The 57671-nt window shown below is 34.8% G+C and carries 47 protein-coding genes and 5 tRNA genes; 10 read left to right on the top strand and 42 right to left on the bottom strand.

Features of this window, described 5'->3' with window-relative positions; all coding sequences use genetic code 11:
• Nucleotides 1–1259 precede the first annotated feature (1259 nt).
• Nucleotides 1260–4166, bottom strand: coding sequence for a glycosyl hydrolase 115 family protein (locus tag ACERII_RS03090; RefSeq protein WP_373639973.1), 2907 nt, complete (start codon nt 4164–4166; stop codon nt 1260–1262).
• Between the two features lie 524 nt (nt 4167–4690).
• Between ACERII_RS03090 and rluF the strand changes: the two genes are divergently transcribed.
• On the top strand, nt 4691–5398 hold the full coding sequence (gene rluF / locus ACERII_RS03085) for a 23S rRNA pseudouridine(2604) synthase RluF (RefSeq protein ID WP_373639972.1): 708 nt from the start codon (nt 4691–4693) through the stop codon (nt 5396–5398).
• 250 nt (nt 5399–5648) lie between these two features.
• Here rluF and ACERII_RS03080 read toward each other — a convergent pair whose 3' ends face one another.
• The 29 genes from ACERII_RS03080 to ACERII_RS02940 all read right to left on the bottom strand — a co-directional run bounded on the left by ACERII_RS03080 (nt 5649) and on the right by ACERII_RS02940 (nt 33396).
• On the bottom strand, nt 5649–7088 hold the full coding sequence (locus tag ACERII_RS03080; protein ID WP_373639971.1) for a serine hydrolase domain-containing protein: 1440 nt from the start codon (nt 7086–7088) through the stop codon (nt 5649–5651).
• Nucleotides 7089–7394: 306 nt separating this feature from the next.
• A complete protein-coding gene (locus tag ACERII_RS03075) occupies nt 7395–7469 on the bottom strand; it encodes a hypothetical protein (RefSeq protein WP_373640198.1) in 75 nt (24 codons plus the stop codon).
• Nucleotides 7470–7541: 72 nt separating this feature from the next.
• Nucleotides 7542–9011 (bottom strand): methyl-accepting chemotaxis protein, encoded by a 1470-nt coding sequence (locus ACERII_RS03070; protein ID WP_373639970.1) that lies wholly within the window; start codon nt 9009–9011, stop codon nt 7542–7544.
• A gap of 494 nt (nt 9012–9505) precedes the next feature.
• A complete protein-coding gene (gene rlmH, locus ACERII_RS03065; RefSeq protein WP_373639969.1) occupies nt 9506–9985 on the bottom strand; it encodes a 23S rRNA (pseudouridine(1915)-N(3))-methyltransferase RlmH in 480 nt (159 codons plus the stop codon).
• 65 nt (nt 9986–10050) lie between these two features.
• The gene (locus ACERII_RS03060; RefSeq protein WP_373639968.1) at nt 10051–10206 is read right to left on the bottom strand and encodes a CxxH/CxxC protein; all 156 of its coding nucleotides are present in this window, start codon (nt 10204–10206) and stop codon (nt 10051–10053) included.
• A 128-nt stretch (nt 10207–10334) separates the two neighbouring features.
• The gene (locus ACERII_RS03055; RefSeq protein WP_373639967.1) at nt 10335–11564 is read right to left on the bottom strand and encodes a S1C family serine protease; all 1230 of its coding nucleotides are present in this window, start codon (nt 11562–11564) and stop codon (nt 10335–10337) included.
• A gap of 209 nt (nt 11565–11773) precedes the next feature.
• Nucleotides 11774–12568, bottom strand: coding sequence for an MBL fold metallo-hydrolase (locus ACERII_RS03050; RefSeq protein WP_373639966.1), 795 nt, complete (start codon nt 12566–12568; stop codon nt 11774–11776).
• 20 nt (nt 12569–12588) lie between these two features.
• Nucleotides 12589–13368 carry a two-component system regulatory protein YycI gene (locus ACERII_RS03045; RefSeq protein WP_373639965.1) on the bottom strand — a complete coding sequence of 260 codons (780 nt, stop codon included), beginning with the start codon at nt 13366–13368 and terminating at the stop codon, nt 12589–12591.
• Nucleotides 13355–14704 (bottom strand): YycH family regulatory protein, encoded by a 1350-nt coding sequence (locus tag ACERII_RS03040; RefSeq protein WP_373639964.1) that lies wholly within the window; start codon nt 14702–14704, stop codon nt 13355–13357. Before ACERII_RS03040 ends, ACERII_RS03045 begins: the two co-directional genes overlap by 14 nt.
• A complete protein-coding gene (gene walK / locus ACERII_RS03035; protein WP_373639963.1) occupies nt 14701–16533 on the bottom strand; it encodes a cell wall metabolism sensor histidine kinase WalK in 1833 nt (610 codons plus the stop codon). The genes ACERII_RS03040 and walK overlap by 4 nt, the downstream gene beginning before the upstream one ends.
• A gap of 1 nt (nt 16534) precedes the next feature.
• The gene (gene yycF, locus ACERII_RS03030) at nt 16535–17245 is read right to left on the bottom strand and encodes a response regulator YycF (RefSeq protein ID WP_373639962.1); all 711 of its coding nucleotides are present in this window, start codon (nt 17243–17245) and stop codon (nt 16535–16537) included.
• A 169-nt stretch (nt 17246–17414) separates the two neighbouring features.
• The gene (locus ACERII_RS03025) at nt 17415–18875 is read right to left on the bottom strand and encodes a LysM peptidoglycan-binding domain-containing M23 family metallopeptidase (RefSeq protein ID WP_373639961.1); all 1461 of its coding nucleotides are present in this window, start codon (nt 18873–18875) and stop codon (nt 17415–17417) included.
• 523 nt (nt 18876–19398) lie between these two features.
• Nucleotides 19399–19474, bottom strand: a tRNA-Thr gene (locus tag ACERII_RS03020).
• Nucleotides 19475–19488: 14 nt separating this feature from the next.
• Nucleotides 19489–19564: transfer RNA gene (locus tag ACERII_RS03015), tRNA-Phe, on the bottom strand.
• Nucleotides 19565–19597: 33 nt separating this feature from the next.
• Nucleotides 19598–19673, bottom strand: a tRNA-Asp gene (locus ACERII_RS03010).
• Between the two features lie 23 nt (nt 19674–19696).
• Nucleotides 19697–19773, bottom strand: a tRNA-Met gene (locus tag ACERII_RS03005).
• A 95-nt stretch (nt 19774–19868) separates the two neighbouring features.
• Nucleotides 19869–19943, bottom strand: a tRNA-Glu gene (locus ACERII_RS03000).
• Between the two features lie 226 nt (nt 19944–20169).
• A complete protein-coding gene (locus ACERII_RS02995; protein ID WP_373639960.1) occupies nt 20170–21456 on the bottom strand; it encodes an adenylosuccinate synthase in 1287 nt (428 codons plus the stop codon).
• Between the two features lie 630 nt (nt 21457–22086).
• Complete coding sequence (dnaB, locus tag ACERII_RS02990) at nt 22087–23451, bottom strand: replicative DNA helicase (RefSeq protein ID WP_373639959.1); 1365 nt, start codon at nt 23449–23451, stop codon at nt 22087–22089.
• A gap of 23 nt (nt 23452–23474) precedes the next feature.
• Nucleotides 23475–23918, bottom strand: coding sequence for a 50S ribosomal protein L9 (gene rplI / locus ACERII_RS02985; RefSeq protein ID WP_373639958.1), 444 nt, complete (start codon nt 23916–23918; stop codon nt 23475–23477).
• Nucleotides 23915–25879: a DHH family phosphoesterase gene (locus ACERII_RS02980; RefSeq protein ID WP_373639957.1), complete on the bottom strand. Its 1965-nt coding sequence runs from the start codon at nt 25877–25879 to the stop codon at nt 23915–23917. The genes rplI and ACERII_RS02980 overlap by 4 nt, the downstream gene beginning before the upstream one ends.
• Nucleotides 25880–25891: 12 nt before the next feature.
• Entirely contained in the window at nt 25892–26824 is a 933-nt protein-coding gene (locus ACERII_RS02975) for a YybS family protein (protein WP_373639956.1), read from the bottom strand.
• Nucleotides 26825–27196: 372 nt separating this feature from the next.
• Entirely contained in the window at nt 27197–27424 is a 228-nt protein-coding gene (rpsR, locus tag ACERII_RS02970; protein ID WP_217064525.1) for a 30S ribosomal protein S18, read from the bottom strand.
• Nucleotides 27425–27478: 54 nt separating this feature from the next.
• The gene (ssb, locus tag ACERII_RS02965; RefSeq protein ID WP_373639955.1) at nt 27479–28048 is read right to left on the bottom strand and encodes a single-stranded DNA-binding protein; all 570 of its coding nucleotides are present in this window, start codon (nt 28046–28048) and stop codon (nt 27479–27481) included.
• A 36-nt stretch (nt 28049–28084) separates the two neighbouring features.
• Nucleotides 28085–28372, bottom strand: a complete 288-nt coding sequence (rpsF, locus tag ACERII_RS02960; RefSeq protein ID WP_373639954.1) for a 30S ribosomal protein S6 — start codon at nt 28370–28372, stop codon at nt 28085–28087.
• Between the two features lie 246 nt (nt 28373–28618).
• Nucleotides 28619–29719: a redox-regulated ATPase YchF gene (gene ychF / locus ACERII_RS02955; RefSeq protein ID WP_373639953.1), complete on the bottom strand. Its 1101-nt coding sequence runs from the start codon at nt 29717–29719 to the stop codon at nt 28619–28621.
• 353 nt (nt 29720–30072) lie between these two features.
• Entirely contained in the window at nt 30073–32109 is a 2037-nt protein-coding gene (locus tag ACERII_RS02950) for a molybdopterin-dependent oxidoreductase (RefSeq protein ID WP_373639952.1), read from the bottom strand.
• On the bottom strand, nt 32096–32296 hold the full coding sequence (locus ACERII_RS02945) for a DUF951 domain-containing protein (protein ID WP_373639951.1): 201 nt from the start codon (nt 32294–32296) through the stop codon (nt 32096–32098). Before ACERII_RS02945 ends, ACERII_RS02950 begins: the two co-directional genes overlap by 14 nt.
• A gap of 71 nt (nt 32297–32367) precedes the next feature.
• Nucleotides 32368–33396, bottom strand: a complete 1029-nt coding sequence (locus tag ACERII_RS02940) for a YkvI family membrane protein (RefSeq protein WP_373639950.1) — start codon at nt 33394–33396, stop codon at nt 32368–32370.
• 91 nt (nt 33397–33487) lie between these two features.
• On the opposite strand from ACERII_RS02940, the gene yyaC reads away from it, so the two are divergent.
• The gene (gene yyaC, locus ACERII_RS02935) at nt 33488–34105 is read left to right on the top strand and encodes a spore protease YyaC (protein ID WP_373639949.1); all 618 of its coding nucleotides are present in this window, start codon (nt 33488–33490) and stop codon (nt 34103–34105) included.
• Between the two features lie 382 nt (nt 34106–34487).
• Here yyaC and ACERII_RS02930 read toward each other — a convergent pair whose 3' ends face one another.
• The 12 genes from ACERII_RS02930 to rpmH form a co-directional block, all read right to left on the bottom strand.
• Nucleotides 34488–35198, bottom strand: a complete 711-nt coding sequence (locus ACERII_RS02930) for a DUF554 domain-containing protein (protein ID WP_373639948.1) — start codon at nt 35196–35198, stop codon at nt 34488–34490.
• A gap of 75 nt (nt 35199–35273) precedes the next feature.
• Nucleotides 35274–36125, bottom strand: coding sequence for a ParB/RepB/Spo0J family partition protein (locus tag ACERII_RS02925; protein ID WP_373639947.1), 852 nt, complete (start codon nt 36123–36125; stop codon nt 35274–35276).
• Nucleotides 36118–36879 (bottom strand): ParA family protein, encoded by a 762-nt coding sequence (locus ACERII_RS02920; protein ID WP_373639946.1) that lies wholly within the window; start codon nt 36877–36879, stop codon nt 36118–36120. The genes ACERII_RS02925 and ACERII_RS02920 overlap by 8 nt, the downstream gene beginning before the upstream one ends.
• A 287-nt stretch (nt 36880–37166) precedes the next feature.
• The gene (gene noc, locus ACERII_RS02915) at nt 37167–38003 is read right to left on the bottom strand and encodes a nucleoid occlusion protein (protein ID WP_373639945.1); all 837 of its coding nucleotides are present in this window, start codon (nt 38001–38003) and stop codon (nt 37167–37169) included.
• A 494-nt stretch (nt 38004–38497) separates the two neighbouring features.
• Nucleotides 38498–39211: a 16S rRNA (guanine(527)-N(7))-methyltransferase RsmG gene (gene rsmG / locus ACERII_RS02910; protein ID WP_373639944.1), complete on the bottom strand. Its 714-nt coding sequence runs from the start codon at nt 39209–39211 to the stop codon at nt 38498–38500.
• 95 nt (nt 39212–39306) lie between these two features.
• On the bottom strand, nt 39307–41190 hold the full coding sequence (mnmG, locus tag ACERII_RS02905) for a tRNA uridine-5-carboxymethylaminomethyl(34) synthesis enzyme MnmG (RefSeq protein WP_373639943.1): 1884 nt from the start codon (nt 41188–41190) through the stop codon (nt 39307–39309).
• Nucleotides 41191–41253: 63 nt separating this feature from the next.
• Nucleotides 41254–42630 carry a tRNA uridine-5-carboxymethylaminomethyl(34) synthesis GTPase MnmE gene (gene mnmE, locus ACERII_RS02900; protein WP_373639942.1) on the bottom strand — a complete coding sequence of 459 codons (1377 nt, stop codon included), beginning with the start codon at nt 42628–42630 and terminating at the stop codon, nt 41254–41256.
• Between the two features lie 442 nt (nt 42631–43072).
• Nucleotides 43073–43690 (bottom strand): RNA-binding cell elongation regulator Jag/EloR, encoded by a 618-nt coding sequence (jag, locus tag ACERII_RS02895; RefSeq protein WP_373639941.1) that lies wholly within the window; start codon nt 43688–43690, stop codon nt 43073–43075.
• Nucleotides 43687–44487 (bottom strand): YidC family membrane integrase SpoIIIJ, encoded by an 801-nt coding sequence (gene spoIIIJ, locus ACERII_RS02890; protein ID WP_373639940.1) that lies wholly within the window; start codon nt 44485–44487, stop codon nt 43687–43689. The genes jag and spoIIIJ overlap by 4 nt, the downstream gene beginning before the upstream one ends.
• A gap of 77 nt (nt 44488–44564) precedes the next feature.
• Nucleotides 44565–44798 (bottom strand): membrane protein insertion efficiency factor YidD, encoded by a 234-nt coding sequence (gene yidD, locus ACERII_RS02885; protein WP_373639939.1) that lies wholly within the window; start codon nt 44796–44798, stop codon nt 44565–44567.
• A gap of 13 nt (nt 44799–44811) precedes the next feature.
• Nucleotides 44812–45171 (bottom strand): ribonuclease P protein component, encoded by a 360-nt coding sequence (rnpA, locus tag ACERII_RS02880; protein WP_373640196.1) that lies wholly within the window; start codon nt 45169–45171, stop codon nt 44812–44814.
• Between the two features lie 395 nt (nt 45172–45566).
• Complete coding sequence (gene rpmH / locus ACERII_RS02875) at nt 45567–45704, bottom strand: 50S ribosomal protein L34 (protein ID WP_373639938.1); 138 nt, start codon at nt 45702–45704, stop codon at nt 45567–45569.
• Nucleotides 45705–46740: 1036 nt separating this feature from the next.
• On the opposite strand from rpmH, the gene dnaA reads away from it, so the two are divergent.
• The 8 genes from dnaA to ACERII_RS02835 all read left to right on the top strand — a co-directional run bounded on the left by dnaA (nt 46741) and on the right by ACERII_RS02835 (nt 57502).
• Nucleotides 46741–48099 (top strand): chromosomal replication initiator protein DnaA, encoded by a 1359-nt coding sequence (dnaA, locus tag ACERII_RS02870; RefSeq protein WP_373639937.1) that lies wholly within the window; start codon nt 46741–46743, stop codon nt 48097–48099.
• A 224-nt stretch (nt 48100–48323) separates the two neighbouring features.
• Nucleotides 48324–49466 carry a DNA polymerase III subunit beta gene (gene dnaN / locus ACERII_RS02865; protein WP_373639936.1) on the top strand — a complete coding sequence of 381 codons (1143 nt, stop codon included), beginning with the start codon at nt 48324–48326 and terminating at the stop codon, nt 49464–49466.
• A 213-nt stretch (nt 49467–49679) separates the two neighbouring features.
• The gene (gene yaaA / locus ACERII_RS02860) at nt 49680–49907 is read left to right on the top strand and encodes a S4 domain-containing protein YaaA (protein WP_373639935.1); all 228 of its coding nucleotides are present in this window, start codon (nt 49680–49682) and stop codon (nt 49905–49907) included.
• A gap of 9 nt (nt 49908–49916) precedes the next feature.
• On the top strand, nt 49917–51038 hold the full coding sequence (gene recF, locus ACERII_RS02855; RefSeq protein WP_373639934.1) for a DNA replication/repair protein RecF: 1122 nt from the start codon (nt 49917–49919) through the stop codon (nt 51036–51038).
• Nucleotides 51039–51043: 5 nt separating this feature from the next.
• On the top strand, nt 51044–51301 hold the full coding sequence (gene remB / locus ACERII_RS02850) for an extracellular matrix regulator RemB (protein ID WP_373639933.1): 258 nt from the start codon (nt 51044–51046) through the stop codon (nt 51299–51301).
• A gap of 82 nt (nt 51302–51383) precedes the next feature.
• A complete protein-coding gene (gene gyrB / locus ACERII_RS02845; RefSeq protein ID WP_373639932.1) occupies nt 51384–53297 on the top strand; it encodes a DNA topoisomerase (ATP-hydrolyzing) subunit B in 1914 nt (637 codons plus the stop codon).
• Between the two features lie 155 nt (nt 53298–53452).
• Complete coding sequence (gyrA, locus tag ACERII_RS02840) at nt 53453–56008, top strand: DNA gyrase subunit A (RefSeq protein WP_373639931.1); 2556 nt, start codon at nt 53453–53455, stop codon at nt 56006–56008.
• A gap of 411 nt (nt 56009–56419) precedes the next feature.
• Nucleotides 56420–57502 carry an HD-GYP domain-containing protein gene (locus ACERII_RS02835; protein WP_373639930.1) on the top strand — a complete coding sequence of 361 codons (1083 nt, stop codon included), beginning with the start codon at nt 56420–56422 and terminating at the stop codon, nt 57500–57502.
• The last annotated feature ends 169 nt before the right edge of the window (nt 57503–57671 follow it).

The following is a 57671-nucleotide window of genomic DNA, read 5'->3' as shown; positions in this document are numbered from 1 at the left end:
TCCTTTCTTTTATTATAATGTAAGATTTGGAATAATCTATAAGTAATTGTTATCTGATTCACGTATTATGGGGCATGAAATGAGCGAGACTTCTTGAAAAGACTTGATAGTCTTTGTTTAAAACAAAACAATAAGAGTAAGAAATTTTGACGTTTTTTTAAAGGATGATGAGTTCGAAAAAGACGCCAAGAGGGTCTTAACGGGTTTACTTCAGAAGTCCAAAACGCCAATTCACAGACGAATTCACACGATAAATCACGCATATTTTCAACTAGATTCACATATTTCGCAAATTACAATAGCACGAAGGTTCTTCGTGCTTATTTCACTAACGAGCAGAAATAAATGAGGTTTTATTGGAAATTTATTGGATAAACTTAGCTTATCGCCAAGTCCATGTATCCTTATCCTAACCAAGTGAAATAAAATAAGCGGAGAAATTCCGTCTAAGATCAAAATTCACCTAATTTCGTGGCAAATAAGTGGAGTTTTTCCGACTATGTAAAGGAAATTCACCCTTTTTAAATAGATTTGAGTCAATAACCGGAATTTCTCCGTTTATTAAGACTGTTCCCCGTGCTTTTTATTAAATAAGGGAAAATTCTCCGTTTATTTATTCAATTATGCATTTCTCCTCGTTTCTTTCATTACATTGCTTGAAAAATTTTATATATCCTTTCATTTGCTTTAATATAAATATCCAAGTCCTTCGCTTTCACATTAGAATTCGCATGGCAAATCACATCACAATCACATGAAGGCTATATTTATTTCCACCTATGTGAATAGAGATGTGATTTACTTTGTGATTTCACATCTATTTATCAATAAAACACTATGTGATTTCTTATTTGAAATCGCACGCGATTTCGCTTGCGAATGTTTTTTTGCACCACTGAAGTAAACCCGTTAGGAGGGCCTTGGGACGTTTTAATTTAAAACGAATTGCTTGAAAACGACGGGACATATTTTGAATTTGAATAAATATTAATCTAACAAATAGTCTAAAATCAAATTATCAACGCTCTAACAGAGCCATTTATAAAAAAAGCGCAAGGCGCCCTCTCAGGACCGAAATGCAAATGTTCTGGACGATAAAAAGTGCTTTTTACTTTTTAATCGGCCAGGTTATTTGACACGAGGTCCTGGCGCCTGGAGCTAGACACCTTTCTAAGTTCAAAAATTATATACTTTTACCTTTTAAAAAAAGGTATTGGCAAATCGCCAATACCTTTCTATAACACTCATCACTCACATTCTTATTTCCCCACATAATATGTTTCTGTCGGTCCTAGATAACTAGCTGCAGGAGCTTTCCCTACTGGATAGATAACCAGCTTTTCTAACACAAAGCCTGGACTCACTGCATAAACCCTTAGTGTATTTAGTCCGGCCTGACAGTTAATTTTACTAGTGTATCTGCGGATGTTGTCCAGCACACCATCATCCCAATCTTCACCCTCTACTCGATATCCTTTTGGAAGTGTATTTACTATGTTGATATCATCCTCATTTACTTGGATTCCACAGTAAATCGTACTATCTTTCGTAACTGGGTTGGAAGGTTGCATATAAAATTCCAACTCATATGATCCCTCTTCCTGTACAACAATATGATATTCAAGATAAGGTGCATCCTTTCCTGGAGTAAAGTATTCCGTTGTTGGGAAAGCCTTTACTGCAGATAATGTTTTACCATATCCCTCAAGCACTTCAAAACGATTCACATTACCTTGATCGTTCATTACTTCCTTGTTTTGTGCAAAATGTTCTGCTTCTATGGAGATATAACCATTTGTATCAACAAAGGTCATATCAGCTAATCCACTTACATCAGGTACAGAAGCATTCACAACAATGTTAACCGTACCTACTGGTGTTTCCACTACAATTGTTCCTGCTGTCTCACCATTCATAGCATTACGATCAATCGTTACAGTAATTTCATCCTTCAACTTGTCTTTCCCATCTAAGCTTCCAGACGTCTTAGAACAAGTCAACCATGAACTATTACTTATGATCTTATAGTCCGCACTCTGTTCGCTCTTGCTGGAAATAGTAAACGAAGCTTCCTTCTTTTCCGGATGTAAAAAGTCATTTATATATACTTTATTATTATGCCAAGCTGGCCCCTCATTGTGTTGCTCCGTTCCATCCACTGTAACCATCAGTCTTGGCTTACCAGTAGGGAAAACATTCATAACTACAGGGTACTTGTTTTCTTCTTCATTCCAGTTCACAAACCCAAAGTGTTCAGAAAGCCCCATTCCATACCATTTCCCATTATCGAGGGCATGGTATTCCTCTACAAGATCTTTATCTCTTTGGAAACATTCTTTAACCTGTTCTGCTAGTTTGTTGGACTCCAGTAAACCTAGTTTTGCAGCATAATTATTTTTTGCAGTAAGAAGCCACATCTTCTGCAAATTTAAGTTTCCTACAGTTGGATAGTAAACAAGGGAGAAATATGCAGAGAAATTCTCAGAATCCACCTTCTTGTATATTTCATCCGCTTCCTGTAAAAGATCTTCAATTTGCTGTAATAATTGATCTGTCTCTTTGTAATTAACTGGGTGATACACATCTTCATTCATATGTTCTGGCCTACGGCTATGAGCAATTTTTGTGTAACCTGTGAGAAGATCAAATAACTTCTTCTTATCTTCTTCTGAGAAAACTTCGTTGAATTGCTTTTCTACCCATTGCTTCGTATAAAGATCCGTCTTATTAACCGCACCTGTACCCCATTTTTCAAAATCATAAGCAAGGTCTAGGAAGTAAGATAAAGGAAACTCCATCGTTGCAATGTCACCTACGTTTACAATCCAAAGATCCCGAACACCAAAATCGTAGGCCATACTCATCTGTTCCCAAACCTTTGGAAGGTAAGAACTGTTAATCCACTCATACGAAATTGGCCCACCATGATAATCAAAATGGTAATACATACCGTACCCACCAGAATGGTTACGCATTTCTTCTGTCGGTAAGGTACGCAAATTTCCATGATTATCGTCACATAACATCAGAATAACATCTTCCAGTTCCTCCGAGTTCATTAACCCTGGAGTATTCTCATCTCCATAAAAAAATGGTTCTACTTCTTTATATAAAGCTAGCATTCTTGGCACTTCGGAAAGGTTAGGATTCACATTTTCTTTTATTAGTTTGTTTTGAGTCTGAAGCACTTCACGTAGTAACTGAATGTTATCCGCAAGTGTTGCATTTTTCCCCATAATGGACGTGTCTTGCTCCCCGCGCATACCGACAGTGATAACACTTTCAAATTTACCTCCACGCTTCAAGCCGTCCTCCCAAAACTTTGTGATACCTTCTCTATTGGTTATAAAATTCCACGCATCTCCATACTCGGAATTCTCTCCACGAAGATACTTATACTCTTCTCCGTACCGTAAACAAGGTTCATGATGGGATGCCCCCATTACTACACCATATTCATCTGCTAGTTCAGCACTTGCCAAGCCTGGTCCCTCATCATAGAAACGGGCAGACCACATGGCTGGCCACATATAATTTCCTTTCAACCTTAATAGCAACTGAAACACATGATCATACATTTCTGCATTATGACCGCCGAACCTTTTCATCGTCCAATTACCAAAGGCAGGCCAATCATCATTGATAAAAAATCCACGGTAACGAACGGACGGTTCTTTGGAAAGATATTTGAAGTCTCCACGTAATGAGAACGATTCTTTCGGTTGTGGTTTCACATCAATCCAGTCCACCAACGGAGATACACCAAGTAATTCGGACAAATGGAAAAGACCATAGATTGTACCACGCTTATCACTACCTGCAATAACAAGAGCTTTTTCAACACCTTCAAATGGGGAATCTATTACTTGAATTAAAAAGACTTCTCTCTTCCCTGTAACTTCTGAAAGATCAATCAGTCCTTTCTCTTCAAGTTCCTGAAGCATTGGACTATGTCCTACTGTTCCATAAACAATTGCGTTTTTCCCAAGCTTGTCTTTGCTTGAAGTTGCTTGTGGTGCGTGTCCAAAAACTAATTCGATATCATGCATAACCCTTTTAGCGATTTTATTTACGCCACTGAAAGCTTCCTTCTCTTCAAAAAATAAGGAACCCGAATCTAAAGCGTTTACATTTTCTAGCATCTCTTGATTAATGACAAATTCCATAAAAACATCCTTTCTAATGTTAGATTTCCTGTTATCGCTTAGTTTTGTGGAATATTATGAGCTTTTTTTGTTGTCAGATCTGAGCACAGCAATGGTTTCTTGATGGAACAGTCTGATTGAAAGCGCTGTTAAATATGTCCTCCAATTTTTCTTAAAGTCCATTATATCAAGTATGTGGATCTTATTAGAATGCAAATACTATATATAAGATTTAAAAAAGTAAATAAGGTAATAGTTTTGAAGGGTCTTCTACTACAGATGAAATCACTAATAGTATGGATAAGTATATAGGAAGAATACCAAAAGGATTTAGGTTATATATTCATATGGTTGTTAAACTGAACTTTGTATGAAAATATTAACTAATTTTATCCTTGTCTAAGATGATTGTCTTATCTTGAACTCTAGACTTTATTTGTGATAGGGTTACTTTAAATTAGTAAAATGAGATTTTGATTCGCTCTTTAAAATAAGGTATATTTGATACGTAAATAAGAAATATCAAACATGAGGTCGTGATTAACATGCGCATTAATAAATATATTAGTGAAGCTGGAAAAGCATCTAGGCGCGGTGCCGACAAATTAATTGCTGAGGGAAAAGTCACAATCAATGGAAAACGTGCCCAAATAGGTGATCAAGTCAAACCTGGGGACGATGTCTTAGTAAGCGGAGCTCCAGTTCGAGTAGCTAGAAATAATGTCTATATTGCCTTAAATAAACCTGTAGGCATTACAAGTACAACAGAAAAGAAAGTTAAGGGAAATATTGTTGATTTAGTGAATCATCCGTTAAGAATTTTTAATATTGGACGACTGGATAAAGAATCAGAAGGCTTAATACTCCTAACAAACGATGGTGATATCGTTAATGAGATTTTACGCGTTGAAAATCAACACGAAAAGGAATATATCGTTTCAGTAGACAAGCCTATCACTCCTGAATTTGTAAAGAATATGTCTGAAGGTGTAAAAATATTAGGTACAAAAACACTTCCTTGTGAAGTAACACCGTTATCAAAGTATGAATTTCAAATTATTTTAAAACAGGGGTTAAATCGCCAAATTCGTCGGATGTGCGAAGAGTTAGGCTACAATGTCTATAGACTGCAAAGAATTCGGATTATGAATATCCATTTAGGGAACCTACCTCCTGGACAATGGAGAGACTTATCAAAAAAAGAGCGCACACAATTATTTAGAGAACTAAACTATGAACCGAAGGAATGGTAAGGGGATCTTTGAACGTAATTTATCATAGAATGGAAGACTTGAATTAAAAGATGTGCAAAAGCTTTAAAATATTATACATTTAGCTAAAGCATGAATAATTGATATATCGTATAGGTAAGAAAAAAATACATGAATGAAGTGCAAGTTTGCGAATAGCAAAAGGAGACCGTCTAAATAACACGAACGGTCTCCTTCAATTTTATAAACTAGCCTTTTTAATCCTTATTACATTTACTCTCTACAGTAGACTCTATTTGTGGAACGGTTCACTTTTATTTAATGGTAAAGATAATTCACCTGTGCTTGATTGAATTGAATTTTTCCTTTGGACGAATAGAATTTTTCCACATAAAAGAAAAGTGAAACTCGAATATACTATAGATAAAATATACAGCACTACCACAGTGTCGGGTTCCATTTTAAAGTGCTGTAACGCTGGCACTCCAATGTAAACAGGCAGTTGGACATATATGAGGTACATTATCCCTAGATATATTATTAAAATGAAACTAATCATACCAATCTTTTTGAAACTAGGTTTCCTAAAAGAGATCTCTTTCGTACCTTTAAATAGATGAAAAATAGTTAATCCCACTATACATAAGATTAAAATGATAAAGATTATTACAATAAAAAGAATTATCTGCACAAGAAAGTGGATTTTTGGAAAGTCCTTCTCCAACAATTTTGTGGGTGAATCATCACCATTTACTATTCTATAAAGATTAAAACCAGAGTGATACGTTATATCCTGTTTAGAATTTGCTAAAAGGATAAGTCCAAAGGTTTTGTCGGACGAAAGTACAATGGTTGACGTAAATCCTGGTAAACCACCATCCATAGAAATATTATGTGGGTACACATACAAGTTGTATCCTATACCATATTGATTGGGTTTGAACATTTGATCTATGCTACTACGACTAATTAATTTACCATTTGGCCCTTGCCCATCGTTTAAGAGTAAACCTAAAAACTTTGATAAATCATCGACATTCGAAGATAGCCCAGCAGATGCTGATGTTGCATAAACTAGTTCTTCTTTATAAGGTTTTAGCTTTCCCCAGTGATATCGGTGACCCATTGCAGTATTTGATAAATGGCTATTATCAAAAGTGAAATATCCTGTCCGGTTCATATTAAGTGGAGTAAAGAAGGTTTCTTCCATATATTGTGTGAAGGATTTCCCTGTTACCTCCTCTATTACTAACTGTAGCAAGTCCGTATTCATATTGGTGTATTCATAAACAGTTCCCGGTTTTCCCACTAATGTAACATTATTTAGTTTGTCTTTAATTTTATTTATAATTTCTCTGCTTTCTAAATTACTAATCTCATGTACATTTAACCTACCGGGTAATCCACTAGAATGGTTTAGTAGGTGCTCAATTTTAATTTCATTAGAAAGTAAAGCATCTTTTGTAGAAAACCAAGGAAGATAATCAACCACAGGCTGTTCAATATCTATGTAACCTTCCTCTTGGAGTTTTAAGATACCCATTGAAACAAATACTTTAGATACTGAACCTAAATGAAAATTAGTGCTTTCATTTATTAGTTCAGATTTATCTCCTACATCTAAAGTGCCATAGCCTTTAGAATATACAACACCATTCCTATCCACTAATGAAAAAGCCATGCCTGGAATATTATGTGTCCTCATGTTATACTCAATTTCTTTGTCAATCATATCAATTTTTTCTTCTAAATTATCAATAGTTGCGGAAACTTCAGTAGAGTGGACTATAAGGAAGATCACAAAAATTAATGCACAAATTAATAGTCTAAATGCTTTATTTCTTATCTTAGATTCCTCCCTCATTTCATTTATAAAAAATAGACCCCTAAAGATTTCATGGAGTCTGTTTCTTATGAATTTCACCTAAATTATAACATTATTTACCAGTGAGTCCACTTATAAATTTCCTGAAATATTCTTACTTATGACTATTTCTACCCTCTGTTTTACCACTATTTGTGGTACGGTTCATTTCTATTAATTTCTAAAATCTCGATATACTTGCTCTACTTCTACTAATAACATCCGCATGAGTTGATGTGGATATGTCATATCAGAAAATGACAGGTGTTGGGTGGAAGAATGGTAGAAACGCCAGGAGTAAATTCCTAGCGTTTCGAATAGTCAGTTATTTACAAGATTATTTAAGTCTTGAGTCAATTTTTCTAATTCTGTAAAGCTAGAAACAATATCTCTCATTCTCTCATTTTGTTCATCTACACTTGCTAATATTTCTTCTATGGAAGCACTAGATCCTTCAGTGACCCTTGAAATTGAATCGATTTCTTGAACTATTTTAGCTGAGTCAATTTTTAATGTCTCAATTAAAGATTTTACACTACCAGATTGATCTACAACGTTATCTGTATTTAGATAAATTTGATTAAAAACCTGTTCTGCTTCAGATGTAACTTGTAAGCTAGTATTGACTGCGCTTTGTCCTGCGTTAACTTGATCTGTTACTTGAGTTGTTTTCGTTTGAATGGATTTTAAAATAGCCTCTATTTCTACTGTAGAGTTCTTACTATCTTCTGCAAGCTTTCTTACTTCATTAGCAACAACAGCAAAGCCTCTACCCGCTTCACCCGCTCTTGCCGCTTCTATAGCAGCGTTTAAAGCTAATAAGTTAGTTTGTTCTGAGATTTTACTAATTTGTTCTAAAATTAGTCCGATTTGATCACTCGCACTATTTAATTCATTTATGTCGGAAACAGCATGTGTAATTTTTTCGTGAATTTGTTCCATATTTGTTTTAATATCACTAATATATTGACTTCCTTTTGCTGTCATCGTAGAAGTGGTAACTGATAATTGTTTCATTTGATCTGAAGATGAATCTACAGAAACAATTATTTTATTACTAGAGAGAATAGAGTCATTCATTTCGTTAACACTAACAGCCTGTGATTCAATACCTTTAGCAACTTCATTAAATGCACTTGTTAGTTCAGTAGAAACTCTTCCTGTAGCATCAACATTTGCTTTCACATTTTGGCTTAAATCTGTAAGGATAGCAGAAGATTGCTTCACTTGTTTTAACAACTCTTCTATTTTTTCTCTACCTTTTTGAGACTCTAAGCTACTTTTTTCAACGGCCAATTGCATTTTCTTACCAATTTGAGCTTGAGCAATAAGTACACTAGTTACGAGAATGAGAAATAAATTTAAAGGAACAAGGGTTTCATTTTCCAAACTTAAAAAAGCTGTTTCATTATATGTAATAAACAAATAATTAGTTAAAATAACACCAATGAGTCCAGATGCGGCAATAGAACGGTAATTGTGATAAAGCGTAATTATCCCTATGCTAAAATAAATCATGAAGTAGTCGGTTAGTTTAGGGTCTGTTTCAAACATAAGGATGGTCAAAATCGCTAATCCAATTATGACGATGTACTGAATATATTGGGATAATATATTTTTCCATGCTAACACGGTCGTAAATAATGCAATAATAATACCCGTAATTATAAACATTCCTGTAGCACTAAATGGAACCCTATTTATAAGGTCACCGGTTATCCCTATAAAGAGGGCAAACCATAATAATTTAGCAATAAGTTTATTTCTTTGTTGTAACTCTCTTTCCAACATAATTATTCCACCTTCAATTATAATACGAGGATTTTATCATACTAAAATCTATAATAATATAGTACTATTCTGTGGAAACTAGACATGTACTCTTGCCCTAAGTGAGAGAAGTTTTATCTGAGTGGAGTGGCTTATGACAAACTATCTCGACTACTTTGCAATTGTAATTGTAGTCCTGATTACTATGATAGGTGTGAGAATATCAAAAGTGTTATAGACGTATTTCACATTATGCATTTCCATTTCTATCTATATGTACTTCTAATATAACTTCCAATTGTAGAATAGATAAGGTGGGGAGCGGGTAAGACACGGAACAGGGTAAATTATTTATTAATTTTAAAAATGTTCAATGATATTGAATAAAGATAAATGAAGATTTTTTCTTTATAAAAAAGATACCACTCCAAAATTGAATATTAAAAAATAAAGCCTATGCTAGGTGATTTGATCTTACATAAGCGTTATTCGTATCTTATAATAAACAAACTCATTTACTTATGGTACGGTTCCCCCCGATTAATCCGAAACGCCCGATACACTTGCTCCACCAACATCAGCCTCATCAACTGGTGCGGAAATGTCATATCAGAAAAAGAAAGGTGTGCCTGGGCTCGATTTAATACTTCTTTACTTAAACCTACAGATCCACCAATGACAAATGCAATTTTGCTTTTACCATACGTAGCTAGTTGATCAAGTTCTTTAGCTAATTTTTCAGAGCTCCACTTGTTTCCTTCAATCGCTAATGCAATAACATATGTATCTGTGGATAACTTTGATAGAATTCGTTCTCCTTCCTTCCCTTTTACCTGCTCCATCTCCATATCACTCATATTTTCGGGTGCTTTTTCGTCTGGAACTTCTATTATATGAATATTGGCATAGGTAGAAAGTCGCTTTAAATACTCGTCAATTCCCTGCTTCAGATATTTTTCTTTTAATTTTCCAACTGTTACAATTGTTATATTCAAATTTTTCCCCTCCAAGAAAACTTATCCACAATAGTTATCCACATATACACAGGTCCACTGTGGAATTATCCACTGATTTTATATTTGGCTTCCTCTTCACAAAAAGAGCATCTATTAGAAATTCTTTCTTGTGACTGAACTAATTCAATTTCAGGCGGCATTTCATGTTCATCTATTACTTCATCTAACGCTATTTCTACATGTTTTTCGCAACTATACATTACATTTCACTCCTTGAAAAATTTATCCTACGACATTATAGCATACCCATATTTAAATTTAATCACCTGTGGACAACCTTTTATAAGACAAAAAGGGGAGCCACTCTTTCATAGCTCCCCTTCCTAATTTATTCAACTCGACGATCTAGTGTAAGCTCTGTTTGTTGTTTTTCACCATTACGATAATACGTTACTTCCATCGTGTCGCCAATTTTCTTTTCGGTATATAAGAATCGTCTTAAATCATGGCCATCTTTAATCGTTTCACCGTCAAGCTCTACGACAACATCTCCTTCTTGAAGTCCACCACGACCAGCAGGGGAATCACTTTCAGGAACTGCTTCAATATATACGCCACCTTTAATCTCCTCTGGAAGTCCTAACGTTCCTTGCCAATGAAAACTAGGAATTTCTTGTAGAGAACGCATCACTATTCCAATTTGTGGACGTTGTACCTGTCCGTACATTTCAAGGTCTTCAATAACAGGGATTGCTACAGATGCTGGTATAGCAAAACCAATCCCCTCTACAGCAGATTGAGCAATTTTCATGGAGTTGATACCAATAACATCTCCTTGAATATTTAGTAACGCTCCACCGCTGTTACCTGGATTTATCGCTGCATCTGTCTGGATTACTTCTGCATTCCAATCAGGCTGCCCATTACCAGTTGTATCTACAGGAATACTTCGTTCTACTGCACTAATGATCCCTAATGTTACAGATCCTTCAAAAGATAACGGATTACCGATAGCAATGGCAGGCTCTCCAGCTCGTAAAGATTCAGAATTTCCAAATTCCGCAACAGCTGTTACTTCATCTGCATCAATTGTTAAAACTGCTAAGTCCGTGATTTCATCTTCACCAACAAACTCAGCCGGAACTCGTGAACCATTACTTAGAGTTACGTCAATTTCGTTATGACCAGCGATAACGTGCTGATTTGTTACAACAAAGGCTTTGTCACCCTCTATTTTATAAATAACTCCTGATCCTGTTCCACCGGAAGATGAGCCAAACAAACCTGTAGATTGGCGCATATTTACAACACCAACAACAGCATCTGAAACACGGTCCACCGCTTCAATTATTTCTGAAGTCATTGAAATGTTAACCATCTCTGTTGGTATATCACTGAGTACTTCCCTAGCCTCTCCAGATTCTCTATCCGTTTCTATAACAGATCCTTTTGGTACCACATCATAAGGAAGGAATCCGTTATTCGCTAAGGTAGGAATGGAAAATACAACAATCAATGCTCCAATTATAGCTCCAAAAAAAGAATACAAACCTGACCACTTTGTTGGTTTTTTTTCATTACTTCTTGTTTGTTCATAGTGCCCATCATAGTATCCCATAATATAACCCTCCTCCAAATCTATCTCTTATTGAGAAAAGTTTTAGTATCCCTCTAGTGAGGGGTACCATCAAAAGCAAATTACACTATTACCCTTGAGTATATTTTATAAGACTATGAATAGTACCGTCTATTAGAAAGTCATTTTTTCGTTAATTTTCCACACATACATAGGATTTCCCATAATATCTTTTACTAAACACATATTTTTTATACAACTGCTAACGGTGTTGCTTTTACCGGATCCGTATCATGTAACTTCACCTGTTTTCCAACTTCAAAGCCTTTTTCTTCTAATGTCTGCTGCACGGTCATTCTTGCAAGTTCCTTCATATTATTATCTAAACTTAAGTGTGCTAAATACACATTTACTGGATCATCAGAAAGAATATCTGACAAAGCTAAGGCAGCATCTACATTCGATACATGCCCTTCATCTCCCAGAATACGTCTCTTAGTGTTCCATGGATATTTCCCCATTCTTAGCATATCCATATCGTGATTTGACTCAAAAACAAACGTGTTTGCACCCTTTGTTACACCTTTCATTCGATCACTAACATAGCCTGTATCTGTTATTAATGCTAGCTTTCTACCTTCCTTATGAAACGTGTAAAACATTGGTTCAGCAGCATCATGAGAAACTCCAAAAGATTCTACATCCATATCACCGAATGTTTTCACTTCCCCAATTTCAAAGTGAAACTTCTGATCTGTCGTTAACTCACCCAGGGCACTATTCATTGCATTCCACGTTTTTGCATTTGCATAGATAGGTAGATTATATCTTCGCGCTAATATTCCTACACCTCTGATGTGATCTACATGCTCATGTGTAACAAAGATGCAATCTAAGCTTTGTGGTGAAATATTAATTTGTTGAAAACACTGTTCTATTTTTTTCCCGCTTAAACCAGCATCAATTAATATGCGATGCTGGTCTGATTCTACATATATGGCGTTCCCTGTACTTCCACTAGCAAGTACACTAAAGCGTATTCCCATTTATATTCACTCCATCGTGTTTAATTCGTTTGAATGGTTCCATCAATAGCATTTACGTAGTAATATACTCCGTTTATGTTGATTTTCCACATTGGCGCATACACTTGAAATTCCCCACTAGCAGGCAATAGACTGTAATATCCTAATTCTGCATTTTCCAATACAGTATTTGCAGGTATATACTGATTATTAAAAAGTACTTCAATTGCCTTTATAAGAGATAGCATTTCTTGCTCTCGTATCTCTTGGCTTATTTCTATATAAATTTGATCATACGCCTCAATCTCAAGATCCTCATTTAAATGTAGTACAATTTGAGCACGACCTGATTCAAAGTTATCAATTGGCTTCTCTTTGTATAATTGATGAACATTAATCGTGTTATTTTCATCATTAAAGACCGTAAATCTATATTCATCTCCATTAATAATAAATTCTTGTAAAAAATTTACTACTCCTGCCTCTATACTTGACTCAGATAGCTTATAAGGCGTTACTAGATCAGCTAGGATCATCGTATCATTCATAATTAAAGAAAGGTCTTGGTCCAGTAGTTGGCCTTCTAAAGTTTCTAGATCGTACTTAACAGTTGAACCAATAATTGATGAGCCTACTTGTGGTTTTTCTACATCATTTATTAAAATTTGTATATTATTCTCTGCTAGGTTATCTTGAAATGATACTTGGTTAATGATGTTTAAGTTTCCTGCCGTACGTTTTTCTCCAAGTTGATAACCTAAAAAGACATTTAATAGGAGGAATGTAATGATAAAAATTGTTTTTGTTTTACTCCAATCCACTTTGATCCACCTCACGTTCTAACGATCCACTTGGTGAAGGCTTCTCCACACGTCTCCATTCTCCTCTTTCTAATACAAACCAAGATGGGTCATAAATCACTAAACTAGGAGTTTGCTTTCTCATGTAATATCCGACTTGCGCATCTTCTATTAACTCACTATCAAATAATTCGCTAGTCTCTAGATACTCTTGAATTTCGGAATAAGGTGCTAGTGTTTTATTTGTTATATTAAAGGCTTCCGCTTCCGCTTCAAATAAAGGCCTAACATATTCAGAAATTTGATTACCAGTCCTACTGACCTGGATTGTATAAAATTCCTCTTTATTAAGATTAGAACCTAAAATAGATAACCCATCCACGTTCATTCGAAATACAGCATGATCATTTAATGCACCTTCAAACCAAGAGGTAAGTCTATACTGGTCAGTCCAGCCAGAATGACCATTAATAAACTCAACACTGGCATCTAAAATAGACCTTTCTACTGTGTCTCTATGGTTCGTGCTTACTGGGTTTATATAGCGCAAAATTGTTTCATTTTCTACTATATTCATAATCCGATTTCCATCGGTATAAGCACTTTCATGATTTCCCTGGGAATAATGTTTTACAAACTCAGGATCATTTAATAAAGTTTGTCGAAAGGCAATAACAGATAATGATTCCGATAAATGGGAATATCCTCTTAATGTAGCTTCTTCCTTCAATACATATCTTCTTTCAAATGGGTTAGGTTCTCTGGAGAAATAAATTGGTTCTACTTCAAAAGGTTCTCCATATTGTCTATATAGCGCTTGAAGTTGATTTACAGACATTCCTGTATTGCCTTGATAGAATTTTTCCTGGTCTGCCGAAATTATACGAATGGAAACCTCACTTGAACTAGTTACATTCGTAAATAAAATAATTCTATCTATCGTCTCCATTGAAAGAGATACTTCGCTATCTATATTCAACATGGAATATACCCACTCTTGTTTAAAATTCTTAGGAAAAATAATTTCTAATCCATCCACTTGAAATATCATACTCTTTGAAGACTCCGCACCTGTATATAACCGATCTAGTTGAATTCCTTTTACATTATCAATAATCTCTTTATAAGAGTTGTTTGAAGGAGGAATCCAAAAACTACTACCTTCCTCATGAAGAATGATTTGTTCTGGTTGTAATAATTGATTAATAGTACGTTCTTCACCTATAATCTCACTCTGAAAATAATCAGGCTGCAAAAGCATGTCATAATCTGCTTGGTATGTCCAGATTAAATACGTCAATATAATACTGAGAATAATTAAAAGCCAAAGAGTGACCGTTTTTAAGTTTTCTATCATGACTCTGTCACCGCCTCAACGTAAGGAAGACTAAAGGATATCATCGTTCCTTTCCCCCAGTCACTGCTGACCCAAATAGATCCGCCATGAGCCAAAACAATTTCCTTTGCTATCGCTAAGCCTAATCCTGTTCCTCCTAAATTACGGGATCGTGCCTTATCAACACGATAAAACCGATCAAAAACATGTGGAATATTTTCCTTAGGAATTCCTACACCCTCATCTTTTATACTTACAATAACTCTTTCCTTTTCTTCCTTTAGTGAGCAAGTAATGAATCCACCTTCAGGAGAATATTTCACTGCATTAGAAACAATATTATCAAGTAGTTGTGTTAATTTATCACGGTCCCCATAGACAAAGATATCTTTATTAGGGGTTTTGTGTTTAAACGAAATGGAATCATTTTTGGTAGACATTTCGAATCTTTCTACAACTTGGTCCACAAACTGTGGTAAATTAATTGCCGAGAAATTCATATGATAATCTTTACTATCCATTTTTGATAATTGTAAAAGGTCATTAACCAAACGAATCATTCTTTCTGTTTCCGTTTGAGTCACTTGAATAAATCTCGGTGCTACTTCTGGATCTTCAATAGCTCCATCTGCAAGGGCTTCTAAATAACTTTTCATCGATGTTAAAGGAGTACGTAACTCATGAGATACATTGGCCACAAAATCTCTACGTTCTTCTTCAATTCTTTCTTGCTCTGTTACATCATGAAGCACAGCTATCAGACCATTTTGAGCACCGTTTTCTTTTTCAATTACAGAGAAATGAGCTTCTAAAATTAACTCTTCTTCATCATAATCAAAGTCTAAAAGAATTGGGTCCGTAAACTTATATAAATCTTCAAGCTTCATAAACTTATCCAGATTTAAAATTTTTGTTAGTTCCGCACCTAGTACATGTTCCTGTTTTTGTTCTAGCATTGCTTCTGCTCTTTTATTCATTAAGATAATTTTTCCTTGCTTATCTGTAGCAATAACCCCATCCGTCATATGGGTTAAAACGGAAGAGAGCTTCCGTTTTTCTCCTTCCGTCGTAGCATTGGCATCTTGTAATTTATTTGTTAAGTCATTAAATGCTCTTGCTAGTTGTCCGATTTCATCATCCCCATAAACTTTAACACTTCTCGAAAAATCACCTTTCCCCATCACTAATGCTTGTCTTCTCATATCAACGATGGGCCTGGTTATTGTTCTAGCTAATAGAATACCTAAAATAGCGGTAATTGCTAAAGCCATTACTGTTCCAGTTAGTAAAATTTGGTTAATCTGCCTCATTTGACTATATATCTCTTCCATCGAAGCTTCTATATATATTGCCCCAATAATTTCAGGGGAGTTTATAGGAATTGGTTTTGCCATTACTCTCGTACGATGACCTGTATTGGGATTCACCAATACCTCAGGATCTAACGGGTTACCTAATAAGGCACGTTTTACTCGTGGATTGGTAGTTCTCTGACCAATATTCATACGTTGACTTGGGTTAGATACACTAATTACTGTATTGTTCTTATCAATAACCTGAACATTTGTATTACTTCTATTATCATTATCAAATAACTCTAGTATCAATTCATTTATTCTACGTGAAAGTGGTCTTTCTTCCGTCTCTTCATCTCGCTTCATTTCTTCTTCCGTATAATAGGCAAGAAGATTAGCTCTCTCATCCAGAGTTTCAAAATAATTGTTTACAAGTTGTTCTTCTAATTTACCTGTAAAATAAACTCCAATAACTTGCATTGCAATTAGTATTAATAATACGTAAATAATAACGATTTTTACGTGTATTGATTTGTAAAACCGAATCTTGTTCATTTTATTGCTCCTGATCTGAATTCCTTAAATAATAACCAACACCTCTACGAGTAATAATCCATGTAGGATGGCTAGGATTATCCTCTACTTTTTCACGTAAGCGTCGAACAGTTACGTCAACAGTTCGTACATCTCCGAAATAATCATACCCCCATACAGCCTGCAATAAATGCTCTCTCGTCATTACTTGTCCAATATGTCTTGCTAAATAGTATACTAATTCGAATTCTCGGTGAGTAAGTTCGATAGGCTCTCCTCTTTTAGACACTAAATATGCATCTGGTTGAATTAGTAATGGACCAATTTCAATATTTTTCTTCTCTTTTTCTGGTTGTTCTTTCGATTTTTGATTTCTACGAAGATTTGCTTTAACACGAGCAATCAACTCTCTCGTGCTAAATGGTTTTGTTACATAGTCATCTGCTCCTAACTCTAAACCGAGCACTTTATCTATTTCTGAATCCTTTGCAGTTAACATGATAATAGGCATGTCATATGTTTTACGAACTTCACGACATACTTCCATTCCATCTTGATAAGGTAACATGATATCTAACAGAATTAAATCTGGTTCGATTTTTTTGGTCATTTCAATCGCTTCTCTACCATCGTAAGCACACGTTACATCAAATCCTTCTTTTTCTAGACCAAATTTTAAAATATCTGCAATTGGTTGTTCATCATCAACAACTAGAATTTTTTGCTTTTCCATAAGTATCATCCGCTCCTAGATTTATTTAGGATATTATAGTTTAATTTTATCATATTTAAAAAAACAGTCTCTATCATGTTTGTAGAAAGTTTACCATATTATATTGTATTTCTATAATGAGAAACCCCTCTTAACTATCCTATCATGTAGTTAAGAGGGGTAATATCTTTTACCTATTTAGAAAGTCCATTGGGTTTCTTAATTGTCCATTTTGATACACTTCAAAGTGTAAATGTATTCCTGTTGAATTACCTGTAGAACCCATTCTTCCAATGGTTTGACCTTTACCTACAGTTTGTCCAACACGAACGTTTATACTGGCCAAATGAGCATACATTGTTTCCATCCCATTGTTATGGTTTATTCGTATTGTATTTCCGTAACCATTTTCCCATCCAGCTGATTTCACAGTTCCATTATCAGCTGCTAAAATATTGAAATTAGACGGCCTAGCAATATCTATGCCACGGTGGTATCTTCCCCATCTCATCCCTTGATAACTGGAAATATAACCACCAACAGCTGGCCAAGAAAGCTGACCTGATCCTCTAGATGGTGATGTTTTGGTACCTCTTACAACAACTTTGTTTATCGGTTCTGTAATAATTTCTTCTGAAACTGTCTCTTGTTTCACAGAACGACCATTTTCATAGGTAACTTTGTATTCAATCACTTTTTTTCCATCTTTACCTTCTTGAGCTACTCGTGATGTTCCTTGCCACATTTCGCTATCATCTTTTGTCTCTGTTTGATAAGAAATTGTTTCTTCCTTTTTCATTTCTTTCTCCACAATGACACTAATCATAGGCTTTAACACTGTAACATTTAAATCATCACCAATTCGTAACAGGGAGTCTTCCGTAATCCCGGGGTTTATCTGTTTAATTTCATTCATTGATAAATTATGGTCTGCTGCAATAGACCCTAAAACATCACCTTGTTTTACTGTATATATTTCTGCTTCCAACGTACCTTGTTGGAGAATTTTAATAGCATCCTTTATAGAAAATATATCTTTAGGATTAGCAAGTGATTCGTTCCATTCTATTTCTTCAGATAGATATATATCAGTAATAACGGAAGTTCCAACTTTTGCTTGTTTTCCTGCTTCTTCATCTTCAAAAGTTTCAAGTTCCTCTTTTGTCACATATTCATGTTTTAGTGTTCTCACGAAATCTTCTAAGTCTTCATCTCTACTGATATGCCCTAAGAGATTTTCTCCAATTTTTACTTCATATGTTTCTGCATGAATTTTTACTAATTCATCTAATACATGAAGGGTTAAATTGTTTGTATTTCTATGAAAAAAAACACGTTCAGGTATATAGTGAAATTCTTCGTCTAATGAAAACTCTAAATCTTTATATTCATCTATTAATGTATTTAGTCTTTCTTGTTTATAGTTTTCTATGAGTTTTGTATCATCAACTATTCCAACACGTTCCATACCATAATAGACATGGTATATAGTCTTTATGTTTAGTAGAGATTCATTACTTCCTTCATTAGCATTTGCTTTAGTGGCATCTACAATAGAAAAAAGAAGTATCACTGAAATTAAACAAATTAATTTATTAAGTTGGAATTTACCTCTACTTTTATATGTAAGAGAATCTGTTGAAACGTTCATGGTTTTCCTCCTAGAAAACTTCCGATTTACTATACTTTTATATTTAAAACTATTATCTTATATCAACATTGATATTTTACCATAAAACATAGACTAAGAGCGTTATCCTTCAAAACGTAAAAAATTTGTATTATTATTGTTACACAATGTTATATTGTCTTCCTACTATTCCTAGGTTTTCTGCTTATTTCTTCAAGAAAAAAATACAGATAAACCTTATAAAATAAGGATTTATGACAATAAATGCTTGATTTCCACAACGTAGTATACCAATCTACCAGTTTCCCCTAACTTCCACTATAACGAAACATTTTGTAATATTAATGAAACAAAACATGAAATATTTGTAAGTAAATAGGTTTTATTGTTAATAACATGTGACGTTTATCTACAGATTTTACAAAAGAGTAGAAGCGAATGGTTGTTTAAGTATTTTTGATAAATAAGATTTATGTGAAACTCCGATAATAGAAGAACATAAAAAAACCTATTCTACAAAGGAATAGGTGTCATTTACTATGTATGGTGCTGGCCAGAGGACTTGAACCCCCAACCTACTGATTACAAGTCAGTTGCTCTACCAATTGAGCTAGGCCAGCATAAATGCTGAAAGTGGTGGCTCGGGACGGAATCGAACCGCCGACACATGGATTTTCAGTCCATTGCTCTACCGACTGAGCTACCGAGCCTCTACATTATGATAGATTTTAAACAAAAAAAAATGGCGGTCCCGACGGGAATCGAACCCGCGATCTCCTGCGTGACAGGCAGGCATGTTAACCGCTACACCACGGGACCTTGTCCATAACTAATAAAAAATTTGGTTGCGGGGGGCGGATTTGAACCACCGACCTTCGGGTTATGAGCCCGACGAGCTACCAGACTGCTCCACCCCGCGACGTTATGAAATGTTCATGTTACAATATACAGTATGTGAAACCACAAGAATTATTATACCATATTTGCAGAAAAAATGTAAAGAAATATTTATTTTGGTGACCCGTACGGGATTCGAACCCGTGTTACCGCCGTGAAAGGGCGGTGTCTTAACCGCTTGACCAACGGGCCATGTGTCTTTTAATGCATTCTTTAAGACAGCGACAAGATTTATCTTAACATCATTTTTAACTGAATGCAATAGCAAATTAATATTTCTATAATTACAAAATTTAATGTGATTGTCTTAAGTATTTAAAAATTGGCTGAAGCCAGACAGTAAACATTATATTTTATTCTTTCTTAAAAATAGTTGACCAGAGTTTTGATAAACCCTGGTCTTGAAGTGGTGAATTTATTATCCAAATACTCCACGAATAAGATTGGTTTGATTTCGATCTGGTCCAACTGAGAAAATAGTTAATGGAATTCCTGTTAATTGTGAAATTCGTTCTACATAGTATAAAGCATTTTTCGGAAGGTCATGTAAGGATTTTACTCCAGTAATATCTTCTGTCCAACCAGGTAACTCTTCATAAACAGGTTCACACTCAGAAAGAACTTTTAAGCTTGCAGGGAACTCTTCGATTACTTCCCCACGATACTTGTATGCTACACAAATTTTTAGTGTATCGATTCCTGTTAGAACATCTATAGAGTTTAAAGAAAGATCAGTAATGCCACTTACACGACGAGCATGACGTACTACAACACTGTCAAACCAGCCTACACGACGAGGTCTTCCTGTTGTAGTACCATACTCATTACCAACCTCACGAATTCTATCTCCTATTTCATTCTGTAATTCTGTAGGGAATGGACCATCTCCTACACGAGTAGTATATGCTTTAGAAACCCCTACAACATGGTTAATTCTTGATGGACCTACACCAGAACCAATTGTAACTCCTCCTGCAATTGGGTTGGAAGACGTTACAAATGGATATGTTCCTTGGTCAATATCAAGCATAACACCTTGAGCACCTTCAAATAATACTCGCTTCCCTTCATCTAAAGCATCATTTAGTACTACGGATGTATCAGTTACATACTTAGCAATTTGCTGACCATACTCATAATACTCATCTAATATATCTTCCTTTTTAAAACCTTCAATTTCATAGAATTTTTCAAACATACGATTTTTCTCTTTTAAGTTATATTCTAGCTTCTCTTCAAATGTTTCCTTATCAAGAAGGTCTGAGATACGGATTCCAACACGTGCCGCTTTATCCATGTAAGCAGGTCCAATCCCTTTACGTGTTGTACCAATTTTATTTGCACCTTTGCTGTCTTCCTCAACAGCATCCAACTTTAAATGATAAGGTAAAATAACATGAGCGCGATTGCTAATACGAAGATTACTTGTATTAACACCGTGGTCATGTAAATATTTTAGCTCTTCAACAAGTGCTTTCGGTTCAATTACCATGCCATTACCAATAACACAGATTTTATCGCCATTAAATATCCCAGATGGAATTAAATGCAACTTGTACTTCTTTCCATTAAAAACAATGGTATGACCTGCGTTATTTCCACCTTGATATCTCGCTACAAGTTCTGCTCTTTCTGACAAATAATCTGTTATTTTCCCTTTTCCTTCGTCTCCCCACTGTGTACCTACTACTACAACTGATGGCATTTTGTGAGCACCTCCGTATGATATTCTACAATTTATGAACTAATAAATAATAGCTTTAACAATGTTGCTTACTTATTCTATCCTTATTATGTTTAAAACATGAAAACCAAGGTAAGTTTATCAATTTTAGTACATTCAGTCAACAAAAAATCCGAACATTTATTAATTATATTAAAAATACGTTCGTTTTTAAAGTGTAGATTATCTTACATCATTTAGCTTGGTTATACGTGTTCTTAATTAGTGGTTTAGGTTTATTACTTCCAGCAACACAAGCAAATTAACAGACATAACTAGTCCTTGAACTTCAGCACCTACGTTGATTATGTATTCCCATTAATACAACTACCATCGAACTAAACTAAACACAAGTGAAGGAAGAAAAGCGCAATGCGCTCTTTTATGATCGAAATGCAAATGTTCTGGACGAACGAAAAGCATAATCCGCTTTCACATCTACGAAGAAATATGTTCTTTCAGTTGAAAAGTGCTTTTTACTTTTAATCGGCCAGGTTATTTGACAAGAGGTCATGGCGCCTGGACCTGGACTTCTTTCCATGATACATCTAGTTACAGATCAATAAGAATATAGTTTTCCTTAACAATAAAAAAGAGCTTAGTCTATTTAAACTAAGCTCCTGGTGGAATATCACTTTCGTCAAACCGTCTCTCTAAGTTAACAAACTTATTATACTCTTTTACAAACGCAAGCTCGACTGTTCCTACTGGACCGTTACGTTGCTTTGCTATAATAATTTCTATGATATCTTTTTTCTCTGATTCTTTATCATAATAATCATCACGGTAAAGAAAGGCAACAATATCCGCATCCTGCTCAATACTTCCTGATTCACGAATATCGGACATCATCGGGCGTTTATCCGTACGGGATTCAACACCACGAGAAAGCTGAGATAATGCTATTACAGGAACTTTTAACTCCCTTGCTAACCCTTTTAAAGAACGAGATATTTCTGAAACTTCCTGTTGACGTCCTTCTCCACTTCTTGCATCCCCTTGAATAAGCTGCAAGTAATCTATTAATATCATACCAAGTCCACGTTCTTGCTTTAAACGTCGACATTTAGCTCTAATTTCTCCTACTTTAATCCCCGGTGTATCATCAATGTAAATACCAGCTTTTGACAAGCTTCCCATTGCCATGGTTAACTTTTGCCAATCTTCATCTTCTAACTTCCCAGTTCTAAGTCTTTGTGCATCTATATTTCCCTCGGCACAGATCATACGCATTACTAATTGGTCTGCACCCATCTCCAAACTAAAAATGGCTACATTTTCGTCTGTTTTGGTAGCTACGTTTTGTGCAATGTTTAAAGAGAAGGCCGTTTTACCAACAGATGGTCGTGCAGCAACGATAATTAAATCATTTCTCTGAAATCCAGCTGTCATTCTATCTAATTCGGAGAAACCTGTTGGAATTCCAGTTACTTCTCCTGTTGTATGCTGTAACAATTCAATTTTATCAAATGCTTCTACCAAGACATCTTTTATCGAAACGAAGGCTTTAGAACTCTTTTGTTGTGAAACTTCTAAAATCGTTTTTTCAGCTTGGTTTAGTATAGAGTCAACCTCTTCTTCAGCAGCAAATCCTTCTGTTGCAATGTTTGTTGCTACTCGAATTAATCGACGTAACAATGATTTTTCTTCTACAATTCTACTATAGTACTCTATATTAGATGCTGTTGGTACAGCATTTGCTAAATCACTTAAGTAGGTTACTCCACCAACTTCTTCTAGCCACTTCTTGGTCTGTAGTTCAGTTGTAACGCTAATAAGATCTACAGGATCACCGCGTTGTGCAATAATTAGCATAACATTATAGATTCGTTGATGTGATGCTCGATAAAAATCTTCCGGTACTAAACGTTCAGAGGCGGTGACCAAAGCCTGATCATCTAAAAATATTGCTCCTAACACCGCCTGTTCCGCTTCAATATTTTGTGGTGGTGTACGATCAGTAAATAAGTCACTCATAGTTTATTTACCCCCTATGGATACTATTCTTCCACTACATGAACTCTAATGGTAGCTGTCACCTTTGGATGTAGCTTCGCATTTATATTGGTATAACCTAATACTCTAATAGGCTCGTCCATTTCTATTTTACGTTTGTCAATTTTTACTTTGCTTTTCTTTAATTGCTCTGCAATTTGTTTATTTGTTACAGCGCCAAACAAACGACCATTTTCTCCTGATTTCGCTTTAATTTCAATGGTCATATCTTCTAGTTTCTTTTTTAATAACTCAGCTTCTTCTACTACCTCATCAGCTTTACGTTGTTCACTTTCTTGCTTCTTTTCCAATGATTTCATATTACCAGTATTAGCTTCGACAGCTAAGTTGTTTGGAAAAAGGTAGTTCCTAGCATACCCTTCTGATACATTCTTTACTTCTCCCTTTTTTCCTTTTCCTTTTACGTCTTTCATAAAAATTACTTTCATGACGACTGTCCCCCTTTGAAATAATCATCAATTTTATCTTTTAATAAGTCTTCCGCTTCATCGAGTTCCATATCTTCCAATTGAGTAGCGGCATTAGTTAAATGACCTCCACCACCCATATTCTCCATGATAACTTGAACATTCATTTCACCCAATGATCTTGCACTAATACTAATACGACCATCTGCTAGCTTGGAAATGACAAATGAAGCAATGACATTATTCATCGTTAATAACGTATCAGCAGCTTGTGCAATGAGCAACTGACCATACGTTTCATTCTCTTCTCCTCTAGCAATAGCCATACCACCTGAATATATATAAGCTCTCTCAACAAGCTTCGCTCTTTTTACATATTGGTTTAAATCTTCTTTCATCAACTTTTGAACTAGTGTAGTATCTGCACCCTTACTTTTTAAATAAGATGCCGCATCGAACGTACGAGAACCAGTACGAATCGCAAAGCTTTTCGTATCTACAATAATACCAGATAATAAGGCTGTTGATTCTAAAACATCTAATTTGGGATGAATTGGCTGATATTCCAGCATCTCAGTAATTAATTCAGCTGTAGAAGAAGCATACGGTTCCATATATACAAGGACCGCTTCTTTAATAAATTCTTCTCCTCGTCTGTGATGATCTATAACGATAATACGCTCTATTGACTTTAACAATGAAGGTTCAGCCACTAAGGATGGTTTATGAGTATCTACAACAACCAATAACGTATCATTTGTACTTTCTTCCAATGCTTCCTCAGGCGTTATAAATTGTGCCCATAGTTCATTATGATTTTTTATTTCCTCTAATAGTTTATACACACTTTGATTCATATCATTTGGGTCTAAAACAATATACCCTGTTTTTCCATTTGCTTCAGCAATCTTTAACATTCCTATTGCAGAACCAATAGAATCCATATCAGGGTTTCTATGACCCATAACGATTACTTTGTCACTCTCAGAGATAAAATCTCTTATTGCGTGGGAAATAACTCTTGCTCTTACTCTAGTACGTTTTTCAATAGCATTTGATTTACCACCATAAAAACGCACTTTTCCGTTGGTTTGTTTAATTGCTACTTGGTCTCCGCCTCTACCTAGTGCTAGATCGAGACTCGATTGAGCAAGTGTGCCTAATTCCCTTAATGTGGATATACCACTGCCTATTCCAAAACTTAGAGTTAGTGCCACTCTTTCTTTAGATGTTACTTCCCTAACCTCATCAAGAATGGTAAATCTATCTTCTTCCAAGTTACGTAATGTCTCTTCATTGAATATAGCAATAAAACGGTCTGATGCAGTTCTTCTCATCAAGATATCGTGCTGCTTTGACCAGCGATTTAAGGCATCTGACACTTGTGTAAGTAACTTGCTTCTTAACTGATCATCCATCCCTTGTGTTACTTCGTCATAATTATCTAGAAAAATTAATCCAATAACAGTTTTGCCTCGCTCGAATAAATCCTTGATTTCTTGTTCTTCGGTTACGTTAAAAAAATAAAGTAGTCTTTCATTTTTTTGATGAATGACTCGGAATTCTTTTTCCTCTATTGTGATATGAAATTGATCATCTTCTAACTGATCTTGAAGTGTTTCTGAAATCAGATTAATCGATTCTCCAATACAATCTTTTTCAAAAAGATTTGTTACAAATGGATTCACCCACTGAATTTGATGATTTTCATTGTATAACAATATTCCAATCGGCAAACTAGTTACTGCTTCTTCACCGGCTTTATTTACTCTGTAAGTTAATGTTGAAACATAATCAGATAATCCTTCTTCAAACTCTTTTTTTGCTTGACTCATTAAGTAAGTAACAAAGGCTAAGCAAAGAAACCCTAATAAACCAATTTGCCATTGGATGTACGTCAATATTCCTATAAACACTACAGAAATAAATAGTAGTGCTAGTACGTGATACCCATGCCATCGTTTTAGCAAGTAATTTGGCATTATTCACATCTCCTACTTAGTTGAGTTCATACGTTTTCTCAATTCAAATCCTATATCAATTATACCTAAAATTCTTACAAGATAGATTAAAAATGGTAAAACAAATGAAATTATTAAAATTAATATGGGAAGTACTTTGCTTTTCCCTTTCATGTGAAAATAATAAAAAATGAAGGAAAAGCCTTGGATAATCATAACAAAATCTAACAGGGGCGTTAGGTTTGCAATAACTGTATACATCGCAGTACCTTTTTCTGCTCCAATCAATAATAAAATATATGCAATTAAATAATACCAGATAAATACCCTTGGAAATGTCCATTCTCTAAATGGAAGGAATAAGGAGACTTCATAATCCCAACGTCTCATAAATAAAGATGCTATCCACTGTACAATAAATGCAAACCCAATACCCAAAATTATCATGATAACTGGTGCAATATATGGAAGTTCATTAATAAACAGGGTGGCTGACTCTAATACATTTTCATCTGTTTGCCCTACAAAAGATAGCATTTGTTCTGACAACTCTACTGATTCATTTAATAATTCCTGTATTACTTCTACTGGATTTACTTGTAATATTAATATACTTCCAAGATAATTAAGAATTAGTGCAGCGATAAATGCTAATGATCCACCAAGAAGAACCGCGAATGCTTCTTTTTTTCTCCTGTATAGTTCTCCAATTACAATTCCACCTGCTACAAAGCTTATAGTAAAAGGTAAAGCTAACGGAGTAATAATAAATAATAAGAAAAAGGATAGCAGTCCTAGAACTATTCCTGGCTTAAGTCCATGTTTATTTGTATATAAAATGAAGGGAATTGGTAATAAGATCAATGTCAATGTTCCCATAAAGGGAACAAGTATAAGTAATATAATTAACAGTATGTATATACTCAAAAATTTCAATCCGTCTTTTATTCTTTTTGTATTTTCCATAATAACTACCTCTTTTCCAATGTCTTGTGGAATGTCTTAGTTGATCTAACCTAGGCTTGATCACTATTGTAGCATGACAACATTCTAAAGAACAAAGAGTATAACTATAACCAAAGAAAATAGTACCTCGGTGTTCTGTAATAAATGTTGATTTAGGGAACTAAACTAGTATTGACAACTTTTTTACTTGGTAGTATCAATGGCTCTTAACAAAAAAACCTATTTAGTAAAGGTTATCAAAATTATAGTTAATATTGTTTATACTGAAATTATAAGACTATCATGAAAGTTCTTTAAGCTTCGTATGGTAAGGAGTACTCTAAACTATAAAAAAAACTCTCAGCAGCTCCGTCACTACTGAGAGTTCTTTTATTATTCTGTTACGTACGGCAATAATGCCATTGTACGTGAACGTTTAATTGCACGAGTTAATTGACGTTGGTACTTAGCTGATGTACCCGTCACACGACGAGGAAGAATTTTTCCACGTTCAGAAATAAACTTCTTCAATAAGTCAGTGTCTTTATAGTCAATTTTTGTAATTTTGTTTACAGTGAAGTAACAAACTTTACGACGTTTTGGACGACCACGACGTGCCATGAGAACCCCTCCTTCTTTTTCTTATTTATATTTATATACATTTAATATTTAAGATTAAAATGGTAGATCATCATCATTAATGTCAATCGGTTTGCCATCATTAGCAAACGGATCATCATTCATGCCACCTTGATTTCCCTGGTTTCCTTGGTAACCTGAATTACCTTGGCTCCCTTGATTTCCTTGAAAACCTTGGCTGCCTTGACCAGATCCTTGATTCGGAGGATTTTGATAACCATTATTGCCTTGTCCATAACCACCGCCACCAAATTGGTCCCGATTTCCACCTGAACCACCAGATGCTCCACGTGGCTCTAAGAATTGAACGCTATCAGCAACAACTTCTGTTACAAAAACTCTGCGCCCTTCATTATTATCAAAGCTACGTGATTGAATGCGACCATCAACGCCAGCAAGACTACCCTTTTTCAAGTAATTTGCAACGTTTTCAGCTGGTTTTCTCCAAATTACACAATTAATGAAGTCCGCTTCACGTTCACCTTGTTGATTCGAAAATGGGCGATTTACAGCAAGTGTAAAGGATGCAACAGCAGTCCCATTCGCTGTATAACGTAATTCAGGATCTTTTGTTAAGCGGCCGACTAAAACAACTCGGTTAATCATCCGAATTCCTCCCCGAAACTAATCTATATCTATAACCTATTCTTCTTCACGAACGACAATATGGCGTAAAATGTTGTCGTTGATTCGAACTAGTCGATTGAATTCATCAATAGCTTGAATTGGAGCATTTACGTTTAATAAAACGTAGTAACCCTCTTTAAAGTCATTGATTTCGTAAGCTAAACGACGCTTACCTTTTTCCTCAACTTTTTCAACTTCAGCGCCATTGTCCGTTAAAATCGTATTGAAACGCTCAACAACTTCTTTCGTTGCAGCTTCTTCAAGATTTGGACGTACAATGTACATAATTTCGTACTTGCGCATGTATAGTCACCTCCTTTTGGTCTAAGGCCCCCCTAAATGAGGAGCAAGGAGCAAAATTAATCTGTTATTGCTCGCAATTGTCAATTATAGCAGAATAGACATAGATACACAAGAACATACGAGAATTTCTTTTTTGATAATATTTTTAACGATCATTATTTGAAATTAATAACTAATAAATAGACTATTATAGAAAAAAAGTTGACAGGAGTTGTCCTCCTACCAACTTTCTATCGAAATTATACATTAAACATTAAATCTAAAATGAATAACGTCTCCATCTTGAACAATGTACTCTTTACCTTCTAATCTTACTTTCCCATTTTCTTTTGCAACTGACATGGATCCAGTTTGAATTAAATCATCATAAGAAACTACTTCAGCTCGGATAAAGCCGCGCTCAAAGTCTGTATGAATAACCCCTGCAGCTTGTGGTGCTTTTGTACCTTTGCGTATTGTCCATGCACGTACTTCTTGTTTTCCAGCCGTAAAATATGTTTCTAAGCCTAACAAAGTGTATGCAGCTTTAATTAACTGATCTAAACCAGATTCTTCAATTCCTAGTTCTTTTAAAAACTCTTCTTTTTCTTCTCCATCTAATTCGGCAATCTCTGATTCAATTTTCGCACAAACTACTATTACTTCAGATCCTTCTCCTGCAGCAAAATCCTTCACTTTTTGAACATATGGGTTAGAATCAGCATCTAATATTTCATCTTCACTGACGTTTGCCGCATATAAAACAGGTTTCATCGTTAATAAATGAAGTCCTTTTGCGATTTTCATCTGATCTGTAGACAATTCAACACTTCTAGCTGGCTTTTCCTCTTCAAAAGCTTGTTGAAGCTTCTCTAGTACTTCCAACTCAGCCATTGATTCTTTGTCTTTTTGCTTTGCCATTTTGCCAACTCGTCCAATTCGCTTTTCCACAGACTCTAAGTCTGCAAGAATTAATTCTAAATTGATAATTTGAATATCTCGAATAGGATCAACACTACCTGACACGTGAGTGATATTGTCATCTACAAAACAACGAACGACATGAGAAATAGCATCTACTTGGCGAATATGAGATAAAAACTTGTTTCCCAATCCTTCCCCTTTACTTGCACCCTCTACAATTCCTGCAATATCAGTGAACTCAAATGCAGTTGGAACTGTTTTTTTCGGCTCCACAAGTTCTGTTAGCTTATCTAAACGATGATCAGGAACTTCAACAATCCCTACATTCGGATCAATTGTACAAAATGGGTAGTTTGCTGATTCAGCACCTGCTTGTGTTATTGCATTAAATAATGTAGACTTCCCTACATTCGGTAAGCCTACAATTCCTGTTGTTAAAGCCATTTAAATTGCCCCTTTATCTAATTACATTTTATTCCGTATTATATATCCTTATCAATTATAGTTATTGTAATGAAAAAGCGCAAGGACACATCTTCTTGTAAATACACCAAGAATATATGCAAGTTTGTCGTACTTAAAACTTACCTACTAGTCTAACTTTGTTGGTTTTATTTCATTCGCTGCAACCTGATCGCGTTCCTATTGGGAAATGCCGAACTCCCTTATGTACAAGCACCTACGTAATCTGGCCTATGCTCTGATTCCACTGAAACTGATGTCTCACTGTTATCGCTCTTTCATAAATTATGGTTTGATTTAAAACACAAATAAGGCAAACTCAAAATGATATAGTTTCACTCGAGCTTACCTCTTCCATCCTTTTTTTCTATAGAGACGAAGCATTCATACTGAATACTCCCCTTTCCCATATCAGATTGGCCACTTGGTGTAAGAACATTAACACTGCCACCGAATTTATCCCATTGTCCTTCATCAATATTTATTGTATCGTCGTAAATACCAGAGTCTATATGAACTATTCCAACTAAGGATCCTAGGTCGTTTTTCACTGTCACCTTATCTCCGTTTTTCAAATCGTATCTCTTTGCGATATTTTCTGATACATTTACTTTATTGCATGTAGATTTATTAAGTAAAGGATAATGTTGGGAATGATTTGATTGCAATGGATGTAACGATAATAATCGATACGGATATCTCTTCTCTCGCTTGCTTTTCATGGTTTCCTCATTTGGATGTTCCACAAAAATAGTTGGTTCTTCCCCTTCACCCTCTGCTTTGTTTGAGTAAAACTCATATTTTTCTGAAGGAGTTTGAAATAAATAGTTTCTCCAAGGAATGTCTTCCACTGGTAATTTAAGAAACCCTATTTCTTTTAATTTATCCAAATCAAACCCTTTATCGCGTAATCTTTTTGTTCCTAAAAGAAACCATTCTTCTATTGTGTAACGAAAGTCCTCTCCAAAGCCTAATAACTTTGCTAACTCCGTCCAAATCCATAAATCAGACTTTGCTTCACCTGGTGGTTCTACTAATTTAGGTCCATAGTTTGCATAACTATGATACATAGATGCATAATATATATCTTCTTCTTCAAAAACGGTTGTAGTCGGTAACAAATAATTTGCTAATTGGGCAGTATCTGTCATATAGTGGTCCATTACTACCACTGTTTCCACTCTTCCAAAAGCTTTCTTTGCTACATTCGTATCTGGAAGTTGTGTAAGTGGATTGCTCCTACTAACAAAAGCTACTTTAATTGGTGGATCAGTAACATGAAGTATTTTAGAACCTTGATTCATGCGCGTGAAATTTCGTATCTCCGCTTGTCTATCTCGCAAAGCTAACTCACTTACATCAAATGATTGTCCAACAGGCAAATTCCCATAGTTGACTCCACCACCTGGTATGCCAATATTTCCGCTAATAGCTGCTAACGCATCAATAAGGCGTATCGTATTTCCCCCATTTTTATACCGTTGCATACCTAAGCCTAAATATGTGGAAGTTGGACCTTCAACATAAATTTTTGCTAATTCTTCTACTATTTTTCTCTCTACACCAGTTTTAGCTAAAATATCATCTATCTCATATTTATTTAGTTCTTCATAAAGGGTTTCAAAGCCTATAGAATGGTTTTCTATAAAACTTTGATTCTCCCATTTTTTATCTAGAATCACCTTCATGATTGCTGCCGCCAAATATCCATCAGATCCAGGACGTAATGGTATAAAAGAATCAGCAATTTTAGCCGTTTTATTTTTAATAGGGTCAATAACAATAATTTGCGTTCCTTTTTTCTTAACTTCTAGTAAGTATTTATATAAATGGATGTTCGTTCGCGACACATTACGGCCCCATATTACAACGTTACGACTGTTTAGAATATCGGCTGGAGAGTGAGATGCACTATTACCAAAATCCCGTATTTGGGCTTCTATTCCAGCTCCCCAACATAAGCTCCCCTCGACTTTCGTATATCCTCCGAATGCACGAAAAAAACGTTCATCTACACTTTTTAATAAGCCATTATTTGCATAATCATGACTGTGTAATATAGAGGTTGGTCCATGAGAATCTTTTGCTTGTTCCATTTTGAATGCTATTTCAAGTAAGGCTTGTTCCCATGAAATTATTTCCCATTTTCCTTTAATCTTTTTTAAGGGGAATTGTACTCTATTTGGGTCATTTGTTTTATTTACAAGCATGACTCCTCGATTGCAAATTTTTCCTTTTGTTATGGGATGTTCCTTATTGCCAGATACTTTCTCGATTTTTTTATCTTTTATTTTCACTTGAAAACTACAAGTATCCCAACAATTAAGTGGGCATGCTGATATATTTGTTGATACAGTATTACTTGTCTCCATGATATTCTATTACTCGCTTCATTTTTTTTGTGAACTCTTTCCTTGGCAACATTACACTATGATCGCACTTACAACATTTGATTCGAATATCCATCCCTAAGCGAATAATTTCCCACTTATTTTCACCGCACGGGTGAGGTTTCTTCATTTCTACTTTATCATGTAGATTAAATGTTTTTTCTCCCATACGAATCTACCCCTATCGTTTCTTTGTAGTGATTATACTACATCTAATTAGTCTAGTGCTAGTTGCCTATCTTAGCCAACAGAATGATTATCAAACCTGTGAGCGATAGGATGTAGGAGAATAGATGCTAATATATATAAATTTAAGACACCATAGAGAGGATATAAGATTGATATAAGCTTTGAAAAACCGATTGTCGTTAGTGGAATCATAAACAAAAGCAAACAGAATGAAAGCAGCCAAAATGGAAGTTTTGTATATTCAGATAACCGGGTACATAAACCTAAAATACCAGACGCTGCTGTTGTATATATTGCAGCCCACAATAACCCTGACATTACTAAAACCATGAAGTATGGGTAGTGTTTTAAAATTGCAAACAAAGGTATTTCATATAGCATTACTTCATTAGCTACTTTTAGCAAAGAATCGTTGTATAATAACGATATAGAACCAAGAATAACAGCACTTCCTAAACTTGCAATTAACATTTCACCTTTATGTTTTATTTTATGTCCTATTGCAGCTATCACGGCTACTAAAGGTAATATATTTAAAGCCGTAAAAGTAAATGCCGCAGGCCAGTTTCTTTGGTGAGATGCCTCCATTTCTATGGAAAAACCAGTGGTAAACTGAAATACTACTAACGTGCCAACTAAAAATGTTATTAGTATCGGGATTATCATTGCATTCATCGAAGTCATTCCATTTATCCCCCAAATGAATAACAAAACTAACAAACTAGAAATGATAACAACTCCATACCAATATGGAATATGAATCGCCTCTAACGTAGCTCCACCACCAGCAATCATTATAACGGTTGTGGAGAATAAATAAAGAATTATCATTCCATCATATACGCCAGTTAGCTTAACACCCATTAACTCTCGTAATATTGGAATATAGTGTTTTGACTGCTTCTCATAACTTATTTTCATAATTACATAACAACATATGAAAAATAAAATGGAAAACAAAACAATTGCCAACGTACTTTCAGAGCCAAAAAACTGCCATAGCTCCCTTCCTGAAGCATATCCCGCTCCAATCATCGTTCCTATTATCAAAAACATCCATTTTAAACCTGATAGCCACATCTCGTTCCCTCTCTTTTTTTCATATTTGATGTATAGATTAAAAAAAGTTTCCGTATACTGTTACTATTATTTAAGAAATGAGGGTTGTATGATGGTTTCTGGACAACTTTTTTCACAAAAAAGAAATAATCCATTTCGTGTTCATATGAAACAGCCTATAGTTACTAGTTTAATGGCGAAAAAAATATATACATTATTGCCAAAAAATCTAGAACAACAAATTATTATTCTATGTATTGGAACTGATAGATCTACAGGAGATAGTTTAGGACCATTAATAGGAACAAAGTTATTAGAACGAGCTTTTAACCAATTTCCGATTTATGGAACCCTCAATGAACCTGTGCATGCAAAAAACCTAGATGAAACATTAGCTATTATTCAAGAGAACTATGAAGATCCGTTTATTTTAGCGATTGACGCTTGTTTAGGACGATCACAAAGTGTTGGATATATGACAGTGGCAGATGGCCCCTTACAACCAGGAACAGCAGTAAACAAGAAATTACCATCTGTTGGAGATATACATATCACGGGGATTGTTAATGTGAATGGTTTTATGGAAATGATGGTGCTTCAAAATACAAGGCTATCGATAGTTATGGATATGGCAGATATTATCTCGCGTGCTATTGCACGTTCTGCCCGTTGGAGAGAAACAAATCCTAATTGGTTAACAACATCACTTAAGAGAGAAAATTTCATTTGAAACATATTCTTTTATAGTCGGCCATATATGGACAAATTTTACTAGATCAATGTAAGTCTCAATTCTATAACTAATCTCCCTATCATATACTACTAAATATAATAACAAATGTAGTAGCTCTCATTTTATACACTAAACATCATGGTAGATGTATTTATCATTTTGGTTTGATTCAAGTCGTTTTATGTATTCGATGTACAAAAAACTTAGGCTATGATAAACGCTGATGTTGATTTTTACTGCAGTTCACTCACTTTTGCCCTAAGATGCTCGCACCTTCTGTAAAAATCATCATCCACAAAATTATCACTATGCTTTAACATAGTCAAAATTAAAAGACGAGATTTCTTTCATCACAGATAGTGATAACTCGTCTTTTTTGTTAAATAGTAGGGATAAAATGTAGAATAATTACCAGTATTACTGTTATAAATATAGCTGGTAATAAATTTGCTATCCTTATTTTTGGTATACCTAGCAAATTAAGTCCAATACCTATAATCATAATACCACCAACTGCTGTTATTGCACTTATAAATTGTTCAAGAACTTGTTCAGGAATCAGTTGTACGATAAAGGTAGCTGATAAGGCAATTGCACCTTGATATACTATTACTGGTATTGCAGAAAACATTACTCCTATACCTAACGTAGCTGCAAAAACTATAGAGGAAAAGCCATCCAATACTGATTTTGTATACAGAACTGAGTGATCATTTCTAAACCCGCTATCAAGCGCACCAATGATCGCCATAGCCCCTACTACAAATAATAAGGTAGCTGCAACAAAACCCTCTGCAAGTTTGCCTTCTGAATTCTTTTTCATTTTCTTTTCCATCCAGTTACCTAACTCGTTTAGCTTACCCTCTAGATTCCATCGCTCCCCTAATACACCACCTAAAGCTAAACTAACTATTACAACTAAAAATTGTTCCCCTTTTAATGCCATTGTAAATCCTAATACAACAACCGCTAGCCCAATTGCTTTCATTACAGTATCTTTCATACTTTCTGAGAAATGCCTTAACTTTATTCCAAGCCATGCACCTAATATAATTGCAAGACCATTTACTAACGTTCCTAGTAATACCATTACTTTCTCCCCTTAGACAATTATCAGTAAAAAACCTTCAGAAAAAAATGACCATCTTATGGATGGCCATCCTTGTTAAATTTCCTCTTCTTCATTTATAAGATGTAAAATTCTTTCTAAATCTTCATCCGAGAAAAATTCAATTTCAATCCTGCCCTTTTTCTTTCCTTTTTTTATCTGGACATTCGTACCAAAGTACTCTTTTAAGGATGACTCTCTTTCTCGAAGGAATGGTGACAACGATTTTTTTGGTTTTGTTTCACGTGAAACATTTTTGTTTAATTGTTGAACCAATTCTTCTAGTTGTCTAACACTCAGTCTTTCTTTGATTAATCTTTGAGTGATCTGTGGAATTTGATCTTTGTTATTTAATCCTAATAAAGCACGACCATGCCCCATACTAACCTTACCTTCAGCAATAAACTGTTGAGTAAGTTCCGGTAATTGCAATAACCGAACATGATTAGCTATGTGTGGACGGCTTTTTCCAAGTCTTTTTGATAGTTCTTCTTGTGTTACTTGAAGGTGTTCCATTAGTTTTTGGTATGCTTTTGCTTCCTCAAGAGGATTTAAGTCTTCTCTTTGAAGATTTTCAATAAGTGCAATCTCCATCATTTGATCTTCTGTCAAATCACGAACAACTGCAGGAATAACTTCTAGATTTGCTTCCGTAGCTGCACGGTATCGTCTCTCACCTACTACAATTTCATATCCTTTAATACTTTTTCTAACAATAATAGGTTGCAAAATCCCATGCTGTTTTACCGATTCTTTTAATTCTGAGATAGCTTCTGGTGTAAATGTTTTTCTAGGTTGATAGGGATTCGGTCTGAGTTCAGAAAGTTTTATTTCCTGAACTTGTTCCTCTTTATTATTTTCTGCCTCTGGAAAAAAAGCACTAATTCCTTTTCCTAAGCCTCTAGCCATGACTCATCACTTCCTTCGCTAAGTCAACGTATACTTCCGCTCCTCTGGACTTCGGATCGTATGTAATAATTGGCTCTCCGTGACTAGGAGCTTCTCCCAAGCGAACATTTCTTGGAATTATTGTTTGAAAAACTTTTTCTCTGAAATATTTTTTTACTTCTTCAATTACTTGAATGCCTAAGTTAGTTCGTGCATCCAACATAGTTAAAAGTACACCTTCAATTTCTAATTCATGATTTAAGTGTTTTTGTACTAACCTTACCGTATTAAGAAGCTGACTTAGTCCTTCTAATGCATAATATTCACACTGAACAGGAATTAAAACTGAATCAGATGCTGTTAAAGAGTTAATTGTTAAAAGACCTAGTGAAGGGGGACAATCGATAACAACGTAATCATATTGCTCTTTTACCTTCTCAATTGCACGCTTTAACCGGACTTCCCTGGAAATGGTAGGAACTAACTCTATTTCTGCACCTGCTAACTGTATTGTCGAAGGAAGGATATGAAGATTGTCAACACTTGTTGGAATTATGACATCTTGTGCACTCTTATCTTCTACCAAGACGTTATATATACAATTATCTACATCACCTTTATCTATACCTACACCACTTGTTGTGTTTCCTTGAGGATCAATGTCAATTAGTAACGTTTTCTTACCCAAATGAGCGAGACACGCACTTAAATTCACTGACGTCGTTGTTTTTCCAACTCCACCTTTTTGGTTTGCAATGGCTATGACTCTTCCCATCATGTCACCTACCTTACTTCATTCGCTCAATATCCTTGCGTATTTTTATGAACTGCTTTCTATTTTATCATGAAACTTACTATTAGAATGTATTGATATGACAAAAAAATAAAAAAATCTACTAATTTAGCAAGTTTAAAAGTAAAAACTTGTTCAATTGGCGACATATTCGATTCCGTTGTAGAATATGTTCTATCTCAATAAAGAGTAATATCAGATAAAAAATGCAAAAATAACGCATTCGTCTTATGACGAATGCTAAAGTATGTCGTATAAAACTATAAATATTATTTCGGGATTTTAATAGTAAACTGATAATAATCATCGTGTTCTTCTTCTGATGTATCTACATTCATTCCTGTTTGGACAACCATGTCTACTGATTTACGAATTGTATTCATAGCCAATCTCATATCTTTAGAAACACCTTTTCTAATAGGTTTCTTTTTTACTACTTTTCCTTCTAGTAGCTTTTTAATTGCTTCTTCTGTCTGTTTCACGTTTAATTCTTCTTTAATAATACGCTGAAGTAATTTCTCTTGTTGTTCTACATTTTTTAAGACTATTAAGGCACGAGCATGTCGCTCACTTATCTGTCTGTTTAATAAAGCGTCTTGAACAGTTTGTGGTAAGTGAAGCAAACGAAGTTTATTTGCAATGGTAGATTGTCCTTTTCCTAACCTTTGAGCTAAACTTTCTTGTGTCAAATTATGAATTTCTAAGAGTTTTGCATAAGCAATAGCTTCCTCAATAGAAGTTAGTCCTTCTCTTTGTAAATTTTCAATAAGGGCTACTGATGCTGTCTGAGAATCATTGAACTCCTTAATTACAGCAGGAATGGTTTCCCATCCAAGTCTTTTAACTGCTCTCCAACGTCTTTCCCCAGCAATTATCTCATACTGATCATCCCTAATTCTTAAAACAATTGGTTGAATGATACCATGAGTTTTAATTGTTTGTGCTAATTCATCAATTCGCTCATCTTGAAAAACCGTTCTTGGTTGGTACCTATTAGGTACAATTTCTTCTACTGGTATTTGATGAACTTCCTCTTTCTCAGAATTAACTACTTCTTCATTTTCTTTCTCATTTAAACCGAAAAAACGGGTAAATGGTTGCTTCATGGCCGACACCACCTTAAGAAAAACTCCCTCCTTCATAAAGTTCGAGATAGATGAATAGATTCCTGCAAATTTAGGATTTATTTACAAAGAGTCATAAGAATTGATTTCTCGAAATCTATGTAGAGCGTTTTATTCTATTATACACCATTTTTCACATATATGAAGAATTGGCTATTTTTTCAGGTTATTATCATTTTTTTATTTGATACCTTTACTAATGAACTTATTATTCTCTGATATTTTCCATTTTATTTGCTTCTGTTAAACGTAGATGTTGATTTTCACTTCAGGTTGCTCGCTTTCCTAGGGTGATCCGCACGCCTCCTCGGTCGTTACCTCCCTACGGGGTCTCGCCTTGCCCGTTTCCCACAGGAATCTCGTATCTTCCGTAAAAATCAACATTGTATAGATATAGCAACTTTATCCTTTCACAAAGCCATTCATTTAAAAATTCACCTTAAATGTTCCACGTGAAACATTCTAGTCTGTTTTCATTATAAAGGTTGTTTATTAGGTGTACCTGGCTTCCTAGGAAACTTATTAGATGTTTCTTTTACCTTTTTTATGATTATAATAGATCTTTCACTTTCTTCATTAGGTAGTTTAAATGAATGATCCTCTACATTTTTTCCGCCTAGGAGTTTAATTGCCTTCTCTCCATCTTTTATTTCCTCGTTCGCTCCCGCACCTTTCATTGCAATAAAGAAACCGTTCTTCTTTACAAGAGGTAAACATAATTCGGCTAATACTGGTAAACGGGCAACAGCTCTTGCTAAAACAATATCATACATTTCTCTATGCTCTTTATTTCTACCGAATATCTCTGCACGATCATGATAGAAAGATACATTTACTAAATTAAGTTCTTCAGCTAAAGCGTTTAAAAAAGTGATACGTTTATTTAATGAGTCCACAATTGATACTTCTAGATTCGGAAAACAAATTTTAAGTGGAACACTTGGGAACCCCGCTCCTGCACCAACATCTACAATTTTTATTGACTCTCCGAAGTTATGATAAAATGCAACAGAAATGGAATCATAAAAATGTTTTAAATACACTTCTTGCTTTTCAGTAATTGCAGTTAAATTCATTCGCTCATTCCAACTTACTAATAACTTATAGTAGCTTTCAAATTGACTCATTTGTATATCTGTTAAAATAATACCTTTTTCTTTCAATGCATCTTTAAATTGATGTTCATTCAACGTACTAACCACCTTTTCACCTTATGTAAAAACAGATAGAGAGAAAGCATCATAGTTTTTATGATGCTTTCATGTGTTCCGTTTAATCAAGTTATTTACTGTACCCTTTTCAATCTCCCCTGTTCCAAATAAACAAGAAGGACGGAAACATCAGAAGGATTGACCCCAGATACTCGTGAGGCTTGCGCTACAGATAATGGACGTACTTCAGATAGCTTTTGTCTTGCTTCCATAGCTAAACCACTGATTGCATGATAATCCAGATCTTCCGGAAGTTTTTTGTTTTCCATTTTTTTTAAACGTTGCACCTGTTCTAGTTGCTTCGTAATATATCCCTCATATTTCACTTGTATTTCGACTTGCTCTGCTACATCTTCCTCTAATGCTTTTTCAGGAGGAACAATTTCAGCTATATGTCTATATAAAATTTCTGGTCTTTTTAATAAAACCTTAGCATGCATTGCATCTTTTAAAGGAGTAGATCCAGCTTTTTCGAGTATTTTCTGTGTTTCTTCCGTTACTTTAATTACTGTTCCTTCAAGACGTCCAATTTCTTCCTGAATCTTTGCTTTTTTTGTTAAAAACTTTTTGAATCTTTCCTCAGAAATTAACCCAATCTCATAACCTTTTTCAGTCAATCGTAAATCAGCATTATCATGACGTAAAAGTAAACGATATTCTGCTCTAGAAGTTAATAAACGATAAGGTTCATTTGTTCCTTTTGTTACAAGATCATCAATTAACACACCAATATATGCTTCGGATCGATCCAAAATAAGAGGATCTTTCTTTTGAGCTTTTCTTGCTGCATTAATACCTGCCATAACACCTTGTCCTGCTGCCTCTTCATAACCACTTGTTCCATTTATTTGTCCAGCTGTAAATAGCCCTTTGATCTTTTTTGTTTCAAGAGATGGCCATAACTGTGTTGGAACAATTGCATCATATTCAATTGCATAACCAGAACGCATCATTCGAACATTTTCAAGACCTGGTATTGTTTTTAAAATATTTCTTTGAACATCTTCTGGAAGACTAGTGGATAATCCTTGAACATATACTTCCTTTGTATTACGTCCTTCAGGCTCTAAAAATATTTGATGTCGAGGTTTGTCGTTAAATCGAACAATTTTATCTTCAATAGAGGGACAATATCTCGGTCCTGTTCCTTCAATCATTCCAGAATACATAGGAGAACGGTGAAGATTATCGTTAATTAGTTGATGTGTTTCTTCACTTGTATATGTTAACCAACAAGGTAATTGGTCCGTAATAAATTTTGTTGTCTCATAAGAAAAGGCTCTCGGTACATCATCACCAGGTTGTATTTCGGTTTTCGAATAATCTATGGATTGACTATTTACGCGTGGTGGTGTTCCAGTTTTAAATCGAACCAAATCGAACCCAAGTTCCTGTAAATGATAGGATAGATTTATGGAAGGCTGTTGATTATTAGGTCCACTTTCATACGCAAGATCACCTATAATAACCTTTCCTCTAAGATACGTTCCCGTCGTGATGACAACAGCTTCAGCACGATACTCCGCTCCTGTTTGTGTAATAACACCTTTCACTTCATCATTTTCAATGAGTAACCGTTCCACCATTCCTTGACAAAGCAATAAATTATCTGTTTCTTCAATCGTTTGCTTCATTTCATGCTGATATAGATATTTATCTGCTTGTGCACGAAGAGCTCGAACAGCAGGACCTTTCCCTGTGTTCAGCATTCTCATTTGGATATGGGTTTTATCGATATTTTTCCCCATTTCTCCACCAAGCGCATCAATTTCTCTAACAACAATTCCTTTAGCCGGGCCCCCTACAGACGGGTTACAAGGCATATATGCTACCGCATCTAGGTTCAATGTTAATATTAATGTACTAGCTCCCATTCTTGCTGCTGCAAGACCTGCTTCTACACCTGCGTGACCCGCACCAATAACAATTACATCATAATCTCCACCGTGATAACTCATATAAATTTCCCCTCCTTTATCGGTAATTCATTTTACTTTCATCTTTACTTACACTCATACCATTTATTTACCTAGACAAAACTGGGAAAACAATTGATCAATGAGACTTTCGTGTACACTATCTCCAATTACCTCACCTAATAATTCCCATGTTTTTGTTATGTCTATTTGAATCATATCTACTGGCATATTATAATCTATTGCTTCAAGTGCGTCATTTACTGATTTTTTGGCTTGGTTTAATAAAGCAATGTGCCTAGAATTGGAGACATACGTTAAATCACTAGCCTCTAATCCCCCTTGGAAAAATAATGTCTTAATTGCTTCCTCTAATTCTTCCACTCCTTCATCCTTTAATAAGGACGTTGTTACTAGTGGATCCGTTCCAATAAGAGCTTTTACACGCCCCATATTTATTTCTTGTGGTAAATCTGTTTTATTGATGATGACGATTCTGTCTCTTCCTTCGCTAATTGTAAAGAGCTCTTCATCAGAGTCTGATAATGCTTCATTATTATTTAATACTAAAAGAACTAGCTCTGCATCAGATATAACTTTTCGAGATCTTTCTACTCCTATTTTTTCCACAATATCCTCTGTTTCACGAATTCCTGCAGTATCTAATAAACGAAGAGGAACTCCTCTTACATTAACATATTCTTCAATGACATCTCGCGTTGTTCCTGCTATTTCTGTAACAATAGCTTTATTTTCATGTACTAAACTATTTAGGAGAGAAGATTTCCCTACATTAGGTCTACCAATAATAACTGTAGCTAGACCATCTCTCAAAATTTTTCCTTGTTGTGCTGTTTGTAGCAACTTATCTATATCATCTTTTACAAACTGTGCTTTTTCTTTTAGTATTTCCAACGTCATTTCTTCTGCATCATATTCAGGATAATCTATGTTTACTTCCACATGTGCTACCGTTTCTAATAATGCTTGACGAAGCTTTTGGATTCTTTTTGATAATTTTCCTTCTACTTGTGCCATTGCAACATTCATAGCACGATCAGTCTTGGCACGGATTAAGTCCATTACTCCTTCAGCTTGTGACAAGTCTATTCGCCCGTTTAAAAAGGCACGCTTTGTAAACTCACCAGGTTCAGCAAGTCTTGCTCCTGCATTTATAACTAATTGAAGAATTCGATTTACAGATACGATTCCTCCATGACAATTTATTTCGACCATATTTTCTCTAGTAAACGTTCTAGGTGCTAGCAATACGGAAACCATTACTTCTTCAATTTTTTCACCTGAATCGGGATCAACAATATATCCATAATTGATTGTATGGCTTTCTACCTCTCTAAGCGATGTTTTTCCTTTATAGATAAGATCTGAGATCTCAACTGCTTTCTCACCACTAACTCGGACAATTGCAATTGCTCCCTCTCCCATTGGCGTGGAAATTGCTGAAATTGTATCCATTTCCATCTACTACACCTCCTCACTCAATTCTATATTTTCAATGGAAACCTTATACATCTTCCCAAATAAATAGAATACCACAAAGCTCCCTTTGAAAAAAGTAACTTATACACAGATCTTCATTTCCATCATTGGCAATATTACTACTTTTCATCCACATGGATAGTTTTTTACACCTAGAAATAATTATCCACATGTGGATAGTTGAATTTTATTTCCAAATCTATATTTACAAGAAACAGGTTTTCACACTTTGTGGATAAGTATAACTTTTACCCCTGGGGTGAAAGGATTGGGCTAAAGCGAATGGTATACAAACAAAATCCGTAAAACTAGGTAAATTACTACCTATGAGAATACATATTTTTGTGCAGACAAAAAAAGGTGTGCACTAAAAGTCAAAATTGACTTTTAGTGCACACCTTTACATTCTTTTATGACTGTTTTTTTATCTAGGGGCAACTACAATGCGGCGATTTGGTTCTTCACCATCAGAATACGTAGAAATCCCTTTAACATTTTGCAAAGTCGTATGAATTATTTTACGCTCATGGGCATTCATCGGCTCTAGTCTCACTTCACGTTTCGTTCGAAGTGCTTTATTACTTAGTCTAACGGCTAAAGTTTCTAAAGCTTCTTTTCGTCTATCGCGATACCCTTCTGCATCAAGAAAAATACGAATATAGTTTTCAGATTGACGGTTAGCAACCAAATTTACTAAATACTGCAGCGAGTCTAACGTCTGTCCTCTTTTGCCAATTAGCACGCCAATATCTACACCAGTAATATTTAAGAATATACCTTCAGATCTTTCTTCTTTATCAACACTAGCGGAAACGCCCATTTTATCAATAGTATCTCGTAAAAATACAATTGCTTCCTTAATTGGATCAGGTTTTACTTGTACTTCTACAACAGCTGGTTTTCCACCTAGTATTCCAAAAAAACCTTTTTGAGGTTCTTCAACTACTTTCACTTCTACTTGTTCTCTTGTAGTTTGAAGTTTTGACAATCCTAATTCAATAGCTTCTTCCACCGTTTTCCCTGATACAGTCACTTTTCTCACTTATTTTTCGCTCCCCCTGTTTTAGGCTCTTTATCTTTACCTACATTAGGTCCAGTAATAAAATACGTTTGAACGATCATAAACAAGTTACCAATTACCCAGTACAATGCAAGAGCTGCTGGGAAAAATGCTGCAAAAGCAATAATCATAATTGGCATTAGATACATCATCATTCGCATCTGAGGGTTGTCTGTTATCATCATCATTTTTTGTTGAATAAAAGTTGTTGCCCCTGCGACTAAAGGTAAAATAAAATAAGGATCTGCTTGTCCAAGTTCAAACCATAAAAACATTTGTGGCTCTGCAACAAAAGTAGGATCAACCTCAGGGTTAATTTGAGGTGTTCTTATAATTGCATGATAAAAAGCAATTAAGATAGGCATTTGAACCAAAATTGGTAAACAACCAGCTAACGGATTAACACCGTGTTTTTGGAATAAAGCCATTGTTTCTTGTTGTAATTTTTGTTGAGTCTGTTGATCTTTTGCGCTGTATTCTTCACGTAATTTTTGCATTTCAGGTTGTATTGCTTGCATTGCTTTCGTACTTTTTGTTTGTTTGATCATTAAAGGTAAAATCAAAATACGAAGCAGAATCGTAACGATAATAATTGCTAGTCCAAAACTATTTCCTAATGCATCAGCAATTGTAATCATTAACCACGAAAGAGGATATACAAAATACGAATCCCAAATTCCTTCTCTCGCCTCATTAATCGGTTGATCGATATTGAAACAACCGGTCATAACCAACATTAAACCTACTAGTAGTAATATTAAACTAATTTTTCTTGCCACACTCGGTCCTCCTAACCTTCCTATCAACATTTATATTAAAACGTCATTCTTTTATGAATGACCAGGAAAACATACAATTATTTTTTTGTTTTACTGTTTTTCTCAGGTACTGGATCAAACCCACCAGGATGAAAAGGTTGACATTTCATTATCCGCTTAAATGTAAGCCATCCACCTTTGAAGATTCCAAACCTGTTAATTGCTTCGAATCCATATTGAGAACAGGTTGGATAAAAACGGCAGCTTGCGGGAGTAAAACGAGAAATAAACTTTTGGTAAAAACGAATAATTCCTAGTAACAACCATTTCACTTACTTCTTCACCTCAAAGCGATCTTTGCACTCTTTTTTTTAACACACCAGATAACTTCAATACATGAGTAATTGAATTTCTAAATTGTTGTAATTCCATATCAATCGTAGGCCTTCTAGCTATAATCACTACATCATAGTTCTTACTTATATCCGGTAATAGTATAGATAATGCTTCCCTCATTAATCTTTTTATACGATTACGAGTAACTGCATTGCCTAACTTTTTACTAACTGATAACCCTATTCGAGCACACTCTTGATCTGCTTTTCTTAAGTAATAAACTACGAATTGTCTGTTAGCTACAGAAGTCCCTTGTTGAAAAATAATCTGAAAATCTTCATTTTTTTTCAAACGGTTCTCTTTTTTCACCAAATAACACCCTCTTACGCTTCTATCAATAATCTATATCTAGTTGATAGAACCCAAATTCCATTATAAAGAAAAAATATGTATTAGGCTACAACAACATCATTATTTCCTTATTTAACATTTACTAGAACTATTTAATAGTATTTAATGAAATACTCTATGTATATGAGTACCATCCTGTATGGATATTGCCTATCCTGAGAAAAGCGCAAGGCGCCCTTTCATGACCGAAATGCAAATGTTCTGGACGATAAAAAGTGCTTTTTACTTTTCATCGTCCTGGTTATTTGACACGAGGTCATAGCGCCTGGAGCTAGACAACTTTCCAAGTCCAAAAATGTTATACTTTCTTATCTTTTGAAAAAAAAGACCACTGAATTATCAGTGGTCTCCTATTATGCAGATAGAACTTTTCTTCCTTTACGACGACGATTTGCAAGGACTTTACGTCCGTTTTTCGTACTCATACGTACACGGAAACCGTGAACTTTTTTGCGCTTACGGTTATTTGGATTAAATGTTGGTTTACCCATCTATAACACCTCCTGCGGGAATATACAATAACGACAGTCTTATAAATTATATGAGAGTAACGTCCTATTGTCAAGATTTACGAATATTTTTTTTATAGACCAAGAAACCCCTTCTTAACATGCATATTACATATTCTTTTTTATAAAACTATTTAGGTCCTCCGGGCAGACATTGTGAAATACAATAATCTATTTAGTTAATTGGTAAAGAGTTTTGTGTTGTGTGAGTAAAATTACACTCGTCAGACAAAAATAATACAAATTAAAAGTTAGCTCTCCATAGCTGTCTGGAAAAACGCGATACAAGAATTTTGGATCTATTGATACTTTATGCCGTACTTAGTATAGAACATTCCATGGAGACGTCCGACTACGTAAATCCAAATGAAACTAGTAATAGGCCAGCTCAACAACAGCATATTTCTTTGACTTGCCTAAGTTAGCACACACCTGGATATTCATCCCTTAAACAAACACTATCTTTAATCCAGCATTGCAAAAAATCTATTATCTCATTCCATTAAAGATGTACAACTAAAATTCTCCGTCCTTGATAACTCCCTTTAAATTTTAATGAATATTATTAGTTCGACTTTTTGTGGACAACTTTCTACAATTTTTTCTATTTTTCCACATTTAATTTCTCTACTTTTACACAGTATCTTGTGTTGTGGATACATTTTAAACACAACCAGTTGAATTATGTGGATAACTTCTATCAATAATTGCCAACAATGACTTTAATTGATATCATAATCTTGTTTTTTTTAGTGGAAAACATGTGGTAGAATATAAACTATCCACAGTTGTGTACAATTATGTGGATAGTTGTTCACCGCTATGAATAACATTGTCCACAGTATTGTGAATTACGTGTATAATCATATTTCTTCTTTATTATATCTTTTTCCACAATATTCGCGTGTATTTTTATTCGATAATATACAAGGTTTTGTAAATCCGTTCTTTTTAAAGAAGGTTTTTTCAAATTCTTGTCTTTGTTATGTAACAGATCATTGTAAAGGAGGGAAAATGGTTGGAGAATTTAAATGACTTATGGGATCAAGCACTCAAAATGATTGAAGAAAAAGTGAGTAAACCAAGTTTTGATACATGGTTTAAATTTACGAAGGCTGATTCCATTGATCAAGGAACGAATACCATTACGGTTATTGCTCCTAATGAGTTTGCTCGTGATTGGTTAGAAAATCGCTATTTTCGAATTATCACTGATACATTACATGAGCTAACTGGAGCAGAACTAGAAGCTCGTTTTATCCTACCAAAAGAAGATAAAAATGATGATTTAGAGTTACTCGAAAAAATAAAACCACCTGTAAAAGCAGCTGTAGAAACAAATGAAGATACACCCAAACATATGCTGAATACAAAATATACGTTTGATACATTCGTTATTGGAAGTGGAAATCGTTTTGCTCATGCGGCGTCATTAGCAGTAGCAGAGGCCCCAGCGAAAGCATATAACCCACTGTTTATTTATGGTGGAGTTGGTCTTGGTAAAACTCACTTAATGCATGCAATTGGGCATTACGTCATGGATCATAATCCTGGAGCTAAGGTTGTCTATTTATCTTCTGAGAAATTTACTAATGAATTTATAAATTCTATTCGTGATAATAAAGCCGTTCATTTTCGAAACAAATATCGTAACGTGGATGTGCTTCTTATAGATGATATTCAATTTTTAGCTGGAAAAGAACAAACTCAAGAAGAATTTTTCCATACATTTAATGCACTGCATGAGGAAAGAAAACAAATCGTAATTTCAAGTGATCGTCCTCCAAAAGAAATACCTACACTGGAAGATAGATTACGTTCTCGATTTGAATGGGGATTAATTACTGATATTACTCCACCAGATTTAGAAACAAGAATTGCAATTCTACGAAAAAAAGCAAAGGCTGAGAACTTAGACATTCCTAATGAAGTCATGCTATATATTGCAAATCAAATTGATACAAACATTCGTGAACTTGAAGGAGCCTTAATTAGGGTAGTGGCCTATTCCTCCCTTATTAACCAAGATATGAATGCTGATCTCGCTGCTGTAGCATTGAAGGATATCATACCTAATTCGAAGCCTAAGACGATTACGATACAAGATATTCAAAAAACAGTCGCGGAAGTATTTCATATTCGGGTAGACGAATTAAAGGCAAAGAAACGAACAAAAAGTGTTGCATATCCTCGACAGATTGCAATGTACTTGTCACGGGAATTAACGGATAACTCCTTACCCAAAATAGGAAATGAATTTGGTGGCAGAGATCATACTACCGTTATTCATGCCCACGAGAAAATATCGAGATTATTTACAACAGAAACAGAACTTCAAAGACAAATACAAGAAATTAAAGATCAGTTGAAATCTTAAATTGTGCAAAGTGTGTATAATCGGAACATGGTTATCCACATTCTATCCACAGGTTCTAGGCATTGGTATCAAAGGGGTGACGAACGGTTATCCACATTTCCACACCCCTTATTACTAGTACTTCTATACTTTTATTAAATAAATATATAAATATGACTGTTCATTTCGATAAAATTTAACTATATCGAAATAATAATTTATATTGAAAGTGAGGACAGATTAAAATGAAATTTATTATCCAACGCGACCACTTTGTGCAAAGTGTACAAAGTGTATCAAAGGCTATCTCCCCTCGTACGACAATTCCTGTATTAACTGGAATTAAGATAGATGTAACAGACGAAGGAGTTACTTTAACAGGAAGTGATTCTGATATATCCATTGAATCTTTTATTCCAAAGGAAGATGATGAACTTCAGTTAGTTGAAATAGTTGAAACAGGTAGCATTGTACTTCCAGCGCGTTTTTTTGCTGAGATTGTAAAAAAACTACCAGCTGAGACTATTGAGATTAGTGTTTCTGAGCAATTTTTAACAACACTAAAATCAGGATCTTCTGTTTTTAACCTTAATGGTTTAGATCCTGAAGAATATCCTCGATTACCGGAGATTGAAGAAGACAACGTTTTTAAATTACGAACAGACTTGTTAAAAAACATCATTCGTCAAACTGTCTTTGCTGTTTCTACTGCTGAAACGAGACCAATATTAACCGGAGTGAATTGGTCCATTGAAGATGGCAAACTAACATGTACAGCAACAGATAGTCATCGTCTTGCAATGAGATACGCTAAGGTTGAAACAAGTACAACGGAACTTTCATTTACTAACGTAGTTATACCAGGGAAAAGCTTAAATGAGTTAAGTAAGATTTTAGATGAGAATGAAGAATGGATCGATATTATTGTTACGGAAAACCAAATCTTATTTAAAGCAAAAAACTTGTTATTCTTTTCACGCTTGTTAGACGGAAACTATCCTGCCACAAAAAACATGATACCAACTCAGTCAAAAACAAGTGTTCAGTTAAACACGAAAATGTTTATGCAAGCAATTGAACGTGCCCTACTTCTTTCGAGAGATGGAAAGAATAATGTAGTAAACTTAAAAACATTAGATAATAGCAATCTAGAAATTACTTCCGTTACACCAGAAGTGGGAAAAGTTACGGAGGATGTTCAAAGTATTGAGTTTACTGGTGAGGAATTGAGAATTTCGTTTAATGGGAAAAACATCATTGATGCTCTAAAAGTTATCGACTCAACTGAAATAAAAATTGATTTTACTGGAGCTATGAGTCCATTCGTTATGAAGCCAATGGAGCATGATTATATGCTTCATTTATTCTCACCAGTAAGAACATATTAATTTCTCTTAAGAGGGTAAAATAAAGCTACCGGATTGGAATCCTATATTCGGTAGCTTTTAGCTTTGATTGTACTAATAGATGGAACATTGGACGTTTTTCATAATAAATTGGCGTAATTGTAAAAGATTTAGTACAATATAAGTTGAGTCATTTTGATATTTATCATTAAATGGTAATTTATGCAAATGAATAGAAAGTGAGTGTGACCCCCTTTGGAGCATAAAGTAACGATTCATGACGATTACATTACTTTAGGACAATTGTTAAAAGAGGTTGGTGTTATAAGCACCGGTGGAGCAGCAAAATGGTTTTTACAAGATAATCCGGTTCGTGTTAATAACGAAGATGAAAATCGAAGAGGAAAAAAATTATATCCTGGTGATATGGTTTATTTAGAAGACTTTGGTATCATTGTTATTGAAAAAGGTGAAATATCTTGAGGTATTTCCTTGTATATTGATCAAATCACCATTAAAAATTACCGGAATTATGACCATTTAAATCTCCAGTTTGAGAATAAGATTAACGTTATTATTGGAGAAAATGCCCAAGGAAAGACCAATCTTATGGAAGCCATTTATGTTTTAGCCATGGCCAAATCTCACCGAACATCAAAGGATAAAGATTTAATTCGTTGGGATCAATCGTTCGCCAAAGTTGAAGGTCAATTTGAAAATAGGAATGGACCATTTCATATGGAAGTGGTGTTTTCTAATAAAGGTAAAAAAGTTAAGGTAAATCATATAGAGAAAAAAAGATTAAGTGATTATATTGGCACGTGTAATATCATTATGTTTGCACCGGAAGATCTAAACCTTGTAAAAGGAAGTCCACAAGTACGCAGACGTTTTTTGGATATGGAAATGGGTCAGATTCACTCCATATATCTTTATCATCTATCCCAATATCACAAAGTATTAAAACAGAGAAATCAATGGTTAAAAGATGTTTCACAAAAGAAGCAAAAACTAGATATAACAATGCTAGAGGTAATGACGGAGCAATTAACGGAGTCAGCAAGTCACGTTATTCATAAGCGCTTTGCTTTTATAGAGAAACTCCAACAATGGGCTCAACCAATTCATAAAGAAATTAGTAGAGGTAAAGAGACGTTAGAGGTGAACTATATCCCCTCTTTGGATGTATCATATGAAATGGATTTGTCGACACTGAAAATAAAACTGGAAGCAGATTTTCATCGACTAAGAGAAAATGAGTTACGTCGAGGATCCACTTTAATTGGACCGCATCGAGATGATTTGCAATTTCTTGTGAATGGAAGAGATATCCATACTTTTGGATCTCAAGGACAACAACGCACAACAGCATTATCTATAAAGTTAGCGGAAATTGAATTAATATACGAGAAAATAGGAGAATATCCTATTCTCCTATTAGATGATGTACTATCTGAATTAGATGACCATCGGCAATCTCATCTACTTAATACGATTCAGGGAAAGGTTCAAACATTTGTAACAACAACAAGTGTGGAAGGAATCGATCATAAGACTCTTCGGGAAGCTCAGATGTATCATGTCGATTATGGAAAAATTAATAGGGGTAGGTGAATGGCATGTTTATTCATTTAGGCGGAGATGTTGTTTTACGTTCTCACAAAGTTGTAGCTATTTTAGATTATCATAGCAAAGAAACGTCACAAGATAACGAACGTTTTATAGAATTATGTGAAAAAAATAGTAAAACAGTTTCTATATCAACAGACAACCCCAAATCCATTGTTATTACTGAAAACGAGGTTTATTTGTCTCCAATATCCTCTCACACCCTCAAAAGACGGGCTGAAACAGTAGCTGTTTTAGAAGAAGAATAACCAAAAAATTGACCAGTTTTCTGGTATAGACATAAAGATATTACTTGTTGCAGCAATGCAAGGAAAAGTGTAGGTGAACAAAGTGAGTATTGAACAACAATCATATGATGAAAGTCAGATTCAAGTTTTAGAAGGTTTAGAGGCTGTTCGCAAACGACCAGGAATGTATATAGGTTCAACAAGTTCTCGTGGACTGCATCACTTAGTATGGGAAATCGTAGATAATAGTATTGATGAAGCTATGGGTGGTTACTGTGACACGATTCATGTAACAGTAGAAGAAGATAACAGTATCACTGTAGAAGATAATGGTCGAGGAATTCCCGTTGGTATTCATGAAAAAATGGGTAGACCTGCAGTAGAAGTCATAATGACAGTTCTCCATGCGGGTGGTAAATTTGGTGGTGGTGGATACAAAGTGTCTGGGGGATTACATGGTGTAGGTGCCTCTGTTGTAAATGCCCTTTCCACATCATTAGAAGTAAATGTTCATTTAGATGGGAAAATTCATTATCAAAAGTTTGAACGAGGTGTTCCTGCTGGAGATCTTGAAGTGGTTGGTACAACAGATAAACGAGGCACTATCATTCATTTTAAACCAGATAATGAGATCTTTACAGAAACGACAGAATTCGATTTTGATATTTTGGCAAATCGATTACGTGAACTTGCGTTTTTAAATAGAGGATTAAGTATCTTTATAGCAGATAAGCGTGAGGGTGGAAAAAGTAAAGAATATTTTTACGAAGGTGGTATTTCCTCTTTCGTTGAGCATTTAAACCGCACGAAAGAACCAATTCATGAACCACCTGTATTTATTGAAAGTGAAAAAGATGGAATCTCCGTAGAAATTGCAATGCAATATAATGATGGATTTGCTAGTAATATCTACTCCTTTGCTAATAACATTAATACACATGAAGGCGGTACACATGAATCGGGATTTAAAACGGCATTAACTCGAGTAATTAATGATTATGCAAGAAAAAATAGCCTTTTCAGAGAATCTGATCCAAATTTAATTGGTGATGATGTACGCGAAGGTCTAACAGCAATTATTTCAGTAAAAATTCCGGATCCACAGTTTGAAGGTCAAACGAAAACAAAACTAGGTAATAGTGAAGCTCGTACGATTACTGACTCTTTATTTTCAGAGCATATGGCCAAATTTATGGCTGAAAATCCTAACGTTGCTCGAAAAATTGTGGAGAAGGGAATTATGGCCTCAAGAGCTCGAGACGCTGCCAAAAAAGCACGTGAACTTACTCGGAGAAAATCTGCATTAGAGATAAGCTCATTACCAGGAAAACTGGCAGATTGCTCTTCAAAAGATGCATCTATTAGTGAACTTTACATCGTTGAGGGTGATTCAGCAGGTGGATCAGCTAAACAAGGCCGTGATCGACATTTCCAAGCTATTTTGCCTTTAAGAGGGAAAATTATTAATGTAGAAAAATCAAGATTAGATAAAATATTATCAAATAACGAGGTACGAGCTATAATTACTGCTCTTGGAACAGGAATAGGCGGAGACTTTGATATCTCCAAAGCTAGATATCATAAGACAATTATTATGACCGATGCGGATGTAGATGGAGCTCATATTCGAACATTACTACTTACATTCTTTTATCGCTATATGAGACCTTTACTCGAAGAAGGTTACATTTATATTGCTCAACCACCACTTTATAAAATACAGCAAGGTAAGGCTGTGCATTATGCTTATAATGAAAAAGAAATGGATCGAATTTTAAAAGAACTATCACCTAACCCAAAACCTGGTATTCAACGTTACAAAGGTTTAGGTGAGATGAACCCAACACAGCTATGGGAAACCACGATGGATCCGGGAACAAGAACTACTCTTCAAGTAACACTTGAGGATGCAATGGTTGCTGATGAGACGTTTGAAACATTAATGGGAGATAAAGTGGAACCTCGCAGAGATTTCATTCAAGCCAATGCTCAATACGTGAAAAATTTAGATATATAACTACAAAACACTAGTAGCTTTTCAACATTTTTTCAAATCACATCAAGACCATGCAGTATGATAACTGCATGGTTGATGTACGTTTAATAACGGGATTGTGTGTCTTTGGATAATCCTTTTGGCAGCTTGGAAATAGGTGAACGGAGGTACAAGGAATGTCGGAACAAGATCAACCGAGAGTAAAAGAAATTAATATTAGTCAAGAAATGAAAACATCCTTCATGGATTATGCCATGAGTGTTATCGTTAGTCGTGCTTTACCAGATGTTAGAGATGGATTAAAACCAGTTCATCGTCGAATTCTTTATGCGATGAATGAATTAGGTATGACTTCTGATAAGGCTTATAAAAAGTCTGCTCGTATTGTTGGGGAAGTAATCGGTAAGTACCATCCACATGGTGATTCTGCTGTTTATGAAACGATGGTACGTATGGCACAAGACTTTAGCTATCGCTATATGCTAGTTGATGGACATGGAAATTTTGGTTCCGTTGACGGTGATGCTGCAGCTGCAATGCGTTATACAGAAGCAAGAATGTCAAAGATCTCAATGGAACTTGTAAGAGATATCAATAAAGACACAATCGACTATCAAGAAAACTATGATGGTTCTGAAACGGAACCAATAGTATTACCTGCACGTTTTCCAAATTTACTAGTAAATGGTACGTCAGGTATTGCTGTAGGTATGGCTACAAACATACCTCCTCATCATTTAGGCGAAGTTATTGATGGAGTGTTAGCTCTTACGGAAAATCCTGATCTTACAAACGCTGAGTTAATGGAATATATTCCTGGACCTGATTTCCCTACTGGAGCGGAAATTGTTGGTATTTCAGGTATACGCAGAGCTTATGAAACTGGGAAAGGCTCTATTACTATTAGAGCGAAAGCAGAAATTGAAGACCATAATGGAAAACCACGTATTATCGTTAATGAAATTCCTTACCAAGTAAACAAAGCACGATTAATCGAAAAAATCGCAGAGCTTGTTCGTGATAAAAAAATAGAAGGCATTACGGATCTTCGAGATGAGTCTGACCGTAATGGAATGCGTATTGTTATTGAACTTCGTCGTGATATAAATGCGAATGTTTTATTAAATAACTTATATAAACAAACGGCACTTCAATCAAGCTTTGGTATAAATATGCTAGCCTTAGTGAATGGACAACCAAAGGTCCTTTCTTTAAAAGAAGTACTTTATCACTATGTTGAGCATCAAAGGGAAGTAATTCGTCGAAGAACTGCTTTTGAGTTAAAAAAAGCAGAGGCAAGAGCACATATTTTAGAGGGGTTACGTATTGCTCTTGACCATATTGATGAGATCATTGCCTTAATCCGTGGATCTCAAACAACAGATATTGCTCGTCAAGGGTTAATCGAAAAATTTCAATTAAGTCATGATCAGGCGCAAGCAATTTTAGATATGCGTCTTCAACGTTTAACAGGTTTAGAACGTGACAAAATTGAGGCAGAGTATCAGGAATTAGTGGAAAGAATTGCGGAATTAAAAGCAATTCTTGCGGATGATGAAAAAGTACTTCAAATAATCCGTGAAGAATTAGTTGATATCCGTGACCGTTATAGTGATGATCGCCGAACAGTTATTACCGTTGGTGAAGATAGCATGGAGGACGAGGATCTTATTCCAAGACAAAATGTTGTTATCACTATTTCTCACAATGGTTATATTAAACGTATTCCTTTATCCACATACCGTAATCAAAAACGTGGAGGACGAGGAGTACAAGGAATGGGAACACATGATGATGATTTTGTGCAGCATTTATTCATCACAAATTCCCACGATCACCTCCTTTTCTTCTCAAACAAAGGGAAGGTGTATCGCTTAAAGGGATATGAAATTCCAAACTTTAACCGTACAGCAAAAGGAATACCAATTATTAATCTTCTTCAAATTGAAAAAGATGAATATATTAGTACCGTAATTCCTGTTGATGAATTTGATGAAGATCGCTATTTGTTCTTTATGACAAAACAAGGTGTTGCGAAACGAACGCAGTTACAGGCCTTTTCGAAAATCCGACGTGGCGGGTTATTTGCTATTAATCTAAGAGAAGAGGATGAGTTATTAGCAGTACGTTTAACTGATGGAACAAAAGAAATTATTGCTGGTACGAAAAAAGGTATGTCTATCCGATTTAACGAAAATGATGTCCGACTAATGGGACGTACTGCAACTGGTGTAAAAGGTGTAACATTACAAGAAGATGACCAAGTTGTAGGAATGGATGCTATCGTAGAAGGACTAGATGTATTAATCGTAACGGAAAAAGGTTTTGGTAAACGTACTCCAGAAGGTGATTATCGTCTCCAAACTCGTGGTGGTAAAGGTATAAAAACATGTAATATTACCGAGAAAAACGGAGATCTTGTATCATTAAAAGTTGTTGGTAATGATCATGATTTGATGATAATAACAAACGCAGGTGTAATTATTCGAATGCATGTAGAGGGAATCTCTATAACGGGACGTAATACACAAGGGGTAAGACTAATTCGAGTTGGCGAAGAAGAAAAAGTATCTACCGTAGCGCGTGTTAATATTGATCCAGATGATGAAGATGTAATAGAAGATGAAAATACTCCTTTACAAGAGGAAGTAGCTAGTGAAGAGATTTCTGCTGAAGATATTGATCTTCAAAGTGAAGTGGATGTAGAGTCCGAAGATGATATAGAAGAATAAGAGTAATAAAAAAACTGCCTAAATTGGGGCAGTTTTTTCTTCAAATTCTATCTTCTAATATCAATTAGAAGATAGAAAATATATATACAAAAGTCTCAATTAATCCCTGTTTATTTTCGGCTACAATATAATCTATATAACTAAAGTTGCGATGTGAGTATGAGCATCAATTTTCCAGGATAATTTCCTAATCCCTTATTATAGAAAATACCTTTAGGAAAAAGTAGATGTCAGAATTTTTTCTTTTGATATGAGGCAAGAGGATTGTAGTAAATAATGCAAAAAAAATATATATAGTAGTTAGTATTTCAAAAAATATCCTAACGTTTTTCAGAAAAAAATTAAAGAGTAAGCAATTTTTATTGATACTAAAAAAAATCGTCACTCTGTTCATTTTAAGGAGAGAATATAATGAAAGTTAACGTTAAGTATTTAATGCCAGGGTGTATTCTATTAGATGATGTTTACATAAGAACTAATTCTCCATTAATAAAAAAGAAAACTGTATTAACAGATTTACATATTAGTATGTTAAAAATTTTTCTTGTTTCTCATGTGTTTGTCGAATCAAATCTAGTTAATGGTACTTCATTTAAACCGGAAGAAGTGTTAAATGATGAAGAGGAAAGAATTGATAATAATAATGATAAAACTGTTGAGTTTATAGATCTCTATTTGAGTGCAGTTCAACAATACAAAAGAATGTTCAAAAACTGGCAAGGTGGTACGAAAATTGAAGCTTATGCTATCAGAAAGATTTTTTTGCCTCTATACGATTTCAATCCAAATAGAGAACACCTTATCCAGTTACACCATTACGGTACTAAAAATGACTATATCTACTATCACGCGGTTGCTGTGAGTATCTTGTGTAGTAGCATGGGGAGAAAACTAAATTTAACAAATGGTGAAATTATTCAACTAGGACTTTCCGGTTTATTATCTGATTGTGGGATGTCAAAAATCACGTTAAGTGTGTTTGACAAGAAATCTCCCTTAACTGTTGAAGAATATAATGAGGTAAAAGATCATACGATATTAGGTTATAAGATGTTGGAAGAAGTACCTGGTTTTTCAAAAGGAACCTTAATGGGTGTATTACAACATCACGAAAGGGTTGATGGAAGTGGATATCCTCTAAAATTAGAAAGCAATAAAATACACTTATTTGCAAAGATAATTGCTGTTTGTGATATTTATCATGCAATGACTTCAGAAAGAAATTATAGAACCAAGCAATCCCCTTACAAAGTATTGGAAGCATTAAAGAAAGATGTCTTTGTTAAAATTGACCACGAAATTTTCGATCATTTCTTTCATTTAATTTCAGGCTTATCAATTGGAAGGAAAGTACGTTTAAATAGTGGTGAAACCGGGGAAATTGTTTTTATTGATAATAATAATCCTACAAGACCAATTATAAAAAGCTCTGATGGATCAATGCTTAATACAGTAAATGAACCTAACATTTTTATAGAAGAGGTTGTGGATTAATAGAAATTTTTAAAAAACATTGCACAGTGTATCACTCTTGTGGTATTATATAAAAGTTGTCTCGAAAATTTAATTTAATTTATTTAATTTTAATAACTTTAAAAAAGATGTTGACTTTAATAATACTGTTTGATATGATATATAAGTCGCTAACGAGACATTGGAAATT

This window comes from Evansella sp. AB-rgal1 (assembly GCF_041820985.1).
Taxonomy (GTDB): Bacteria; Bacillota; Bacilli; order Bacillales; family Salisediminibacteriaceae; genus Evansella.
The sequence above is the reverse complement of the archived record's forward strand: the minus strand, read 5'-3'. Positions and strand labels throughout refer to the sequence as shown.

What these genes read in the sequence shown, in the direction of transcription:
- dnaN (WP_373639936.1), top strand. Translation starts at nt 48,324, where the DNA reads ATGAAATTTATTATCCAACGCGACCACTTTGTGCAAAGTGTACAAAGT.
- remB (WP_373639933.1), top strand. Translation starts at nt 51,044, where the DNA reads ATGTTTATTCATTTAGGCGGAGATGTTGTTTTACGTTCTCACAAAGTT.
- ACERII_RS03025 (WP_373639961.1), bottom strand. Translation starts at nt 18,875, where the DNA reads ATGAACGTTTCAACAGATTCTCTTACATATAAAAGTAGAGGTAAATTC.
- ACERII_RS02930 (WP_373639948.1), bottom strand. Translation starts at nt 35,198, where the DNA reads ATGGTATTACTAGGAACGTTAGTAAATGGTCTTGCAATTATATTAGGT.
- ACERII_RS03050 (WP_373639966.1), bottom strand. Translation starts at nt 12,568, where the DNA reads ATGGGAATACGCTTTAGTGTACTTGCTAGTGGAAGTACAGGGAACGCC.
- yyaC (WP_373639949.1), top strand. Translation starts at nt 33,488, where the DNA reads ATGGTTTCTGGACAACTTTTTTCACAAAAAAGAAATAATCCATTTCGT.
- mnmG (WP_373639943.1), bottom strand. Translation starts at nt 41,190, where the DNA reads ATGAGTTATCACGGTGGAGATTATGATGTAATTGTTATTGGTGCGGGT.
- gyrA (WP_373639931.1), top strand. Translation starts at nt 53,453, where the DNA reads ATGTCGGAACAAGATCAACCGAGAGTAAAAGAAATTAATATTAGTCAA.
- ACERII_RS03080 (WP_373639971.1), bottom strand. Translation starts at nt 7,088, where the DNA reads ATGATTGACAAAGAAATTGAGTATAACATGAGGACACATAATATTCCA.
- ACERII_RS02995 (WP_373639960.1), bottom strand. Translation starts at nt 21,456, where the DNA reads ATGCCATCAGTTGTAGTAGTAGGTACACAGTGGGGAGACGAAGGAAAA.
- ssb (WP_373639955.1), bottom strand. Translation starts at nt 28,048, where the DNA reads ATGATTAACCGAGTTGTTTTAGTCGGCCGCTTAACAAAAGATCCTGAA.
- ACERII_RS02835 (WP_373639930.1), top strand. Translation starts at nt 56,420, where the DNA reads ATGAAAGTTAACGTTAAGTATTTAATGCCAGGGTGTATTCTATTAGAT.
- ACERII_RS02975 (WP_373639956.1), bottom strand. Translation starts at nt 26,824, where the DNA reads ATGGAAAATACAAAAAGAATAAAAGACGGATTGAAATTTTTGAGTATA.
- ACERII_RS02980 (WP_373639957.1), bottom strand. Translation starts at nt 25,879, where the DNA reads ATGCCAAATTACTTGCTAAAACGATGGCATGGGTATCACGTACTAGCA.
- rplI (WP_373639958.1), bottom strand. Translation starts at nt 23,918, where the DNA reads ATGAAAGTAATTTTTATGAAAGACGTAAAAGGAAAAGGAAAAAAGGGA.
- ACERII_RS02925 (WP_373639947.1), bottom strand. Translation starts at nt 36,125, where the DNA reads ATGGCTAGAGGCTTAGGAAAAGGAATTAGTGCTTTTTTTCCAGAGGCA.
- ACERII_RS02950 (WP_373639952.1), bottom strand. Translation starts at nt 32,109, where the DNA reads ATGGAGACAAGTAATACTGTATCAACAAATATATCAGCATGCCCACTT.
- rluF (WP_373639972.1), top strand. Translation starts at nt 4,691, where the DNA reads ATGCGCATTAATAAATATATTAGTGAAGCTGGAAAAGCATCTAGGCGC.
- yycF (WP_373639962.1), bottom strand. Translation starts at nt 17,245, where the DNA reads ATGGAAAAGCAAAAAATTCTAGTTGTTGATGATGAACAACCAATTGCA.
- noc (WP_373639945.1), bottom strand. Translation starts at nt 38,003, where the DNA reads ATGAAGCAACCATTTACCCGTTTTTTCGGTTTAAATGAGAAAGAAAAT.
- rpsR (WP_217064525.1), bottom strand. Translation starts at nt 27,424, where the DNA reads ATGGCACGTCGTGGTCGTCCAAAACGTCGTAAAGTTTGTTACTTCACT.
- walK (WP_373639963.1), bottom strand. Translation starts at nt 16,533, where the DNA reads ATGAACAAGATTCGGTTTTACAAATCAATACACGTAAAAATCGTTATT.
- ACERII_RS02940 (WP_373639950.1), bottom strand. Translation starts at nt 33,396, where the DNA reads ATGTGGCTATCAGGTTTAAAATGGATGTTTTTGATAATAGGAACGATG.
- ACERII_RS02945 (WP_373639951.1), bottom strand. Translation starts at nt 32,296, where the DNA reads ATGGGAGAAAAAACATTTAATCTACATGATAAAGTAGAAATGAAGAAA.
- ACERII_RS02920 (WP_373639946.1), bottom strand. Translation starts at nt 36,879, where the DNA reads ATGGGAAGAGTCATAGCCATTGCAAACCAAAAAGGTGGAGTTGGAAAA.
- ACERII_RS03040 (WP_373639964.1), bottom strand. Translation starts at nt 14,704, where the DNA reads ATGATAGAAAACTTAAAAACGGTCACTCTTTGGCTTTTAATTATTCTC.
- ACERII_RS03055 (WP_373639967.1), bottom strand. Translation starts at nt 11,564, where the DNA reads ATGGGATACTATGATGGGCACTATGAACAAACAAGAAGTAATGAAAAA.
- ACERII_RS03070 (WP_373639970.1), bottom strand. Translation starts at nt 9,011, where the DNA reads ATGTTGGAAAGAGAGTTACAACAAAGAAATAAACTTATTGCTAAATTA.
- dnaB (WP_373639959.1), bottom strand. Translation starts at nt 23,451, where the DNA reads ATGAGTGACTTATTTACTGATCGTACACCACCACAAAATATTGAAGCG.
- rpmH (WP_373639938.1), bottom strand. Translation starts at nt 45,704, where the DNA reads ATGGGTAAACCAACATTTAATCCAAATAACCGTAAGCGCAAAAAAGTT.
- rpsF (WP_373639954.1), bottom strand. Translation starts at nt 28,372, where the DNA reads ATGCGCAAGTACGAAATTATGTACATTGTACGTCCAAATCTTGAAGAA.
- ACERII_RS03090 (WP_373639973.1), bottom strand. Translation starts at nt 4,166, where the DNA reads ATGGAATTTGTCATTAATCAAGAGATGCTAGAAAATGTAAACGCTTTA.
- ychF (WP_373639953.1), bottom strand. Translation starts at nt 29,719, where the DNA reads ATGGCTTTAACAACAGGAATTGTAGGCTTACCGAATGTAGGGAAGTCT.
- mnmE (WP_373639942.1), bottom strand. Translation starts at nt 42,630, where the DNA reads ATGGAAATGGATACAATTTCAGCAATTTCCACGCCAATGGGAGAGGGA.
- ACERII_RS03060 (WP_373639968.1), bottom strand. Translation starts at nt 10,206, where the DNA reads ATGTATAGTTGCGAAAAACATGTAGAAATAGCGTTAGATGAAGTAATA.